The organism is Kordia algicida OT-1 (assembly GCF_000154725.1).
GTDB lineage: Bacteria > Bacteroidota > Bacteroidia > Flavobacteriales > Flavobacteriaceae > Kordia > Kordia algicida.
This window is the reverse complement of the sequence record NZ_DS544873.1, coordinates 1,208,101-1,265,771: the sequence shown is the minus strand read 5'-3', so window position 1 is coordinate 1,265,771 and position 57,671 is coordinate 1,208,101. Positions and strand designations below refer to the sequence as shown.

The 57,671-nt window shown below is 33.6% G+C and carries 52 protein-coding genes (1 of these 52 running past the window's edge); 11 read left to right on the top strand and 41 right to left on the bottom strand.

Features of this window, described 5'->3' with window-relative positions; translation table 11 throughout:
• Nucleotides 1–7 precede the first annotated feature (7 nt).
• The 5 genes from KAOT1_RS21870 to KAOT1_RS05335 all read right to left on the bottom strand — a co-directional run bounded on the left by KAOT1_RS21870 (nt 8) and on the right by KAOT1_RS05335 (nt 6,429).
• Nucleotides 8–3,124, bottom strand: a complete 3,117-nt coding sequence (locus KAOT1_RS21870; protein WP_007093711.1) for an ATP-binding protein — start codon at nt 3,122–3,124, stop codon at nt 8–10.
• Between the two features lie 216 nt (nt 3,125–3,340).
• Nucleotides 3,341–3,673 (bottom strand): hypothetical protein, encoded by a 333-nt coding sequence (locus tag KAOT1_RS05350; RefSeq protein ID WP_007093710.1) that lies wholly within the window; start codon nt 3,671–3,673, stop codon nt 3,341–3,343.
• 152 nt (nt 3,674–3,825) lie between these two features.
• A complete protein-coding gene (locus KAOT1_RS05345; RefSeq protein WP_007093709.1) occupies nt 3,826–4,029 on the bottom strand; it encodes a hypothetical protein in 204 nt (67 codons plus the stop codon).
• A gap of 189 nt (nt 4,030–4,218) precedes the next feature.
• Nucleotides 4,219–5,094: a sugar phosphate isomerase/epimerase family protein gene (locus KAOT1_RS05340; RefSeq protein ID WP_007093708.1), complete on the bottom strand. Its 876-nt coding sequence runs from the start codon at nt 5,092–5,094 to the stop codon at nt 4,219–4,221.
• 21 nt (nt 5,095–5,115) lie between these two features.
• Nucleotides 5,116–6,429, bottom strand: coding sequence for a DEAD/DEAH box helicase (locus tag KAOT1_RS05335; RefSeq protein ID WP_007093707.1), 1,314 nt, complete (start codon nt 6,427–6,429; stop codon nt 5,116–5,118).
• A gap of 178 nt (nt 6,430–6,607) precedes the next feature.
• Between KAOT1_RS05335 and KAOT1_RS22750 the strand changes: the two genes are divergently transcribed.
• On the top strand, nt 6,608–6,775 hold the full coding sequence (locus KAOT1_RS22750; RefSeq protein ID WP_007093706.1) for a hypothetical protein: 168 nt from the start codon (nt 6,608–6,610) through the stop codon (nt 6,773–6,775).
• 43 nt (nt 6,776–6,818) lie between these two features.
• Here KAOT1_RS22750 and KAOT1_RS05330 read toward each other — a convergent pair whose 3' ends face one another.
• Nucleotides 6,819–7,736, bottom strand: a complete 918-nt coding sequence (locus KAOT1_RS05330; RefSeq protein ID WP_007093705.1) for an SMP-30/gluconolactonase/LRE family protein — start codon at nt 7,734–7,736, stop codon at nt 6,819–6,821.
• 122 nt (nt 7,737–7,858) lie between these two features.
• Between KAOT1_RS05330 and KAOT1_RS05325 the strand changes: the two genes are divergently transcribed.
• Nucleotides 7,859–8,935 carry an adenylate/guanylate cyclase domain-containing protein gene (locus KAOT1_RS05325; protein ID WP_007093704.1) on the top strand — a complete coding sequence of 359 codons (1,077 nt, stop codon included), beginning with the start codon at nt 7,859–7,861 and terminating at the stop codon, nt 8,933–8,935.
• Between the two features lie 4 nt (nt 8,936–8,939).
• Here KAOT1_RS05325 and KAOT1_RS05320 read toward each other — a convergent pair whose 3' ends face one another.
• From KAOT1_RS05320 to KAOT1_RS05295, 6 genes are all read right to left on the bottom strand, one after another.
• A complete protein-coding gene (locus KAOT1_RS05320) occupies nt 8,940–9,140 on the bottom strand; it encodes a helix-turn-helix transcriptional regulator (protein WP_007093703.1) in 201 nt (66 codons plus the stop codon).
• Nucleotides 9,140–9,586 (bottom strand): hypothetical protein, encoded by a 447-nt coding sequence (locus KAOT1_RS05315; RefSeq protein ID WP_007093702.1) that lies wholly within the window; start codon nt 9,584–9,586, stop codon nt 9,140–9,142. Before KAOT1_RS05315 ends, KAOT1_RS05320 begins: the two co-directional genes overlap by 1 nt.
• A 295-nt stretch (nt 9,587–9,881) precedes the next feature.
• A complete protein-coding gene (locus KAOT1_RS05310) occupies nt 9,882–10,604 on the bottom strand; it encodes a hypothetical protein (protein WP_007093701.1) in 723 nt (240 codons plus the stop codon).
• A gap of 103 nt (nt 10,605–10,707) precedes the next feature.
• On the bottom strand, nt 10,708–11,442 hold the full coding sequence (locus KAOT1_RS05305) for a hypothetical protein (RefSeq protein ID WP_007093700.1): 735 nt from the start codon (nt 11,440–11,442) through the stop codon (nt 10,708–10,710).
• Between the two features lie 556 nt (nt 11,443–11,998).
• On the bottom strand, nt 11,999–12,391 hold the full coding sequence (locus KAOT1_RS05300) for an acyl-CoA thioesterase (RefSeq protein WP_007093699.1): 393 nt from the start codon (nt 12,389–12,391) through the stop codon (nt 11,999–12,001).
• Nucleotides 12,392–12,708: 317 nt separating this feature from the next.
• The gene (locus KAOT1_RS05295) at nt 12,709–13,533 is read right to left on the bottom strand and encodes a DUF72 domain-containing protein (RefSeq protein WP_007093697.1); all 825 of its coding nucleotides are present in this window, start codon (nt 13,531–13,533) and stop codon (nt 12,709–12,711) included.
• A gap of 158 nt (nt 13,534–13,691) precedes the next feature.
• Here KAOT1_RS05295 and KAOT1_RS05290 point away from each other — a divergent pair, with 158 nt between their 5' ends.
• Nucleotides 13,692–14,111, top strand: a complete 420-nt coding sequence (locus tag KAOT1_RS05290) for a hypothetical protein (protein WP_007093696.1) — start codon at nt 13,692–13,694, stop codon at nt 14,109–14,111.
• A 17-nt stretch (nt 14,112–14,128) separates the two neighbouring features.
• On the opposite strand, the gene KAOT1_RS05285 is transcribed toward KAOT1_RS05290, so the two are convergent.
• From KAOT1_RS05285 to KAOT1_RS21865, 4 genes are all read right to left on the bottom strand, one after another.
• The gene (locus KAOT1_RS05285; protein ID WP_007093695.1) at nt 14,129–14,812 is read right to left on the bottom strand and encodes a DUF2461 domain-containing protein; all 684 of its coding nucleotides are present in this window, start codon (nt 14,810–14,812) and stop codon (nt 14,129–14,131) included.
• An 84-nt stretch (nt 14,813–14,896) separates the two neighbouring features.
• Nucleotides 14,897–16,006, bottom strand: coding sequence for an NAD(P)/FAD-dependent oxidoreductase (locus tag KAOT1_RS05280; protein ID WP_007093694.1), 1,110 nt, complete (start codon nt 16,004–16,006; stop codon nt 14,897–14,899).
• Complete coding sequence (locus KAOT1_RS05275) at nt 15,993–17,987, bottom strand: LodA/GoxA family CTQ-dependent oxidase (RefSeq protein WP_007093693.1); 1,995 nt, start codon at nt 17,985–17,987, stop codon at nt 15,993–15,995. The genes KAOT1_RS05280 and KAOT1_RS05275 overlap by 14 nt, the downstream gene beginning before the upstream one ends.
• 15 nt (nt 17,988–18,002) lie before the next feature.
• Nucleotides 18,003–20,684 (bottom strand): FAD-binding protein, encoded by a 2,682-nt coding sequence (locus tag KAOT1_RS21865; RefSeq protein WP_007093692.1) that lies wholly within the window; start codon nt 20,682–20,684, stop codon nt 18,003–18,005.
• A gap of 190 nt (nt 20,685–20,874) precedes the next feature.
• Between KAOT1_RS21865 and KAOT1_RS05265 the strand changes: the two genes are divergently transcribed.
• Nucleotides 20,875–22,191 carry a DEAD/DEAH box helicase gene (locus KAOT1_RS05265; protein WP_007093691.1) on the top strand — a complete coding sequence of 439 codons (1,317 nt, stop codon included), beginning with the start codon at nt 20,875–20,877 and terminating at the stop codon, nt 22,189–22,191.
• A 667-nt stretch (nt 22,192–22,858) separates the two neighbouring features.
• On the opposite strand, the gene KAOT1_RS05260 is transcribed toward KAOT1_RS05265, so the two are convergent.
• From KAOT1_RS05260 to hisG, 10 genes are all read right to left on the bottom strand, one after another.
• A complete protein-coding gene (locus KAOT1_RS05260) occupies nt 22,859–23,647 on the bottom strand; it encodes a tRNA pseudouridine synthase A (protein ID WP_007093689.1) in 789 nt (262 codons plus the stop codon).
• Between the two features lie 215 nt (nt 23,648–23,862).
• Nucleotides 23,863–24,246 (bottom strand): hypothetical protein, encoded by a 384-nt coding sequence (locus KAOT1_RS05255; protein WP_007093688.1) that lies wholly within the window; start codon nt 24,244–24,246, stop codon nt 23,863–23,865.
• 277 nt (nt 24,247–24,523) lie between these two features.
• Nucleotides 24,524–25,123 carry a bifunctional phosphoribosyl-AMP cyclohydrolase/phosphoribosyl-ATP diphosphatase HisIE gene (gene hisIE, locus KAOT1_RS05245; protein WP_007093686.1) on the bottom strand — a complete coding sequence of 200 codons (600 nt, stop codon included), beginning with the start codon at nt 25,121–25,123 and terminating at the stop codon, nt 24,524–24,526.
• 217 nt (nt 25,124–25,340) lie between these two features.
• Entirely contained in the window at nt 25,341–26,096 is a 756-nt protein-coding gene (hisF, locus tag KAOT1_RS05240; protein WP_007093685.1) for an imidazole glycerol phosphate synthase subunit HisF, read from the bottom strand.
• Between the two features lie 84 nt (nt 26,097–26,180).
• Nucleotides 26,181–26,900, bottom strand: coding sequence for a 1-(5-phosphoribosyl)-5-[(5-phosphoribosylamino)methylideneamino]imidazole-4-carboxamide isomerase (hisA, locus tag KAOT1_RS05235; protein ID WP_007093684.1), 720 nt, complete (start codon nt 26,898–26,900; stop codon nt 26,181–26,183).
• A gap of 255 nt (nt 26,901–27,155) precedes the next feature.
• The gene (gene hisH / locus KAOT1_RS05230; protein ID WP_007093683.1) at nt 27,156–27,737 is read right to left on the bottom strand and encodes an imidazole glycerol phosphate synthase subunit HisH; all 582 of its coding nucleotides are present in this window, start codon (nt 27,735–27,737) and stop codon (nt 27,156–27,158) included.
• 79 nt (nt 27,738–27,816) lie between these two features.
• Nucleotides 27,817–28,950: a bifunctional histidinol-phosphatase/imidazoleglycerol-phosphate dehydratase HisB gene (gene hisB / locus KAOT1_RS05225; RefSeq protein ID WP_007093682.1), complete on the bottom strand. Its 1,134-nt coding sequence runs from the start codon at nt 28,948–28,950 to the stop codon at nt 27,817–27,819.
• 128 nt (nt 28,951–29,078) lie between these two features.
• Entirely contained in the window at nt 29,079–30,128 is a 1,050-nt protein-coding gene (hisC, locus tag KAOT1_RS05220) for a histidinol-phosphate transaminase (protein WP_007093681.1), read from the bottom strand.
• Between the two features lie 11 nt (nt 30,129–30,139).
• Nucleotides 30,140–31,435 carry a histidinol dehydrogenase gene (hisD, locus tag KAOT1_RS05215; protein ID WP_007093680.1) on the bottom strand — a complete coding sequence of 432 codons (1,296 nt, stop codon included), beginning with the start codon at nt 31,433–31,435 and terminating at the stop codon, nt 30,140–30,142.
• Entirely contained in the window at nt 31,435–32,292 is an 858-nt protein-coding gene (gene hisG / locus KAOT1_RS05210; RefSeq protein ID WP_007093679.1) for an ATP phosphoribosyltransferase, read from the bottom strand. The genes hisD and hisG overlap by 1 nt, the downstream gene beginning before the upstream one ends.
• Before the next feature lie 327 nt (nt 32,293–32,619).
• Here hisG and KAOT1_RS21860 point away from each other — a divergent pair, with 327 nt between their 5' ends.
• Both KAOT1_RS21860 and KAOT1_RS21855 read left to right on the top strand, forming a co-directional pair.
• Nucleotides 32,620–33,465 (top strand): OmpA family protein, encoded by an 846-nt coding sequence (locus tag KAOT1_RS21860; protein WP_007093678.1) that lies wholly within the window; start codon nt 32,620–32,622, stop codon nt 33,463–33,465.
• Between the two features lie 5 nt (nt 33,466–33,470).
• Nucleotides 33,471–34,034 (top strand): hypothetical protein, encoded by a 564-nt coding sequence (locus KAOT1_RS21855; protein ID WP_007093677.1) that lies wholly within the window; start codon nt 33,471–33,473, stop codon nt 34,032–34,034.
• Nucleotides 34,035–34,326: 292 nt separating this feature from the next.
• On the opposite strand, the gene KAOT1_RS05195 is transcribed toward KAOT1_RS21855, so the two are convergent.
• The 4 genes from KAOT1_RS05195 to fabG all read right to left on the bottom strand — a co-directional run bounded on the left by KAOT1_RS05195 (nt 34,327) and on the right by fabG (nt 38,501).
• Nucleotides 34,327–35,142 carry a prohibitin family protein gene (locus KAOT1_RS05195; RefSeq protein WP_007093676.1) on the bottom strand — a complete coding sequence of 272 codons (816 nt, stop codon included), beginning with the start codon at nt 35,140–35,142 and terminating at the stop codon, nt 34,327–34,329.
• A 19-nt stretch (nt 35,143–35,161) separates the two neighbouring features.
• Nucleotides 35,162–37,093: a vWA domain-containing protein gene (locus KAOT1_RS05190; protein ID WP_007093675.1), complete on the bottom strand. Its 1,932-nt coding sequence runs from the start codon at nt 37,091–37,093 to the stop codon at nt 35,162–35,164.
• 109 nt (nt 37,094–37,202) lie between these two features.
• Nucleotides 37,203–37,739, bottom strand: a complete 537-nt coding sequence (locus KAOT1_RS05185; RefSeq protein WP_007093674.1) for a hypothetical protein — start codon at nt 37,737–37,739, stop codon at nt 37,203–37,205.
• A 15-nt stretch (nt 37,740–37,754) separates the two neighbouring features.
• A complete protein-coding gene (gene fabG, locus KAOT1_RS05180) occupies nt 37,755–38,501 on the bottom strand; it encodes a 3-oxoacyl-[acyl-carrier-protein] reductase (protein ID WP_007093673.1) in 747 nt (248 codons plus the stop codon).
• A 244-nt stretch (nt 38,502–38,745) separates the two neighbouring features.
• On the opposite strand from fabG, the gene KAOT1_RS05175 reads away from it, so the two are divergent.
• Nucleotides 38,746–40,671, top strand: a complete 1,926-nt coding sequence (locus KAOT1_RS05175) for a S9 family peptidase (protein ID WP_007093672.1) — start codon at nt 38,746–38,748, stop codon at nt 40,669–40,671.
• Nucleotides 40,672–40,879: 208 nt separating this feature from the next.
• Here KAOT1_RS05175 and KAOT1_RS05170 read toward each other — a convergent pair whose 3' ends face one another.
• From KAOT1_RS05170 to KAOT1_RS05120, 11 genes are all read right to left on the bottom strand, one after another.
• Nucleotides 40,880–41,803: a TIGR03571 family LLM class oxidoreductase gene (locus tag KAOT1_RS05170; protein ID WP_007093671.1), complete on the bottom strand. Its 924-nt coding sequence runs from the start codon at nt 41,801–41,803 to the stop codon at nt 40,880–40,882.
• The gene (locus tag KAOT1_RS05165; RefSeq protein ID WP_262494780.1) at nt 41,804–42,586 is read right to left on the bottom strand and encodes an SDR family NAD(P)-dependent oxidoreductase; all 783 of its coding nucleotides are present in this window, start codon (nt 42,584–42,586) and stop codon (nt 41,804–41,806) included.
• On the bottom strand, nt 42,586–43,476 hold the full coding sequence (locus tag KAOT1_RS05160; RefSeq protein WP_007093669.1) for a DUF4437 domain-containing protein: 891 nt from the start codon (nt 43,474–43,476) through the stop codon (nt 42,586–42,588). Before KAOT1_RS05160 ends, KAOT1_RS05165 begins: the two co-directional genes overlap by 1 nt.
• A 386-nt stretch (nt 43,477–43,862) precedes the next feature.
• Complete coding sequence (locus KAOT1_RS05155; RefSeq protein ID WP_007093668.1) at nt 43,863–46,835, bottom strand: M16 family metallopeptidase; 2,973 nt, start codon at nt 46,833–46,835, stop codon at nt 43,863–43,865.
• A gap of 289 nt (nt 46,836–47,124) precedes the next feature.
• Nucleotides 47,125–47,997, bottom strand: coding sequence for a succinate--CoA ligase subunit alpha (gene sucD / locus KAOT1_RS05150; RefSeq protein ID WP_007093667.1), 873 nt, complete (start codon nt 47,995–47,997; stop codon nt 47,125–47,127).
• A gap of 103 nt (nt 47,998–48,100) precedes the next feature.
• A complete protein-coding gene (locus KAOT1_RS05145; RefSeq protein ID WP_007093666.1) occupies nt 48,101–49,042 on the bottom strand; it encodes a UDP-3-O-(3-hydroxymyristoyl)glucosamine N-acyltransferase in 942 nt (313 codons plus the stop codon).
• A gap of 76 nt (nt 49,043–49,118) precedes the next feature.
• Nucleotides 49,119–49,685, bottom strand: a complete 567-nt coding sequence (efp, locus tag KAOT1_RS05140) for an elongation factor P (protein WP_007093665.1) — start codon at nt 49,683–49,685, stop codon at nt 49,119–49,121.
• A gap of 12 nt (nt 49,686–49,697) precedes the next feature.
• On the bottom strand, nt 49,698–50,483 hold the full coding sequence (gene lpxA / locus KAOT1_RS05135; RefSeq protein ID WP_007093664.1) for an acyl-ACP--UDP-N-acetylglucosamine O-acyltransferase: 786 nt from the start codon (nt 50,481–50,483) through the stop codon (nt 49,698–49,700).
• 62 nt (nt 50,484–50,545) lie between these two features.
• Nucleotides 50,546–51,967: a bifunctional UDP-3-O-[3-hydroxymyristoyl] N-acetylglucosamine deacetylase/3-hydroxyacyl-ACP dehydratase gene (locus KAOT1_RS05130; protein ID WP_007093663.1), complete on the bottom strand. Its 1,422-nt coding sequence runs from the start codon at nt 51,965–51,967 to the stop codon at nt 50,546–50,548.
• Nucleotides 51,960–52,988 carry a UDP-3-O-(3-hydroxymyristoyl)glucosamine N-acyltransferase gene (gene lpxD / locus KAOT1_RS05125; RefSeq protein WP_007093662.1) on the bottom strand — a complete coding sequence of 343 codons (1,029 nt, stop codon included), beginning with the start codon at nt 52,986–52,988 and terminating at the stop codon, nt 51,960–51,962. The genes KAOT1_RS05130 and lpxD overlap by 8 nt, the downstream gene beginning before the upstream one ends.
• A 24-nt stretch (nt 52,989–53,012) precedes the next feature.
• The gene (locus KAOT1_RS05120) at nt 53,013–54,242 is read right to left on the bottom strand and encodes an HD domain-containing protein (RefSeq protein WP_007093661.1); all 1,230 of its coding nucleotides are present in this window, start codon (nt 54,240–54,242) and stop codon (nt 53,013–53,015) included.
• Between the two features lie 90 nt (nt 54,243–54,332).
• On the opposite strand from KAOT1_RS05120, the gene porX reads away from it, so the two are divergent.
• The 4 genes from porX to KAOT1_RS05100 all read left to right on the top strand — a co-directional run.
• The gene (gene porX, locus KAOT1_RS05115; RefSeq protein ID WP_007093660.1) at nt 54,333–55,880 is read left to right on the top strand and encodes a T9SS response regulator signal transducer PorX; all 1,548 of its coding nucleotides are present in this window, start codon (nt 54,333–54,335) and stop codon (nt 55,878–55,880) included.
• A gap of 177 nt (nt 55,881–56,057) precedes the next feature.
• The gene (gene tsaE / locus KAOT1_RS05110; RefSeq protein WP_007093659.1) at nt 56,058–56,465 is read left to right on the top strand and encodes a tRNA (adenosine(37)-N6)-threonylcarbamoyltransferase complex ATPase subunit type 1 TsaE; all 408 of its coding nucleotides are present in this window, start codon (nt 56,058–56,060) and stop codon (nt 56,463–56,465) included.
• 292 nt (nt 56,466–56,757) lie between these two features.
• Complete coding sequence (locus tag KAOT1_RS05105) at nt 56,758–57,339, top strand: hypothetical protein (RefSeq protein ID WP_238528689.1); 582 nt, start codon at nt 56,758–56,760, stop codon at nt 57,337–57,339.
• Nucleotides 57,340–57,583: 244 nt separating this feature from the next.
• A protein-coding gene (locus tag KAOT1_RS05100) for a hypothetical protein (protein ID WP_007093657.1) crosses the window boundary here: on the top strand, nt 57,584–57,671 show its beginning. 467 nt of this gene lie beyond the right edge of the window; 88 of the gene's 555 nt are visible here — the first part of the coding sequence; it begins with the start codon at nt 57,584–57,586; the stop codon falls past the right edge of the window.

The following is a 57,671-nucleotide window of genomic DNA, read 5'->3' as shown; positions in this document are numbered from 1 at the left end:
ATTGGTTTTACTTTTTATCTGGTTTAGGAACAACCATTTCATCAACAATATTAGAAATAATATCTAATTCATTCCAATTCTCCTTCCATTTATCCATAAAATCAACATCCGTTGATTTAGGTTTTTTGTTATCGGCTAGTTTATTGACTTTTAATATTGTTGGCATTGGAATAGATGAACCTAATACGAGTGCTTCTCTACTTTCCAATCCTGATAAGTTATCTGAAATGGAATTTATAGAATCAGGCATTAATTTTTTAATATAATTTTGATCTGTTGGATTAGTTAGGCGCATTACAACAAATGAATTACATTGTGAAAAAATAGTTTCTGAAATTTCGGAAGGTCTTTGACTAATTATCATAGCTGATATACCGTATTTTCTTCCTTCTTTAGCAATTCTCTCAATAGATTCTTTAACTGCTCTATATTTTACCTCACTGTGTTTAGGTATGTAATTATGAGCTTCTTCATAAACTAATAATATAGGATTCTCGATTTCTTGTGATGTATGAATTTTTTTTGAGTAGTACATAAAGTTAAACATTAGCCTACTAACAAGAGAAACAGCAACACTAAGTACATCAAATGAGATTCCACTTAAATCAATTACAGTTACATTAGACGTATTTTTATCATCCTTAAATCCTAGAAATTGTTTTATAATATTTGGTAACTGTTCAGTATTATTGGTTTCTCCTTTTTTTATAATAAAGTCTAATCTATTATCACTTTTTCTAGATTCCAATCTAGAAATAAAACGGTCAAACTGGTCATTAAACCCTCCATATTTTGATACTTTTGCATCAAATTCTTTATGCTTAGAGTTTCCTGTAGAGTTTTCAAAATTTATTCTTTCCCAAAGCTTATTCTCATCATACTCTATTGGAGTTAATGCTGGTAGTACAGCAAAATATATATTACCATCTTTATAATAAACTGTTAAATTGTTTATATTTTTTATATAATTAATAACTTCATTTAAACTAAAATATGCTGGCGTATCAAAGTCAATTTTTTTATGAGGATTATGTTTAATTTTATTTAAAACTATTGCATTTTTTAATTGATGATATTGATTATGATGATTACTTTCATTACTGTCAATAAATAAATCTGTTAATTCTTCTCCATTCAATAACCAATATGGTAATTTAAGTTTATCAACCGAGAGGTAATTACATGCAGGAAATGCCTCTTTATATTCTCCATGTAAATCGAAAATTAAAACTCTTGCATTATTTTTTTGTTTGGCTTCTTTTTGCTTATCTGTTTGTTTTATTGCTGAATGTAATATTTGTGCTACGGTACAAGATTTACCTGATCCTGAAGAACCTACAAGAGCAATATGTTTATTAAAAAAATTATTTCCTTCCAAAGTTATATCTACTTCATCATCATAAGATAAAGTTCCAAAACTAAAAGTGAATTCATTTTCATTGTTAGCATTTCTTGAGAAAATATCTTTTAATAATGCAGTATCAGCAATTGAAACATCATTTGGTGGTATTGTTATTTCCTGTCCTCCTCTTTTAAATTCATTATCTTTCAAATATCCCATTGGTTGAATATCTAAAATGAAAGAAGGTTCTTTTCTTTCTATTGTTTCATTCTCAATATCATTTATATCTTTAATTTTATAACTTTGTAACATTCCGATAATTGCATTGTTACTATCATCAGTAATCTTAACAAAACTACCTAAAGAAAACGTTTCATTTTTATCTTTGAAAGTATTTGGTTTTGTAACTTCTACTAAAATTGAGTTTGGCTGAATCCCAACAATTCTCAGGTAATCATTTCCAGATATTGCTTCTTCAAAAATTTGATTTATATCTGCTAATGTTTTTATATTATTATCTTGTTCGATTACTGAAATTATGAATGGAACTCTCCTATCAGTACTAAGCTTAAAGAAGTCTTGATGATTTTTATTTGAAAAAAATAATACAGATTCTATATTTTTTATTTCATCCTGCTTTTCTTTGAATATGTCAAAAGTTGTAAACTTTATATCGTAAGCAGTTTTAGATATTCTATCGTTTTGATTAGTGTTTATAACTGGATCTCTATTAAACAGTTCTTTTTTAAACTTTGATATATGCCCTTTTCCCCAAGGTACAATTCCATTTAAATTCAGGTTACTTTTGTGTTCAGAAAACTCTGTTTCATCACACTCTAAAACGATTGTCCAAACTTTACTTTTTGTGGAAAATGTTTTTCCTATTTGAAAATATTCATTAATTATATTTTTTGTTAAATCCTCAAAACTAACATCACTTTTTTCAGTTAAAAATTCTTTACCTATAAATAGGAACTTATATTTATTTGATGATAAGAACCTTTCTTTTTTAAGTTTCCACTTTACATACTCTAAATACTGTTTTTTACCTCTTAAATGTGCATACCATTTGTTAAATAGAAACTTTTTATTATCAATTGAATTTATAAAATCCTTTTTAGTTATTTGTCTATCTTCCAAAGAATCTTTAGTGGCTAATTTAAAAATGATTTTTAAAGCATTATTATAATAGTACTCTGCTTCTCTGTTACTACAATTATTGAAGTTTGTTTTTATAAGATTTATTACATCTTTTCCCTGTTGATCGATATCACTTGCATCTATATCAATTTCTAAATTGGAAATAAACTTCTTTAAGAAATCATCATCTAGTCCTAATTCAGAATGAATTGAATAACTTACTTTTTGTTTAGTTTTTTTATCTTTTCTTTTACCACTTAAAAAACTATTTTTTAAGAATTCGAGTTCACTAATCTTAAGTTTTTTGTTGTCTAATTTATCAGCTAGCTTTTCTTGCCCTTCTTTAAAATGTGCATACAAAACTAGTTTTAGATTTTCTAATCCATTATCCGTTGCCTTTTTATACTCTTGAAGTAATGCTTGAATAGGTTCTTTAATTTTAGAAGGATCATATTGTATTTTAGAATGGTACTTACATTGAATAAAAGTCATACTCCCATTAAGATTTTCAATATCAATATCTTCAATACCTTCTATTTTAACTCTATTCGTATTATCTATTTGATTTAAAATTTCTAGAATTGTTTTGTCAAATTGATAATAGTAACCTGCGATGGTACTTTCTGCACTTCTTTTAGCCATTATATTATTTTTTATAAAGATAAATATTACATATCTATTAATTCCTACGGAAAACCATAATCCCGTAAATATTTTTATTAATTTAATACTATTAATAAACTTTATATTTGAAAAAACTTTAATTATATGGAACCAATTACTTTTGAAAAATCGCGGGTGGTAAGTTTTAGTGATGCTGTATTTTCTATTGCGATAATGCTGCTTGTCTAAAAATAATTAATCCATTCCAGGAAAACTGGTTACAAATTTCACTTTAATATCTGCAAAACTTTCCGCTACGTAGACTTTTAAATCTTCTCCATATTCCACAACTTGCCATTCGCCACAATCATCTGCAAAATTTTCTACCAATTTCACTTTGATGTCGGGGAAACTGTTGACAATTTTTATTTTTACATCTGCATTGCTAGCACTTTCCACAAAACGTATTTTTCCGTAGAGTTTTTTTCCTTCAAACTCGCAATCATCTTCTGCTATTTTTAGTGTTGAAGCAGAAATACAAAATGTAGTTGTGATGATAATTAATAAGAATTGAAGAATCGGTTTCATAATGAATTGATTTACTTAGATGATACTGTAGAAAAGAAAAATATAAAACTAGACTTTTGTTTTTAATTAACGTCAAATGTATATGATTTCATAATTATAAACACAAAAAGCAAACCGAAGTTTGCTTTTTGTATGTAAATGATTGAATGTTTTTAACAAAGATCAAAATCTGATAAAGTAACTGGTCCATCATCATCTGGATTTGGAATTGGATCTGGAGCAGGATTATTGATTGGAGGCAATATCGGACAAGCGTCACCACCAAGTGTAATTCCACCACCTTTTACTGTTTGTTGGTTTAAATTTGAGATTGATTTTTTGTTTAGTTTTAACGAAATTCGATTCAATTTCTTCATCAATAGTATGTTTTGTAGTTAATAATGATTCAAAAGAATGCATTAAAAATCACAGAAAAAAAGAATGGAATTGACGGTTTATAAACTGTCAATAAACCAATAGAATTTATATGAAAAGTCTTAATTTTCTCTGAGAAAGTTCGCTGAATGTAAAAAAACTAGCATGATTTTTTTGTTTCTGTTGAAAGATTAATTTACGTTATGCTGAGCGTTTAATTGTTTTAATCCTTCTATGTTTCTTTCTAAGACAATTTTGACATCTTCCGTTTTTATGTGACCTAAAATTCCCCAAGGACCATTGTAACCTTCATCAATAAGCATTTTGACCATTTCAAATTCATGATCGCCTTTACCAATGGCTAAGATTTGCGGACCTTCTTTTTTTATACCATTGAGATTCACAAATGATAGATGCGGTTTTATCTTTTTTACAATGTTTTGAAACTGATCGACATATTCATGTGCATGATGAAAATTATATACCATTGTAATGGATGGATCGTTTAGTTTTTCTAAGATTTTGAGTTGATTGTAAGGATTTCCAAACCATCCATGATGATTGTATAACGCGAGTTTACAACCCATTTTATCTACTTTTGTTTTGACAAAATTTATCATTTCAGTTGCTCTCTTTATAGACGCTTCTTCCGTTAAATTTTCAAAAAAATTATCACTAAAACTTACCCAAACTACTGGTTTTTGCTTTACTTCGCTCAGGTTTTGTAATAATTCTTGGTTTGCAGGACTCAATTTCCCAATGCTGTCTCGTTTGGCATTTAACCATAAAAATACAGAAGTTATTTCAATATTATTTTGTTCAGCAAGCTGGAATTCTTCTTTCATTTTACTAAAATCTCCTTTGCCTTTGTTGAATCCGTATTTTTTTAATCCGAGTTCTTTTAACAAGCTTATTCTTTGTTCAGGAGTTCTGTCTGCTGCATCAAAACCTAAAATACACCAAGGAGATACTTCTTCTACTTCAATAAGTTGTTTGTCCGTTTTTTGACATGCGACATTTAGTCCAAATATGAATAGTACAATGGTATATTTTACAAATTTTTTCATGTTCTTTATTTTAAATTTAAGTTATATACGAGAAACTCTTACTTTTTTCTTTTTTAAACGTGTATTGTTCGTTTTTTGAATGACTTCTTTTACTTTATCAGCTTTTACCGCAACAAAGGCACAATCACTTTTGAGTTCAATAATGCCCAATTCGTCTTTATTCAAGTTTCCTTGTTTCATGAATAAACCTGCAATATCTCCTTTGGAAATTTTGTCTTTTCTTCCGCCAGAAATAAAGAGTGTTTTCCAACCAGAAGCTTTCGGTCTTGCACTAGAAACTACTTCTTCCACCACTTCAACGTCTGAGATAAAATCTGGAACTGTTTCGTGTTCCCATTGCAATACAAAGGCTGTTCCTTCGGCATGCATACGTGCAGTACGACCATTACGATGTGTGAATTCTTGCGATTTTAATGGCAATTGGTAGTGAATGATAAATTTGATTTCAGGAACATCAATTCCACGCGCAGCCAAATCGGTTGCAATGATGAGTTGATGCGTTCCGTTTCGGAATTTGATGAGTGCGCGTTCTCTTTCTTTTTGCTCCATTCCGCCATAAAAACAACCATGTGGAATGCCATTATTATTCAGAAAATCACTTACATATTGAATTGTATTTTTGAAATTGCAAAAGATAATTCCTGGCTGATTTGCCACTAAGGAAATCGTATTTAGTAAGGTATCAAGCTTGTCTTTTGTGGGCGATAAGATACGTTTTACTTGAAGTTTGGCTATTTTTTCGCCTAGATAGTTAATGGTTAATGGATTTTTCATTCCCACAAATTGCGGAATGTCCATATCTTTTGTTGCCGATGTGAGCACGCGTTTTTCAATATGTGGCAAAAGCGAAACGATGTCTTTCATTTCATCTTCAAAACCAACTTCTAAGGATTTGTCAAATTCATCCAACACTAAGGTTTTGATTTCTCTCGTTGAAAAAGTTTCTCTACGCAAATGATCTGCGATTCTTCCAGGCGTACCAACTAAGATGGCAGGGCGATGTTTTAAATCGACTTTGTCTTTTGAAAAATTACGTCCACCATACACTTCATTGACCTTGAAGCCTGTTCCCATTTGGCGTGTAACTTGTGCTATTTGAATTGCCAATTCTCGCGAAGGCGCTAAAATAATGACTTGTACTTCTTCGTTAGTTGGATCAAGTTCTGCAATAATTGGCAATAAAAACGCCAAAGTTTTTCCCGTTCCTGTTGGAGATAACAGTATGGTATTTGGATGCGAACTGATTGATAATTTCGCTTCTTCTTGCATTTCATTGAGCTTCTCTATACCCAATTTTGCTAAGATATCACGTTGATTTTTAATATTTTTTGACATTTGGCAAAAGTACAGCTATTTGTATGAATTAAAAGATTAAATAATTTAAAGATTGCAGGATTTAAATTTTTTTGTCAAAATATTGTTAAAAATCATTGACTTTACGTTAAATAAGGTATTCCCGTAAATCGCTACGTCATTATTTTTGTATTTTGATTTGAATCAAAAAGTTAAAATCATGAAAAAACAACAAATCAAATCACTCAGTTTAGAGAAATCAGTTATTTCAAAATTAAATTCAGAAAAAGCCAAAGGTGGAGGAGTTTCTGGTGCATGTACTTCTAGTGTGAATCTTCATGAATGCTATTTTGCTTGTCCAGAGTCTGTATATACACCTTGCGGATAATTATAGAGAATTTTAAAATTTTAAAGAAACAGAGTCTGAAAAGTTATTTTTCAGACTCTTGAAGTTTATATATTAATAGCTGATTTTGTCTATTCATCGGTAATGCCAAGAGTTTTTTCTCAGGAATGTATAAAATATCACCAACGCTTATTCCCACCGTTAAAACATCTTCTACTGCTCCATTGTTATTGATTTTCATAATTTTTCCCGTTCGCCAAGAAGAAATGATAAAATTGTCTTTGTCATAGATTTGTACGCCATCTAAATTTCCCAAAGTATCTTTTGAAACCTTTGTAATTTCTTTCGTTTCCATGTTTACTTTTAAGAAATTCCCGCTTTGTTTTTTCTTTCCGTCAGGTCCAACCATATTTCCCCAAGCACTTACGTACATGTTATTTTCGACTTTTAAAAGACCATTTGGATGCTCTAATGCTTCAGAATTTAACCATTCTGAGAAGGTTCCATCAGTTTTTAGTGCGTAAATGGAAGAATTGAACGTGTCCGAAACATACACAGTTCCATCGTGAGCAATCGCAACATCATTTAAAAATTTTATTCCTTCCAATGTGTGTTTTTTGATGATTTCGCCCGTATTGATATCAGCTTCAACTAATTCAGTAACATCGCTCACGTATAATTTATCATCAGTAATCGCTATTCCTTTCGGATCGTTCAAACCTTTTACAAACATTGTATCAATCACTTTTCCTTCTAGAGAAACTGTAGCAACACTTCCATCGCCAGCCTCTCTGTTCCCAATTAATGAAGCGTATAAAATATTTTTATTTTCATCATACACAATAGATTCACAATGAGTTAATCCGTTTACCTCATGTAGTAGTTTAGATTTTAAAACAATTGCTTTCTGTTCTTCTTTTGGCACTTTTTCGGCATCTTTCTTTTCACTTTTACAAGCGAATATCAGCATGGATAATACTATAATTTTCAGGAAAGCTTTCATAATTTTTATGTTGATTGTTGCAGACAATGTACAATTTATATTTCAGAATTTATTTTAAAAAATACATATTCAAAATACATATTTGTACTGAATTTATCGAGACTTTTAGTATTTTGCAAACTATGAAACGCACCTTGCAACAATACTTATTATTCACGTTACGATCTATTATTTTTTGGGTATTTGCCTTTGGCTTTATGATTGTTGTCCGTTATTTTGGTGTTTTTGAGGAAAAAGGTGTGAGTATTCTTCCAAAGTATCAATTGCCTTTGCAAAATTTATTGATGTACGTGAGTATTTCTGCGATTCCGTTTGGAATTTTTTATGCTTTTATTGAGTTTTTATTTGATCGGTATTTGGCAAAAAATTTAGCTTTAGGCATTATCATTTTCTCAAAAAACTTCATTTATCTCGTTACACTGATTTTTTTGGTCAGTTTTGTGGTAGAATATACAGGGTATATGCTCGATGTTTCTATTTATGAAGAACGCGGATGGTGGCGAACGAATAAAACATTTTGGTCTATTATGTTTTTCTTTGTTGTAGCTTCGCTGGTATTTTCGTTTATAAAAATTGCGAATGAAAAATTTGGTCGCGGTGTTTTTGTGAAAATGTTGCTAGGAAAGTACCGAAAACCACAAGAAGAAAAACGAATTTTTATGTTTCTCGATTTAAAGGCATCTACGACGATTGCTGAGAATTTGGGACATTATACGTATAGTCAGTTGATTCAAGATTGTTTTTATGATTTGAATACAATTGTACAAAAATACGATGCCGAAATTTACCAATATGTTGGTGATGAAGCTGTGTTGAGTTGGACGTATAAACGCGGCATAAAACGGAATAATGCAGTTGCTTTGTATTTTGGTTTTAAAGAAAAAATAGCGTCTCGAAGTGCGTATTATCAGGAGAAATACGGTTTGGTTCCAGAGTTTAAAGCTGGTGTTCATGGCGGAAAATTGATGGTAACCGAAGTAGGAAGCGTTAAGAAAGAAATTGCATATCACGGAGATGTGATTAATACAACCGCGCGGATTCAATCGGAATGCAATAACTACAGTGCAAATATGTTGATTTCTGAATCGTTATTGAAAGAAATGCAGCTTCCTGAAGATTATGTTACAAAAAATATTGATGATTTGTTACTTCGCGGAAAAGCAAAAGCCATCAATATTTTCAGTATTTCAAAGGAATAACTTTTTAATCCGTTTCTTCCAAAAAGAAAAATTCATTGATCGGTTTGTCAAATAAGTTACTCAACTTCAAAGCCAATACTGTAGATGGCACGTAACGTCCTTTTTCAATAGAATTGATTGTCTGCCTTGAAACTCCTATTTTCTTTGCTAATTCGTCTTGCGTGATGTCTAAAATAGCGCGTTCTATCTTGATGCGGTTTTTCATTACAATCTTTTTTTAATCATGTAGAAAAATAATAGATACATCGTTAAAAGAAACCATAAAACCTGAAAGTCTCCGACATCTTCTAATAAACTTTTGTCATCTTTTGCGACAAACGATACAAGGTAGTTTATCAATGGTTGTACTAAAGTGTAAACAACACCTGCAATAAAAGCCATGGAAAATGCTTGTCCACGAATGGTTCGAATCATTTCGTCTTCTACTTTTTCTTTTGATAAGGCTGCAATGAGCAATCCAACTAATATGACACGCTTCAGAATGAATTTTAAAGATAAGGTGTTAAAATCTGCTATTTTACCTACAATCATAATTATAAATCCGATGATGACAATAGCAATTCCTATTTTTTTGAAGGAATGTGGTAATCCAAATCTTTTAAATTTCTCAAATCTTCTTTCCTCTGCTTCACAGAATGTTTCTTTCGCCATGATATTTTATTTTAATTGACAACTTTATTTTTCATAATGTCAAATATACTTTACATTTTGTAAAGCGCAAAATTTTTTTTGAAATTTCGGATTTGCAAGTTTTTATGAAAAGTGTTTTGAACGAATCATGATTGATCGCATTTTTCGATAGTTCTGTTGAACGTAGTCAAAATATAAATTTACTTGAGTAAATTCACTTAAAAAGACATTTTTTGTGAAAGCAGTTTTAGAGAGATTATTGCATTCGTAAGAATGACAGCCATGTAATTAAAACAAGTAGAGCGATCAAAAAAGCCTACTCTTTTACAATAATCATCGTAGCTTTAATTCCTGTAGTTAAATTCCATTCATTGGCAGAAATGAGTTCGCCTTTGTCATCATACACACGGAATTCGGCCGTATTTGGTCCAGATGAACCTTGATTTAATGCTTGAAAGTCTATTTTATTAAATCCTTTTTTCAGGGTAATGTCTAGTTTTTTGTATACAGCTTCCAATCGGATGTTTTCTACAACCACTACATCATTTACGTATACGCGAACTCTGTCACCATCGACAAATTCATGATCTCGACATACAATTTCTACAAATTCTCCATTGCTTTTAAAGTCGCCTAAGTATTGCTCAACTTTATATTCTGGACGAATTTGCTTGTCTTTTTTATTCAGTTTTCGTTCAAACTCTTTGTTACGCGTAACGTAGCGTTCTTGTCCTGTAAAGTCAATTTCTTTTTCTTCTTTGAGCGAAGCTCGTTTGGATTCTGGTAATTTTATCAAACTCGTTTTCTTTTTCGTTAACAAGCTTGGTGTTTTAAACTCCATAAAGTTCGGAGCTTTATCTTGTGGTTTTAGTGGATCTTTTGCCTTCGGAAACGGGAGTTTGATGCGTCCTTTGGTAATGTCTGCATCGTTCGTATTGGTTTTCGTCGTATCTTTTTGCGCATGCACAGTCAGCATCCCAATTAGGATAAAGAGGAAAGTGATACGAAATTTTGATTTTAAATTTATTCCAAACAACATCTGTACGTTCTAATCAATTGCAAATACGTCTTACAATATTACGCATTTTTTCAATGACAAATTCAGAAGTTAACACACAATTATCATTCCAAGTTACAATCTTCTAGTTCCAGGCAATTTCTGTAAGTTGCAAATGCACTATTTTTTTGATTCCCAAATTGATGTTTTTTCGCTTCCAAAATCCGCTATTTGGGTGATGTACTTGGTATTCTACGTCAATCACACGCGATAATTCTTGCGAAATAATTCCTTTAAAAGCGCGCGTACTTCCGTTTATATAGTAATCAAATTTATGCTGCTTTAAATAATTCATAAAATCATTTCGATACTTGAGATTGATCCAACCATAAAACCAAAAATTTAGACGCGTTTGGTTGCTTCCTGTTTTTCCTAATAGATAATGTAATGAAGTTTGATACGGAACTAAGGTATAAAAAGTAACTTCAAAATTAGTGATATCACTCGATGCAATTTGCGCCATCAATTCTATAAAACCATTTTTAAAACTTTGAAAATAGCCTGCAAGCGGATTCATCGCTCGAAATTCATTTTTGTAATCAAATTCATTTTTATCAGGAGCTTCAACCGCAAAAAGTACGCTTGTATACGAAATATTTTCGCTGGGTTCGGCTTTTGGCTTTCCGTTTTCTATCCAAAATGTCCAAGGTTTTACCAAATGTGGCATTCTAAAAAAGCGATCTTTTACAATGACAAAATCGCCTTGTACATCAAAAAATTCTTCGTTTTCATTTTTAATAAGTTCAAAATCAGAAATTTTAAGACTCGTTACACGTTTGCTTTTTCTGTTGTATACAGGAATCGTTTGAACAATTTTCATATCGGGGAATACTTTTGCAGTGCATATTTAAGTATTCTAAGTCAAATTCAAAACTATTTTTTTTAACAATGAATTTGTTAATTTCTTTTTAGAGCATTGTAAAAAGCTATAAAATCCTTGTATTGAAGTCTTAAGTTGTATTTGGAAAATAATTATCACTTTTCACAAAAAAAGCGTCCTTAATATTTGAAATTAAGGACGCTATCTGGTTAATATTTTTAAGCCGAATCAACCAGTATATTGAAAGAATTAACTAAACAGCAAATTATTTTGTTAATGCTTTTCCTCTTAAAGATACGGAAAAAAAGAGCCCAATTTAGAATTGAGCTCATAAAAACTTGTTAAAGTTTTTTTATAGTATTGCTGAATTACAAACCTAACACTTTTTCTTTTTTGTAGGAAATTATATTCTATATAAATATATTTTTCTTAATATTTTAACTCTTTTTGGCTATAATTTTGAATGACACAAGAGACGTTTTTGCATAATTCACAAACAAAAAAAAGGAGAAACTCTCGGTTTATCCTTTATGTTATAATGTTTAAAAGTAATTTTTTAAGAAGAACCCAAACGATCTTTTACAAATTCAACTTTACTCTTTCCATGTGGAAGCGAATTTCCGTCAGCATCTAAGTTTACCATGACGATATTATCGACTGTCAAAATAGTTTCATGTGTCATTTTGTTTCGCACTTCACATTTTAACACAATTGATGATTTTCCAAATTTTACAACTTCAATTCCTATCTCGACAATGTCGCCTTTTTTAGCGGAACTTTTAAAATCTATTTCCGACATGTATTTGGTCACGACTTTTGGATTTTCTAGCTGAATGATGGCGTACAAGGCTGCTTCTTCGTCAATCCAAGCAAGCAATCTTCCTCCAAATAATGTTCCGTTAGGATTTAAATCTTCGGGTTTGACCCATTTTCTTGTGTGGAATCTCATGTTTTTTTGGTTTTAGGTATTAGGTATTAGGAATTAGGTTTTAGGTTTTAGATTTTGTTTTTTTCTAATTGCAGATGTTTATATATTATAATTCATCAACTCATCAACTCATCAACTCATCAACTCATCAACTCATCAACTCATCAACTCATCAACAAAAATACACATCGCTTCTCTCCTATTCAATCAATTCATATAGAATTTTTTTAAAAGAATTTTCAATCTTTTCTTAAAACGTTCGCTAGAATAAAGTTTTGTGGTTTTGGCGGTTTTGTGATAGGGTTTTTGGAAGTGATATTTTTTGTTGTAAACGTCATTTAGTTTTTAATGAAATAAGCAGATAACAACGGAGATTCTAATTCCAAATTCTGATGAACAAAAAAGTGAATGTTCTTCAATCCTTGTGAAATCCATAGTTCCAAGCGATCAACCCAATCATTCAAACGAGCATAATCACTTTCATGATTGGCGCCAACATACCGAATAAACGCTTCGTTATTCGTTAAACGCATATGCATAATGTCACGCCTTCCGGCAGAATCGACTACCGTATTTGCAATATTATTTTCTTCTAACAAATGATACAATTCGTTGGCAATTTTTTCATCATTATACCAATCTGTATGTCTAAACTCCATCGTCAGTGGCACATTTTTCGGCCAGAATTCTGCAAATTTCACCACGCGATCAAAATCTTTTGGTGAAAAATTAGCATGCATTTGCAAAAAGATTGTTCCTAGTTTTTCTTGTAAATGAGAAGCATTGTATATGTATTGATCGACCAAAGCTTCTGTAGCTTGCAAACGTTTCCAATGACTGATTTCTTGGGTAATTTTCGGAAAAAACTTAAATCCTTCAGGTGTTTTATCTCGCCATTTTTCAAACTGTTCGGCAGGAAACATTCGGTAAAATGTAGCATTTAGTTCAATCGAATTAAATTGCGATGCATAATATGTCAATTCATCTTTAGTACCACGCGGATAAAATCCTTTCAAATCTTGCCGATTCCACTTGGCACAACCAACATATATAGAAGGTTTTTCGTCACTTTTGTATTTTTGTAACACTACTTCTGTTTCAGGATGATCTTTTGGTAAGGTGAAATCAATTATCTCAGGATTGGAAACTTTTCCGAATTTCATACGTATTCTTTTAATAAAGTATAAAAATACAGAATTCTTATAGGAATCTTGATGAATTTGTAAGTTTTTGATTTGTTGATAAGATCGTTAACAAGTTGTTTATAACCTGTTAAGAATCAACATCAATTATCAATAAATTTAATAAAAACTTTATTGTCATGAACGATCGAGAAAACGATTTAGTCAAAGCGCGACCGCAGATTTCCCCAAAGTCAATCTCTGAAAATATGTCAACTGACGAGCGCTTTCAAAATGTCACATTACGTCCTGTTATCAAGCTTCAAAGTCCTTTGTTAATTGCTGCTTTTCGAAATTATATTACCAAACGAAAAAATGTTTTTTACGACTTATCACTTGAAAAACGCTTGCTTTACATAGAAAATGCGATTCAGAAGGATATGAAATTTCGAAATTCACTCAAAGGAATGGTTATTGGTCAATTTACCTTGGAAGAATATCTTCAATACATTGAAAATTCGTCACCTTTAAACAAGCGCATGATGAACATTGTCATTGAACGTCTAAAGGATAATATTTTATTGTTTGATAAAGATGTAAAATTTAGCGAAGTTATTTAAAACTAAGCTGTTAACAACTACTCATCTATCAACGATACGCCGTTTAAATCGGTTGTAAGTACTTCGCTCATATAATTAAAAAATGGGCGAATTGCTTGAAAATGGGCATCAACTTCTGTCATAAAATTTGAAGAAGTCACTTGTTTGTCTGTCAATTTTTTAGTGAAGATAAATTGTTTCTTTTTGATTAAATCGATAGCAGCATGATCGCGACTGAATCCTTTTGGTGCAGTTTTTACTTCATCACCTTCAAATGCTCCCCAAATGTCTTTAAATGATTTTTTGTTGATGATATTGCGGATTTCTGTGTCATCCATTTCAAATTCTTTACGAATTCTGAGTAAATCTTCCTTATTTGGATCCCAAAAACCTGCTGCAAGAAACGATTCATTATTTGGCTGAATATGAAGATAATAACCGCCACGTAATTTTGGTTTTACTCTGTAAAAACTTCCTCCAAAATGTGTTTTATAAGGTGTTTTGTTCTTAGAAAACCGAACATCTCTATAAATACGAAACACTTTTACTTTGTCAATTTGATCGTGTTTATTTAAATATTCTCCCAATTGATTGTAAAACTGTTTGACTTCTCTTTCAATCTCTTTGAATTCTTTTTTATTCTCGGTAAACCATTCTCTGTTGTTGTTCTCGCTAAGTCGGGTTAAAAAAGAAAAAGTTTCTCTTGGGATGGTTTCGTTCATTATGTTTGGTTTTTTACTAAAGTACAAAATATTCAGAAAATTTATGTGTTTTAGCATGTTTCTTCTATTTGCAAACATGAATAGCTACAAAGCTTTTTCAGTAGAAAAAACAACCAAACGATGTTTCCAATAATGACTTTGCTCCCATCGTTTTTCCAACTCGTAATGCGCGATTAATTTTTGTATGTAAGCTCTAAAAGCATTTTCCACAACATAACGATAGGTTTCTAAAGCGGCATCTTTTCTATTTAAAAAATCTGCTACCGCATGTCCGCCGTAAAATCCTGAAGCTAGCGCAGACGTGATTCCGTAAGAAGATATTGGATCATATGAATATGCAGCATCACCAACCGCCAACCAGTTTTTTCCGTACGGAATCTGCAAACAACTTGTGCCAGCGGGCATAATTTTTACCGTGTCAATTGTTATGTCAGTTATAATTTTTGAAAGATGTTTTGTATTGTGTAACTCAGTTCTTAAAAATGTCTTTGAGTTTTCTTTGGAAGGAAGCAACGCTTTGAGCGTAAAAAACATCATGGTGATTTCGTTTTCCGCAAATGGCGCCACGTACCACCAACCATTTTCAGTAGCTTCTACGATAATTTCATTCGGAAAATTTTCTGAAAGTTTTACGTTAAAAGTTAAGGCGAATTGTGTGTCTAAATTTTCTTTTGGAACGTTTAAGTGTCTACAAACAGAAGCTTTTCTTCCTGTAGCATCAATGATAAAATCTGCTCTTAGTGTGATGGTTTCCGTTGCGTTTTCAATGGTAGCGATTGTTTTCGTTTCGTCTGAAACTACTTTTTTAAGCTTGTAGCCTTTGTAAAAGCTATTATTTGTGCTTTGATACAGTTCTTGAAGTTGCATTTCAAAGTACAATCGATCTAGCAAAAAACCATGTCCCATTTTATCAGCGATGAATTCTTTTTGCTCTAATTGATCGCTTCCCCAACACGATTTATTACCATAATATATTTCGTGCTTTTCATGTTCAACCAAAGACAAAATTCCAAGTTTTTTCAACAAAGGTTTTGCATTTGGCGGAATGGCTTCGCCCGATTTTCGAACTGGAGTTTTGTGCGCTTCCACCACACAACAACGAATTCCTCTGGCGTGCAAAGTTATAGCAGTGGCGATTCCCGCAGGACCGCCACCAACTATAATTGCTTGATATGTATGTTTATCGTTCTCCACGAGAAACTCTCCTTCTTTTACGCGTACTATTTGATGAATGTGACGCGGCTTTTACTTTTGGTGATGAAAGTAAACCTGCCGTTGTTAAGGTATCAGCTTCTGTTGCAGCTTTTCTTGCTTTTTCATCGCCCAATCCATCCATGATTGTTTCTGCTCTGACAACTTGTGTAAATGTTGGATCGTCTTCACCAAATTTACGTCCTGTTTCTTTCCAAACAAGATCTGGCAAGAAACCTTGTTCATTGTTTTTCGCGTCGTCTTCTGCTTTGGCAATAATTCCTAATTCGTGCCACTCAGAAATCATGTGATTTATTTTTGTTTGATATACTGAACCTAAATCACGCAACCAATCTTGACGATAATCAAAATGTTTTAAACGCTGTGCTATGTTTAAGTTTCCTTCTTTTATACTACGTTCGTAACTATCTTCACTCAATACTTGATTGGGAACACGTGCTGCCCAAAATGATGGTAATGGTAAGTATAATGTTAAATCATATCCTGACAAGCAACTTGCTTCATCCGTTTGCCACGGAACGCCCAACCAACGTGTCAACGCGCCTGGTCCGCTTTTGGATAATGGTCCTGCTTTTTCATTACCATTTTCATCTTGAAGTTTTGATTTTCCTAAAACAATTGCTGGCGAGAGTAATGGTCCGAAGTCCAAATCGGTTGCTTCTCCTTCATCAACTACATTTAGACGATATGGTTTTTTCCACATTTGTTTCACGCGCATTGGCCAAGTTAATTCAATTCCTGGATGAAATGGTCCACCGAGACATTCTTCCATCGGAGCTTGATTTAACGCATCAATTTGTTCTGCTGGCGATAGTTCATCAAAAGGAATATATTTTTTAGGTTTTCCAGTCGTAAAATCACCTTTTGCCCAACATTTTAAACGTGCATATTGAGTTTGTGTGATGGGTAAATCGACAATGGCAATTTTTTCATATTCTCCAAAACCATCTCCATAAAATGGTGGAACTTTTTGTGGTTCATAATTATTTGAATTTGGATCACGAAACCATTCAAATACACGATAACGCAATTCTTTGTTTGCTTCTGAAGGATCTGCAAGTTTTTTTACAAATTCAAGATTGTTAAAGTCAGAAGGCGAATTTTTTCCAAATAACATAAAAAATCCTTGATTTACCCATTGTGTATCTGTCATTCGCTGCAACATTGGATATATGTGTTCGTAAAATACAACACCATCTGCTGCCGAATCTGGATAGTCCATTTCACGGATAAATAAGTCTTGTACCACATCATTCATCGTGACTACACCATACAATCCTGGTCCAAAGTTTGGTGGTGTTACGGCAACATTTGCGGCTTCTGCTTCAAACTTTTTTCCAGCAATGTTTACTGTTGCACGCACTACTCCATCACAGGTATCATCATGCCAACCTTGATTATTTGCAAAGGTAATGGCAGGTTTGTCATCTTTTGAAGCCGATTTTCCATCGCCACCAAAAAATAGTAAGCGACCGTCTTCATCCGTTTCTACATGACCTAGTTTTACTTTTTTTCCGAAGAATTCTCCATCATCAAAATCATATTTTTTGCCTTTTTCATTTTTTCCTGAAATACTTACTGGCGTTGGCGTAATTGCCAATTGAGTTCTATCAGATACATCCGAATTTCTGTATGCTGAAGGAATTCCTGCATTTGGTATATCTAAGGCATTGTTAAATTCGTACCAAGCCGATTTTACATTGGCAACTTGAACGCGCCATTGAATGTTATGATCTTTCGTTTCAGTGATTTCGCCTAAAACTTTTCCGTTTTTGTCAAATGCATAGATTCTAAAACGAGCAACTTGCTTTTTTACACGTCCTTTTTTGTCTTTGTAGCCACCTTTTGGCGTAATTTCTACACCAGGAATGTCTGGCGCAAAGAAATGTTTGTTTGAATTTCCAATACGCGCAATTCCAATTGGAGGATAAATAGCTACGCTACTAATTTCTTTTGTGTTCATAGGTTTTGAGTTGGTTTATATGATAGTTTTTCTTGTTCTGAAATGATTTAATGGATCTTCTGCATATTTCTTTTTTACTGCTATTAACGCTTCATAGTTGTCTGCAAAATACGTTGCTGTTGGTATGGAAGCATCTTTGAAACTGATGAATGCACCGCTTGTATTTTCAATTTCATAATCGCGACAAACTTGCATCCAATCTAATGCGCGATTTGTGCTGTCGTACACCGCATTATTTTGTTCTTGTTCTTTTTGAATCAACTCCGTATTCCACCAAGTTTGATATTGAATTGTGTAGGTTTTGTCTTTGTATGGAAAAGCACTTTTTTCCTTGTCGGAAGCTGGCATTGTATCATAAAAATTTCCAACAATCGCACCCAAAGTAATATAGTTAAATAAGCCAAGTTTTCTGTTGTCTGGTAAAATTAATTCTGAAGTTAAGGAACTAATTAATTGATTCACGCCAACATCACCCAAACCATTTTTGTTTGCCATTCGCGATGTAATTTTATGTGGTGCAGGCGCGTCTAAATCTGGCGGTAATGGTTTTTTGTTTGATACAGGATGAAATATTTGTGACGCTGTATCAAGATCATTTTCGCCACTTTTTAATAAAGGTTTGGATATTTTGTAGACTTCATCGTAGGTTTCTCTTGTTGTTTTCACTGCTGTAGATTTGCTATTGCTGGCAACCATATCTTGTGAAAATTTGATCGTTTCTCGTATTGCCGAGAATGATTCCCTGTCCCATGCACTCATTAATCCGTCATCAGCATAATTTGCGCCTTGTCCGCCTTTTCCAATCAAACGCAATTCGTCTGGCATGGCAGAAACAAAACAGGTTTGCACAAATGCTTTGAGACTGTCTGAGTTTCCTTCCCAATATCCGTACATGATGCAGTTGTGTTTTTCCTTTTCAGGATTGAATGTTGCTGGATTAGCCAAATGTTTTCCAGAAACTTTCAGGTTTGTTCCGATGAGTTGTATGTTTTGAAAGTCGCTTCCAGAATACGCATCATCTTTATTGATTATGATATGTTCCCACGCTTGAATGATGTCTTTTGTTTTGGTATTTTCGTGAAAAATAGTCGGATCATCATCGCAATATTTATTCCATTCTACTTCAAATTTGATGAGTTCTTTTGGTAATTCAAATACTTTAAGTTCTAATTCTGTAACAATTCCATAACTCATTCCGCCACCACCTTTTAATGCCCAAAGCAAGTCTTTTTCATCAGAATCTCCCATTCGGATTTTGGTAATTTCTCCATTTCCAAGAACAACAGTTGCACCAACTAAAGCTTCACAATTCATTCCTTGTTTTCGCGTCCACGGTCCCCAACCGCCACCAAGCGTAAAACCTGCAACTCCAACAGTCGCACAGGTTCCGTGTGCAATCATAACGCCATTTTCTGCCAATACTGGCGTTAAATCTTTGAAACGATTTCCTGGTCCGATGCGCGCAAATTGTTTGTTGTGACTTACTTCAATATGATTGATTCGTGTCATATCTAGCAACACAACATCAGTTCCAGAGCATTCTCCTTCATGGTCGTGTCCACCAGATCGTACGCGAATTGGCAAGTTGTTCGCAATGGCATCTTTATATACGCGTTGTACATCTTCGGTAGATTCACAATAAATGATTGCAAACGGTTTTAGTTGAAATCTACGATTAAATATTTGACTTGCTTTGTTGTATTCAATTTCGTCAATTAGATTTCCACCAGATGTTTGAATTTGGTCACATTTTAAATATCCGCGCAAGTTGTTTAAGAAGTTATACAAATTTCTTGTATTGACAACAACGCTATTTTCTCCAATATTGAGTTCGGCTATTGAGGTATGTGTTGAATTTTCTTTGATTGCTAAATCGTCTACCAAATCTTTATCAGATAAGGCTACAATGGACGTATTGAAACGATCTAAGTTCTTTTTTATGGTGATGAGTGTGCTTCCACTTTTGTTTTTGTACCGAAACGATTCGTTGATGATTGGTAATAAATCGCTTTCAAGGCAAATTTTTACTTCTTCATCAACTTCTATTTGTTTTGGAATGATTTCATTCGTTGTTGCTACCAATTGTAATGTTTCAAACGATGTGTTTTTTATTGTTAGTTTTACCGTTAATTCTGCATTTGAATTCGTTGTAAAATCTTTTGAAACATCTATTAATTCACAAATTTTAATCAGTCCAGCAATAGAAGCGACATCACCTTCATCATAAGTTTTCGTTATTTCACTTTCTAATAAAGCGCGATTCCACACAGAAACTTGACTTATTTTTCCTTTAAAATGGTTTTGTTTATTTCCTCCTATTGTAAATTTATTGAATACATTTTCATCATATTTTTCAGAAGTGTTTTCTGTTTGCAATAAAAAATTATTGATGTAGATGTACAAAAATGTTTCTGTTTTTATGGCAGTTATGCAGTACCAATTTGCATCAAGCACAGAGAGATTTGTCGCGGTAATGTTTCGCGTATTTCCAGCTTCTTCTACTGAAAATACTACATTTCCTTGCGTATTTATGTGTAATGCAAACGAGTGATCTTTCGATTTTTTAGAGAGAATTTCTCCGGCTTGTGCTGTTTGAATCCAGCATTGTACGGTAAAATCTGAAGATTGGAAATTGGTATTGGATAACTCTTGGTCTGTCAGGTGAGAATTTCCTGAGAAATCAAATGTATAGCTCATTATTTAAAGTTAGGGTTAAAGTTTAGTTTTACGAATTGTAATTTATAGGGAATTTATTATATAAGCAATACGTAATTGTACGTGATTTTATATGAAAAGATAAACGTTGTTTCTAAAAAATGGTTGTACCTTGCGCAGATATTTAGAAATGAGGTTTTACATAGAGATTGTCATTTCATAAACAATTTTTATGTCATTCAAATCATTAGGATTATCTGATGCGTTATTACGCGCCATCAGCAAAAAAGGCTACACAACGCCTTCTCCCATTCAAGCAAAAGCAATTCCGTTAGTTTTAGAACGCAAAGATGTGCTCGCATCTGCACAAACAGGAACTGGAAAAACAGCAGGTTTTACCTTACCAATGCTACAATTATTGTCGCAACAACCTCCGTTACGAAAACGCCCGATTAGAGCGTTAATTTTAACACCAACACGTGAGTTAGCTGCGCAAGTGTATGCAAATGTGAAAGAATATAGTACGTTTTTAGATATTCGATCTACCGTGATTTTTGGTGGTGTAAATGCCAGACCACAGATTGCGACTTTACGAAATGGTGTCGATATTTTAGTAGCAACGCCTGGAAGATTACTCGATTTACATAGTCAGAAAGCATTGTCATTAGCAAAAGTAGAAATGTTAGTGTTGGACGAAGCCGATAGAATGTTAGATATGGGATTTTTGCGTGATATTAAACGTGTGATTGAACTCGTTCCGAAAAGAAGACAGAATTTGTTGTTTTCGGCAACATTTTCAAAAGACATTAAAAAGTTAGCACAAAGCATTTTACACCATCCAGTTTCGGTTGAAGCAACTCCAGAGAATACAACCGCAGAGAAAGTAAATCAGAAAGTATATAAGGTTGATAAGCCGCGTAAAACGGAATTGTTGATTAAGTTGATTTCTGAAGGCAATTGGAGTCAAGTGTTGGTGTTTACACGCACAAAACATGGTGCGAATCGGTTGACAAAGAAGTTGATTGCGAAGCATATTAGTGCCGCTGCGATTCACGGAAATAAGACACAAAACGCACGAACGAAAGCTTTAGATGGTTTTAAGAAAGGAACCATTCGGATTTTAGTGGCGACAGATATTGCAGCACGTGGATTGGATATTCCGTTGTTGCCTCACGTGATTAATTTTGAGTTGCCAAATGTTCCTGAAGATTATGTACATCGAATTGGTCGTACAGGTCGCGCCGGTGCAAGCGGAGAAGCTATTTCGCTAGTTTCTGCGGAAGAATATGAGTATGTACGTGGCATTGAAAAGTTATTGGATGAGAAGCTTCATTCTGAGGAAATTGAAGGTTTTGAAGCTGATCCAAATTATACACCGCCACCAAAACAGCAACGTCCACAGCGTTCAAGGAAAAAATCAAATTCATCGCCGCGCGGTAATTCTGGCGAAAGCCAAAACAATAGAAATCGTAGTTCTTCAAACAGAAACTCAAATTCTAGGAATAATAAACGGAAAAATTCGCGTTCTCGAAATAGAAGGAGAGATTGATTAAGACCGCTTACGCTATTAGAATCAAGATCGCTTTGCTCTTAGATTTTAGACTTGCTTAGATTTCTAGATTTTTTAGAGTTGTTACTTTGAAAGGTAGGAATCTTTAGATTTGCTTAGGCTTTAGGTGCGCTTCACTCAATTCAAGGATTTAAAAATTCAATGATTCAAGGTTGTTTCTGAGATCATTTTTGATTTTGATTTAAAATGCTAAGTTTTAAATCTTAAATGCATTTCTAAGACAAATTTTGAATGTTGTTTGAAACTAATTGATACATTTTCAAATTTTCAAATTGCCACATTAATTAGGTTCGCTTCGCTCAATTCAAAGATTTAAAAATTCAATGATTTAAGGTCGTTTCTAACACTATTTACAAATAAACCAATTCCTTTGATGTCTTCAATTAAAAGTTTGATTGAGAAATTCTGGGATTGCTATCGCTCTTAATAATATTTGTTTTTTCTTTAAATTTACAATTGCTCTTAAAACTTGACTAATACCTAATACCCAAAAGCTAATACCTAATTTTTTCGCTTCGCTCAATTCAAGGTTGTTTCGATTTTAAGTTGTGATACATAAAGAAGAATGTTCTTTTATAAATAAACTTATTGCTCTTACATCTTCAACTATAAAGTTCGACTTTAGAAACTTTGCCTTTTAAATTATTTATAAGTCTTTAAATGTCATTTTGTTTAGCATTAATCCTGAAGCTGGCGCAATGTAGTTGACTTCGAGTGTAGAATTTGGCAATAATGAACGTTTGATGAAGTCTAAATCGAGTTCGTGTCTGCCGAGTAAAATTAGTGTTCCCATCATCATACGGATTTGATGACGTTTGAATCCTGCGCCTTGTACACGCAATACGTAACTTTTTTCTGGAAAGAAACTTGCCGTATATAGATCGTTTTCTGTGATTTCACATAGTTCAATTTCGCCTTCTAAAATCGTATGTTCTGTGGGTTTATAACAATAGGTTTTTAAATAATGATTTCCTTCAAAGAGCTTTGCTCCTTTTTTCATTAATTCGACGTCTAAATCGCCCAGAACATTTGTCATATATGGCGCAGCAAATGGGTGGTATTTTTCACCAAAGGCAAATAGATAAATGTATTCTTTTACTTTTGGATGTTGAATGATGTTGAATTTCTCGTTCGTTTCGGTAATTGCTAGCGCGCGAATATCTTGTGGTAAGTTTTTATTGAAAAGTGGTAAAAATTCTGGAATATTTAGTGTTTCGTTGTCTAGAAATAATTCTATGGCAATTTCGTTTGCAGAAACTTTTGCATCTGTACGACCGGAAGCTAATAGTTTAAAGTTTTTGTGTCCGAAAACATATGCCAACGTACGTTCTGTCATACGTTGTACTGTGTTTACATCAGGTTGTTTTTGCCATCCGTGATAACGAAAACCTAAGTATTGTAATGTGATGAGATAGTATTTTCGGTTTCTTTTCAATTTTTTTGTGTTGTGTGTTGTGTGTTGTGTGTTGTGTGTTGTGTGTTGTGTGTTGTGTGTTGTGTGTTGTGTGTTGTGTGTTAATTTGTTTACATTATTTATTAAATCAAAACGAAAACTAATAAACTTTTAAATTTTGTATTTGTGAGTTTGTTTTAGAAGTTACTTTAAAAAAATAGCTTTTAAGAAACTTCTCAATTCTCAATGCTAACAAACTAAGTTGCTTTCAACAAGATAAAACTCAAAGCAAAGATTACGATTGGAATCATCCAGAGTTTCCAAACATCAGTTCCTTTGGTATTTTCTTTGATCGCTTTGTTTTTTATTTGCAACATTCGCTTTCCGTTAAAATACATCGCGTTGAATAGAAATAGTACAATTCCCGCTAAAATACTATAGAATATTGGTGTATAAATTTCGTAGAAGCGCAAAAAACTACTGTTTGTCGCTCTGACCAAAACAATACACAATACGAATAAAATACTCAATTGAAGTACTGTAATATATAGTGTTGCCATCGACATTAATTGCTTGTGTTTACGCTTTTTGGACTGCGCTTTGTAGCTTAGAATTGTTTTGTAAAATAGTTGTTCGAACATAGTTTTGCAGAATACTTTGCAATGATAAGGATTTTTTGTTGGGTTTTCGTCGCTTTACAATTAGGTTTTGGATATTTGGTGTTTGGTTGCGTTGCTTTTGTTTGTTGTGAGTTGTTCGTTAATTTCTTTACACTGTATTTTAAATCAAAAAAACTTGTCAACTCATAAACTTCGAATTGGTTTATTTGTTTTCAGTTTTTTGTGGATTTGTTGTAAGAACTTCAAATAACACTTAGCATCTCGACTGCGCTCAATGTGACACATTCAACATTTAGAATTATTTTTCCCTACTTTTCAAAACATTCACAATATCATTGAGTTTGTAACCTTTGGCTTGTAGTAAAATTAGATAGTGAAATAGCAAATCGGCACTTTCGTTGAGGAATAAATCATCATTATCATCTTTTGCTTCAATGACCACTTCTACTGCTTCCTCTCCTACTTTTTGAGCAATTTTGTTGATTCCTTTTCGAAATAACGAAGCGACATAACTTTTTTCATCTTCTTTGTTTTCTTTACGATTTTGAATCGTGTCTTCTAGTTGACTTAGAAATCCAAAAGACATTGTATTTTCTTCATTCCAACAAGTGTCAGAACCTTTGTGACATGTTGGTCCAACAGGATTTACTTTGATGAGTAATGTGTCTTCATCACAATCATTTTGAATGCTTAGCAAATTTAGAAAGTTTCCGCTTTCTTCACCTTTGGTCCATAAACGTTGTTTGGTTCTGCTGTAGAAAGTTACTTTTTGAGTTTCAATCGTTTTTGTATATGCTTCTTCATTCATAAAACCTAACATGAGTACGTTTTTGGTTTCGTTATCTTGAATGATTACAGGAACTAAGTTGTCGTTATTTTTATTGAAATTGATATTCATTGTTTGTTACTTATTTGTTTACACTGAGCAGAGTCGAAGTGTTTTGTATTAAAATATATTTTTTTCTATCTAAAAATTAAGTATTTAATATTCAGCATTTCATAGTACTTCTTGACACAATTTTCTTTCTATCTCGACTGCGCTTTATATGACAAAAAATTACTCGAATTGACGTTTTATTTTTCTAATAGTTCTGACAGTCTAAAACTTTAAAAATCTAAATTCGCACATTAATTCCGTTATTTTTTAGATTATGTTTGAGTTCAGGAATTCCAATTTCTTTAAAATGAAATACACTTGCTGCCAATGCTGCATCTGCTTTTCCATCGACGAAAGTATCTGTAAAGTGTTGCATATTTCCTGCGCCGCCAGAAGCTATAATCGGAATGTTGACGATTTCTGAGAGTTTTGAAAGTGCTTCGTTTGCAAATCCGTCTTTGGTGCCGTCATTGTCCATCGAAGTAAACAGAATTTCGCCTGCGCCACGTTCTGCGACTTCTCTTGCCCAGTCAAATAGCTTGATTTCCGTAGGAACTTTTCCACCGACCAAATGTACAATCCATTCGCCTTCAATTTGTTTGGCATCAATGGCAACGACAATACATTGATTTCCAAACTTGGAAGCCAATTCGTTGATTAATTCAGGACGTTTTACGGCTGCTGAATTGATAGAAACTTTGTCTGCGCCAGCTTGTAATAAGCGATCGACATCTTCTGTAGAAGAAATTCCGCCACCAACTGTAAATGGAATATCTACTTGCGAAGCCACATCTAACACCAGTTTTTGCAGTGTTTTTCGGCGTTCTTCCGTTGCTGAAATATCTAAGAATACCAATTCGTCAGCACCTTCATCTGCATAGATTTTTGCTAGTTCTACAGGATCTCCAGCATCACGAAGATTGACAAAGTTGACACCTTTTACGGTTCGTCCGTTTTTGATGTCTAAACAAGGTATGATTCTTTTTGTGAGCATTGTTTTATTTGATTTAAAGATTCATCTCGACTGCGCTCGATGTGACATTAATTTTGAAATTTCGTCCTTGCGACGTTTTATGTATTATAATAATTTTTCTAATTGTTTGAGTGAAATTCTATTTTCGTAAATCGCTTTTCCGATAATGACACCTTCACAACCTAATTCTTTTAGTTTTGGTAATTCGTCAAAGGTAGAAATTCCGCCAGAAGCGATCAGTTTTAAGTTGTGACCACACGTTTTTAAGATTTTCTCATATAAATCGAATGATGGACCTTCTAGCATTCCATCTTTGGCAATGTCTGTACAAATTACATATTCAATTCCTTTTTGCTGATATTTTTGAATGAAAGGAATCAATTCTTCATTACTTTCTTCTTGCCAACCACTGATTGCAATTTTTTCATCCATCGCGTCAGCACCAAGAATAATACGCTGACTTCCGTATTTTTGAATCCATTTGGTAAATATTTCAGGATTTTTTACGGCAATACTTCCGCCTGTAATTTGCTTTGCGCCACTTTCAAAAGCTATGTGTAAATCTTCATCTGACTTTAATCCGCCGCCAAAATCAATTTTCAGATTCGTTTTTGAAGCCACTTGTTCTAAGACTTTATAGTTTACGATGTGCTTTGCTTTTGCACCATCTAAATCAACCATGTGCAAGTATTGAATTCCTGCGTCTTCAAATTGTTTTGCTACTTCTAGCGGACTTTCGTTGTATATTTTTTTTGTGTCGTAATCACCTTTGGAGAGTCGGACACATTTTCCATCGATGATATCTATTGCTGGTATGATTCGCATTATAAGGTATTGAGATTTTAGTATTGAGTATTGAGATTGCTCGTTTACTCGCTTGTTTTTTGTTATTTTATCGTTGATTTGTTTATTTATTATTTGAGATCATTTAAAATTTTACATTCAACCTGTCGACTGCGCTCGATGTGACACATTTAGAGTTTCAATGCTGTTCTCGATATAACTTTGCTTTGCAAATCCACTCGAACAGACGTTTTGAACAATTAAACTTTGAAACTTCTCAATTCTCAAGAATTAATTTTAAAGTTTCAAAAAGTTCTCCAATATTTTACTTCCAGCTTTGCTACTTTTTTCAGGATGAAATTGTACACCATAAAAGTTGTCTTTTTGCAATGCAGACGCATATTTGATATCGTATTCACTTTCTGCAATCATTTCATTTGATTTTTTAGCGTAATAACTGTGCACTAAATACATATATTCGTTTTCGCGAATGCCTTCAAACAAAGAACCTTCTAAATTTTGAATCGTATTCCAACCAATTTGTGGCACTTTTACAGTTGAGGAAAAACGAACTACTTCTGTATTAAAAATTCCCAAACCTTGTGTGTTTCCTTCTTCTGAAGACTTGCACATGAGTTGCATTCCTAAGCAAATTCCCAAAACAGGTTGTGTTAATGTTGGAATTATATTGTCTAGTTCGCTTTCACGAAGTTTTTTCATCGCACTACTCGCCTCGCCTACGCCTGGAAATATGACCTTGTCTGCTTTTCTGATTTCTTCTACATCATTGCTCAAAACTGCTTCTACGCCCAATCGTTGCAAGGCAAATTTGATACTTTGTATGTTTCCTGCTCCGTAATTTATGATGACTGTTTTCATTGTTTAGTATTGAGATTTTAGATGTTAGTATTGAGATCGCTTAATACTCAATTTTCATTACTAACATCTCACTTCTATTTTAGAGCATTCCTTTTGTTGATGGTAAAATCATTTTTTCTACATCACGTTTTACAGCCGCTTTGATCGCTTTTGCAAATGATTTGAATATGGCTTCAATTTTATGGTGTTCGTTGGTTCCTTCCGCTTTGATGTTTAGGTTAGCTTTTGCGCCATCCGTAAACGATTTGAAAAAGTGATAGAACATTTCCGTTGGCATTTTCCCAATCATTTCACGTTTAAAATCTGCTTCCCAAACCAACCAATTTCTTCCGCCAAAGTCAATGGCTACTTGTGCTAAACAGTCATCCATTGGCAAACAAAAACCATAACGTTCTATGCCTAATTTGTTTCCTAGAGCTTCTGCAAATACTTCTCCTAAAGCGATTGCCGTATCTTCAATCGTGTGATGTTCGTCAACTTCCAAATCGCCTTTTACGGTAATATCTAAATCCAATTGTCCGTGACGCGCAATCTGATCTAACATATGATCGAAGAAAGCAATTCCTGTTTCTATGTTTGATTTCCCTGTTCCATCAAGATTTAAATCGATTTGAATTTTTGTCTCGTTGGTATTTCTAGTTAAGGAAGCTTTGCGTTCTTTTGCTTTTAGAAATGCGTAGATTTCATCCCAATCGTTGGATTCTAAGCCAATGTATGCATCTAAATCAGAACGTTTTACTGTAATTTCATCCGTTCCTAAAAAAGTTTCATCATTAATATAAATTCCTTTTGAACCGAGATTTTTCGCAAGTTCAATGTCTGTCAAACGATCACCAATTACGAATGAATTTTTTAAGTCATAAGCTTCCGAGAAATATTCTGTGAGCAAACCTGTATTCGGTTTTCGCGTTGGCGCATTGTCTTTTGCGAATGTTCTGTCAATCACAATTTTATCAAACTCAATTCCTTCACCTTTAAGTGTTTGTAGGATAAAATTATGCACTGGCCAAAATGTATTTTCAGGATATACTTCCGTTCCCAAACCATCTTGATTGGTAATCATGACCAATTCGAAATCGAGTTCTTTGGCAATTTTTCGTAATGCTGATAACGCTTTTGGATAGAATTCTAGTTTTTCAAAACTGTCTATTTGTTCGTCGGCTGGTTCTTTGATGATCGTTCCGTCACGATCTATGAATAGTACTTTTTGCATGATTTTTATTTTTGTTATTCCTGCGAAGGCAGGAATCTATTTATTTTTTTGTGTGACACTGAATCAAGTTCAGTGTGACGTTTCTAGTTTATTCATTATTTTTGGATTCCTGTTTTAGCAGGAAAACATTACGACTCAATTTCGTTTAATGCTTTAAGTAATCTTTGATTTTCAACATTCGTTCCAACCGTAAATCGCAAACAATTTTCGCATAGTGCTTGTGTGGTACGATTCCGAATTACGATTCCTTTTTTTATCAATTGATTGTAACGAAGATTTGCATCATCTACTTTTACGAGAATGAAGTTTGCATCCGATGGATAGATTTCTGAAACAAAACCTACTTCTTTTAAAGCTTCCGCTAATTGTTCTTTGTTTTTTTGAATTTCAGCAATTTCGATGTTGACACTTTCTTGGTCTTCAATACGTTTTAACGCGTACGATTGCGTCAGTAAATTTACATTATACGGCGGTTTGATACGGTTTAATATTTCAACTATAGTGAACGAAGCATAACAGATTCCAAGTCTGATGCCTGCCATTCCATACGCTTTTGACAGCGTTTGTATAATGATAAGATTTGGAAATTCCTCAAGCCGATTCAACCAACTTTCTTGGCCTGAGAAGTCTATATATGCTTCGTCGATCACTATAATTCCATTAAATTCTTTGAGTAGTTTTTCTACAGTAGCGATATCAAAACTGTTTCCCGTTGGATTGTTTGGTGAACATAGAAACAGAATTTTACTGTTTTTGTTGGCTGTGTTTAATATTTCATCCGCTTTTGGCTGAAATGTTTTTGACAATACCACTTCTTTGATATTGATATCATTGATTTCTGCCAATACTTTGTACATTCCGTACGTTGGCGGTAATATGATGATGTTGTCTTCTTTCGGTTCGCAAAACGCTCTGAAAATTAAATCGAGAATTTCATCACTTCCATTTCCTAAGACGATATTTTCAGGATTGCAGTTTTTGACTTTTGCCAATGCCACTTTTACGTCTTTTTGTTTTGGATCTGGATAACGATTGACACCATTTTCATACGGATTTTCGTTAGCGTCCAAAAAAACCATTTCACTACCAGAAGCTTTGTATTCGTCTCTTGCAGAAGAATATGGTTTGAGTGTTTTTATATTCTCTCTGAGAAGATTTTGTATATTGAATGTGTTCATTTGTATGGCTATTAGCTGTTTGCTTTTTGCAATTCTTTTAATCGTAATGTAACAGCGTTTTTGTGTGCTTGCAAACCTTCTGCTGTTGCCATGAGTTCGATGGCATTTCCAATGTTTTTAATTCCTTGTTTGGTGATTTTTTGAAACGTCATGCTTTTTTGAAAACTTCCTAAGTTTACACCAGAATATGCTTTTGCATAACCGTTGGTTGGCAAGGTGTGATTGGTTCCAGATGCATAATCGCCAGCACTTTCTGGTGTGTAATTCCCCACGAATACAGAACCTGCGTTTTGAATTCCGTTGGTGTAGAAGTTTTCATCGTTTACACAGATGATAAAGTGTTCTGGACCATATTCATTGATTAAATTTAGCGCAATTTGATCGGTTGAAACATAGATGAGTTTTGAGTTTTCAATTGCTTTTGCGGCAATTTCTTTTCGTGGCAAAGCTTCTAGTTGCGTTTCAACCGCAGTTTCTACTTTTTCTAAGAAGTTTTTTGAGGTTGTGACTAAGATGACTTGACTGTCGGTTCCATGTTCTGCTTGACTTAACAAATCGGAAGCTACAAAGTCTGCATTGGCTGTTTCGTCAGCTACGACTAAGAGTTCACTTGGTCCGGCTGGCATATCGATAGCTACGCCGTATTTGGTTGCGAGTTGTTTGGCTACAGTTACAAATTGATTTCCTGGACCAAATATTTTGTATACTTTAGAGATGGTTTCCGTTCCAAAGGTCATTCCTGCAATGGCTTGAATTCCTCCTATTTTGTATATTTTAGTAATTCCGCAAAGTTGTGCTGTGTATAATATTGCAGGATTTACTTTGCCTTCTTTGTTTGGTGGCGTACATAAGATAATTTCCTCACAACCTGCTATTTTTGCAGGAATTGCCAACATGAGAATGGTTGAGAATAATGGCGCCGTTCCACCAGGAATGTACAATCCGACTTTTTGAATGGCGCGTTTTTCTTGCCAACAGTTGACACCTTGCGTTGTTTCTATTTCCACCTTTGTCGTTTCTTGAGCAGCATGAAATTTGGTGATATTTTGCTTTGCAACGGCAATGGCTTCTTTGAGATTTGCAGCAACGTTTTTTGCTGCAGCGTCAATTTCAGCTTGACTGATAACAAGATCATCCAAATTAACATTGTCAAAAAACGAAGTGTACTTTTTGATTGCCTGGTCGCCATTTTTTTGAACTTCCGAAAAGATTTGTGAAACCGTTGCTTCGATATCGTCTACGGTTTGTGTTGGACGTTCTAAAATCGTATTCCAAGTTTCGGGTTGCGGGTTGAATATTTTGTTCATTAGAGTACCATTTTTTCGATTGGACATACAAGAATTCCTTCTGCGCCGTTAGCTTTGAGTTCGTCAATGACGTCCCAAAAGTCTTCTTTTTTGATTACTGAGTGTAGCGAACTCCAACCTTTTTCGGCTAATGGGAGAATTGTTGGACTTTTTAATACAGGTAATATTTTGCTGATGGCTTCTATTTTTTCGTTTGGAGCGTTAAGAAGAATGTATTTGGAAGATCGTGCAGTTAAAACAGATTGAATTCTGAATTGTAGTTTTTGCAAGATTTGCTGTTCTTCTGCTTGAATTTTTGGTGAAACTGCTAATACGGCTTCACTTTTGAGCATGATTTCTACTTCTTTGAGATTGTTTTTGAAAAGTGTACTTCCACTAGAAACAATGTCACAAATTGCGTCGGCAAGTCCGATGTTTGGAGCTATTTCTACAGAACCATTAATGATGTGCAAATCGGCTTTGACACCTTTTTCTTTGAGATATGCTTTTACCGTTTCCGGATAGGAAGTCGCGATGCGTTTGCCTTCAAAGTCTTTTACGGAGTTGTAGGTTTCGCCTTTTGGAATGGCGAGTGAGACTTTACATTTGGAGAATCCTAGTTTTTCTGCGATGGTAATGTTTTCACCTTTTTCTACCAACACGTTTTCGCCGATAATTGCGATATCTACCACGCCATCTCGTAAATATTGGGGAATGTCACCATTTCTGAGATAGAAAACTTCGAGTGGAAAGTTTCGCGCTGCTGCTTTGAGTTGGTCTTTTCCGTTATCGATGGAAATTCCGCAGTCTTTAAGGATTTTGAGCGAATCTTCGTTGAGTCGTCCCGATTTTTGAATGGCAATTTTTAACTTCTTCATTGTTGTTTTTTTATGCTTGAGTACAAAAATTGGGCACTAAAAAACCCGTTTGATGTACTCAAACGGGTTTTAATATATTGTTTTAAATTACTTCAATACACTATCTGCTCGCTTGAGGGCAAGTATGAAAGTGATGATGATGTAATTGTGTAAATATCATTGTTATTTTTTTTGTTGATGCAAATGTAAGTAATATTTTTTATTGCCCGCAAGTCTTTTTAAAATTTATTTTCTGCATTTTATCGAAAATATTTGACAATCCTGTTTTTTAGATTGTGATATCAAAAATGAATTCCTATTTTAGAAGCATTAATAGCCAGCCCAACTATGAAACATTTTTTGATTGCTTTTGTACTATTTTGTACATGGCTTTATTTTGGTGTACGTTACTATGAGTGTAAGGTTAAAAACTTATGCGAAATTGCTACGACTTCAGAAGTTTCAGAACCACCAAAAGTAGTTGAAAAGAAGCCTGTGGTAAAGCCACTTACCTATTTGCCTTTTACCATTACAAAGAATTCTGAAGCTATCGTTATTGCAGATAGTTTGCTGAATCCTTTGCAAACATATTTTGATTATTTGAATACGAATCAGAAACAAGAAATGGTTGTAACTTCTTTTTTTAATAAAGCAGAAAATGGAACAATTGCGCTTAAAAGAAGTGAGGCTGTTAAAGAAGCATTAAGCAATTTTGGATTGAATCCAGATCGAATTGTGATGCAAACGACACAAAAAGATTTTGAGTTTTCAGAACAAACAAATCAGTATGATAAAGGCTTTGCGTATAAGTTTCAAACCATGTCGGAAGAACGTATAGAAGCGATTGATAAAGGAATTGCTTCTAAAGTTTTGTATGCAGGTTTTGGCTCAAAAACGTTTAAACCAGATAATACGCTGAATGCATATGCTATTGAACTAAAGAATTATTTGGCAAAACATCCTACGAAACATGTGGAAATTATTGGTCACACAGATAGTAATGGAGAAGCCGAAGCCAATAAGTGGTTTGGACAACAACGTGCTAAAAGTGTGATGAATTATTTTGTTTCGCAAGGTATTGCTGCTGAAAAGTTAACAATTTCCTCGAAAGGAGAAACAGATCCGATTGCTCCCAATACTACCAAAGAAGGTCAACGATTAAATAGACGAATAGAGATTAATGTAACCAACTAAACTATATGCCACTTTTATTTTTACAAAACCTTACACCTACTACCAATTGGGAATATTTTGTTGTATTCTTGATTGGCTTTGGATGCTTTTTGATAGGCTGGATTTTTTCTAAGCGCAAAACGAAACGCAAGTATGTAAAATTGCTAGAAGAATGTGAATCTAAGAAAGCAGAAATTATCAATACAAATTATGAACCATCTGAAGGTGTTCGTGCCGTAAAAACGCGTGAACGCTCAGGAAAAGCTGTAGATTCTGAAGAAGCTACTCATGTTGATATTGAAAATTCTCCTTTAAATTTTGATAATTTTGGTATTGCGAATGCTTCTGAGAAAGACGATTTGAAACGCATTAAAGGTGTTGGTCCTTTTATTGAAGAAAAATTAAACACGATTGGTATTTATACTTTTGATCAGATTAGTAAATTTTCTCCAGAAGATATGAAAACTGTGACAGAATTGATTTCCTTTTTCCCAGGACGTATAGAACGTGATGATTGGAAAGGACAAGCAAATGTGTTAAAAAAAGGTGGTAATACTGATTTTAGTAAACGATTGAGTTCGGAAAAGTAGATTTTTAGACTTTATTAGACAATTAGATTGTTAGACTTGCTTAGATTGTTAGACTTTTTTCGCTTTGCTCAATTCAAGAATTGAAAAATTTAATGATTTAGAGTGTATTCTGATATTACTTTTTGCTTGCATAAGCAGTAAACATTTTAGAACGTTTTATACCAAATCTACCATAATAGGCAACATATAAACTTGTTTTTTAGGAACTTGTTTGATTTTTACACTAATTACTCAAAAATTAAAAAAGGGAAACGTAAGCCATTTCCCTTTTTTTGTTTTCTATTTTAAATGTTTATTGATTTCCTAGAATAAGTGGCATTCCGCTTTCTCCTGAACCAATAACAATTACTTTACTGTTTTCTGATTCTGATAGTTTTAGCGTTGCCTCAATTCCTTTTTCTTGTAGAATTTTATCCGTTAAAGAAGCACTTAATATTTTGTTAGCAGTCGCTTTTCCTTCTGCTTCTACGCGTTGTCTTTCCGCTTCTTTTTCAGCAGTTTGTAATAGATATTTATATTTTTCTAATTCTTGTTCTTTAGTTTTCTTATCTTCAATTGCAGCAGTAATTTTTGCTGGTAGTTCAATTTTTTCAACTAATACTTGAATTAAATCAATATATACGATTTGTAAGTCTTTTTTGGTTTGTGCTTCAATTTCTTTTTGGATTGAATTTTTTTTAGAAGAATATAATTCTTCCGCAGTATATTGACCAATGATACTACGTGCTACAGAACTAATAGCAGGTCTTACTTTTCTTGAATAATAATCTAAACCTACTGTTTGATGAAGCCTTCCTAAGTTGGATTTGTTAGGTTTGTACTGAATTGTTAAATCAACTTCGATAGGCAAACCGTCAACTGATAATAATTCATCTAATTTTTCTTGAACCGTTTGATCTCTAACTTCATATTTTATCATACTATTCCACGGTGCTACTACATGAAATCCTTCTCCATAAGTATTATCTATATCTACTCCACCAGAAAATTGCTTATATAAAACGCCTCCTTCTCCAGAGTTTATAGTTACGGCAGATTTTGCTATGAGTACAATTACTGCAATAATAATTATAAGTAACGGTATTCCAATTTTGGGTAATTTATCCATTTTGTATTTGTTTTATTTTTTAAATGAGTCCGTAATATTTTCTTAGAAACCATTCTAGCGCCAAGCAAATTGCAATGAGTGCTAGCAAGTATTTCCAATCAATCAAAGATACGACCTTTTCATTACTTTTTTCAATGGTTTGAAAACGTTGATCGCTTATTAATTGAGAAATGATCGACGAAGTATTGTTGTCAATATGAAATGCTTTCCCGTTTGATTGTGCTGCAATTGCTCCCAATCGTTTGGAATCTGCGTTTAAGAATTGTTTTTCAATATCAAATTCCAGAATCTTAAAGCTTCCTGATTTACTGATGTTTTTCCCTTCTGCTCTAACCGTGAAACTGTATGATGCTGGTGGAAGATTGTTTAAATCAACCGTATAAAAGCCAGTATTTAACAACATTGGATAGGTTGTCGTAGTTTCTGTGTCTTTGTTTTTGATGATTGCTGTTAAGTTAGCATTCGCATCAAATTCATACGAAGGATTAAAATATTGTGCTGTCAACTGAATTTCACGATTTCCGTAATAGAACGATTCGTAACCAACCGTTAGGCGTTCGCGTTTTTTCTTGGAAGCTAGATATTGCACCAATTTTCCAAGAAATGTATCAAATTCTATAAAGTTTTCTTGTGCTAAAAAACTGTTTGCACGCCATTTCCAGATGTTTTCTCCTGCTAAAATTGCTGCACGAATATTATTATTTGTATAAGTTGCCAACAAAGGACTGTCTGTAGAAACTCCAGAAACGGTTTGTGATAAAATTGTTTCATTTGCTACGTTAAATTCTACATCGCCAAATGAGTTTTCTAACGGTGGATAATCTGAAAAATCAATGTTTTCAATTAAGAAATTTGTATAGTTTGTATTGAGTTTTCCTTGTACTTCTTCCGTTTCTTGTAAGTCTTGTTTGCGAAAGCTTGTTTGTATGTCATTTAAGAAATTCCAATCCGTTTGCGTTCCTGTTATGGTAAAGGTATTTTTTTCTAAACGCTTTATGTTTTGATAAACTTCAGTAAATTTTCGATTTGGTTGATACAGAATAACTAGCTGATAGTCATTTAGTTTGCTAGAAGCTTCGTTTGGTTTTATAATATCAACTCCGCGTAATTCGTTACTTTCCAAACTTTTTTTCAGCGCACCTAAATCTGGATGTACAATGTCTGAGATTAAAGCAATTTTTACTTTCTGATCGATTACTTCTACAGCAAAATATCGTGTGTTGTTTTGTTTATTTTTTTCGGAATCTATTGGTGTTAGCGTCGCACGTAAAGTTTGTACGCCAATTTTTGTAGCAGAAACATTTAAGTTAACTACTTTCGAATTGTCTGTTGGAGAAAATGTCAGTTCTTTACTTGCCAAGCGTTTGCCATCTGCCGTAAGTACTAAGTTTGTTTGAATCGTTTCGTTTCCCGTATATGTCGCAATGACTTCTACAGGAAATTTATTTTTTAGATATGCGTATTTGTTGGCATTTAGCTGATCGATTTTTACATCGACAAAAGTCGTAGTATCTCCTGCAATGACAGGAAATATGGGTTGTTTTATTTTTGAAGAAAGAAATTGATAGTCGTTTCCGTAGGTTTGGTTTCCATCTGTGATTAGAATAGTTGGCGCAATTGCATCTTTGTAGAGATTGTTGATGTCTTTTAGCGCTTTTCCAATGTTTGTTTGCGATCCTGTAAAGTTGATAGAATCGCTTTCTTTTAAATCTCTCGAAAATGTATATGTATCAATTTCGAATTTATCTTGTAATTCTTGGGAGTTTTTTAGGTTTTCAAGTACTGTTTTTACTTTAGCATCATAACCCAATTCTGCTACAGAAGATGAATTGTCAACGGCAATCGTTAACACAGGTTTTTCGGTGTAATAGCTTTTTTGTTTGAATTTTGGATTGATAATTAAGAGCAATAAGGCAAATACGCTTAAAAATCTTAAAAACGAAAAAAGCACTAATTTTTTAGTGCGTTTTTTCGTTTTATAATAGTAGTGAAATATCGCAACAAGTGCTGATATTACTACTGCTATACAGATATATACTATCGTTGTGGTTTGCAATAGTTTATTTTGTTTTTATAAGTTCAAAAGAGTTTAAAAAACGTTCAATACTGTCATTTTTATCTTTGTCTGTTAAGCAAATTACTTGCGTTATAAACATAGAGTTTTCAACTAGATAGGCGTTGATATAGATAAATCCACCTTGCATAGAAACTTTAAAGCTTCTTCCTGGATAACCGTTAAATTTTACAACATTGTCATATACTAATTTACCTTGTACATTACTAACAGCTCCGTTAACAGCGCCATCTAATACCGTAGCATTGTAGTCTTCGTCTGCATCTTTAAATTGTTCTTCAGGATAGTCAGAGCGAATTACTGAATATACAGCATTGTCATCGCCTGATGTTGGTGAATACATAATCATGTGCATGTCTAATTCTCCAACTGCTGTACTAACTTTTTGTACTGTTCTTTCTGGTGTGTTTGGATAATATGCAACAAAAGCTAAATCTTCTGCTTTATATTTTTCCCAGTTTTGTGCATTTACTGCGCTGAATGACAGTAGAAAGACTGTCATTAAAAAAATTGCATTTTTCATATGTGATTATTTGGTTTATGTCAACATTCCACCGTCGACGTTCAATACTTGTCCTGTGATATATGCTGACATATCACTTGCTAAGAAAACACAGGTATTTGCTACATCTTCTGGAGTTCCACCTCTTTTTAATGGAATGGCATCTCTCCAACCTTTTACAACATCTTCAGGGAGTTTTCCTGTCATTTCAGTTTCTATAAAACCTGGCGCAATTACATTACTACGAATGTTTCTAGAGCCTAATTCTAATGCTACCGATTTTGAGAATCCGATGATTCCTGCTTTGGAAGCCGCATAGTTTGTTTGTCCAGCATTTCCTTTTACTCCAACTACAGAACTCATGTTAATGATGGATCCTTTTCGTTGTTTCAACATGGTACGTTGTACCGCTTTTGTCATGTTGAAAACTGATTTTAAGTTGACTTCAATTACTTTGTCGAAATCATCTTCTGAAATACGCATTAAAAGATTGTCTTTGGTAATTCCTGCATTGTTGATTAATACATCTATTGATCCAAATTCTTTTAATACTTCCGCCGCCAAATCTTGTGATTGTTGAAAATCTGCGGCATTACTTTGGTATCCTTTGGCTTTTACGCCTAATTCGTTTAATTCTTTTTCCAATTCATTTGCAGCTTCTACAGACGAGCTGTATGTAAATGCTACGTTTGCTCCATGTGCTGCAAATACTTGCGCTATTCCTTTTCCTATTCCTCTACTTGCGCCTGTAATGATGGCTGTTTTGCCTTCTAATAATTTCATACGTATTTATGGTTGATTTTATTTAATTCAAATATAGTCAGAATAGTTAGGTTAGCAATAACACATCTTAGGATTATTCTTGAAAAAATAGCTTTGTTCTTAAATAAGTCTTTGACATAAAATGATTTATAAATGTATCAAAAAAAGAGAGAGTTTCCATATTTTTTGTTAAAATCTCTCTAAAAACTGTAACAACACTTTTTTTTAGTCGTCATACTTAAATAATCAAACAAAAAACTAAATCATGAGAAAATTACTGCTTTTTTCTCTTATCTTGCTTTTTATGGCATGTAAAGAGGATACAAAAAAACAACCTGAGCTTGCTGAAAAGCAACCAGCACCAAAAATTTCAGTTAAAGATTTCTTTAAAAATTCTGAAAAATCCACCTTCCGTTTGTCTCCAAATGGAGAATATATTTCTTTTTTAGCACCTTATAAAGATCGAATGAACATTCATGTTAGAAAGTTTGACAGTGACGAAGTAACACGTGTAACAAGTGTTGAAGATCGTGACCTTTCAGGCTATTTCTGGGCAAATGATGATCGTTTGGTATATATTAGAGATAAAGGCGGAAACGAAAATTTTCATCTTTTTGCCGTGAATAAGGATGGAACTAATGAAAAAGATTTAACTCCTTTTGATGGTGTACGTGCTCAGATTATTGATGCACTTCAAGATAATGAAGATGAATTGATTATTGAGCTGAATAAACGAATTCCACAAGTTTTTGATCCGTATCGATTGAATATTAATACAGGAGAACTCGAATTGCTTTATGAAAACCCTGGCAATATTACAGGTTGGCAAACTGACCACGACGGGAAACTTCGTTTAGCATACGTTACCAATGGTGTCGATAATACAATTATGTACCGAGCTACAGAGAAAGATCCTTTTAAGGAAGTAATTACGACGAATTTTAAGCAAACTTTAGCACCACAGTTTTTTGACTTTGATAATGGTGATGTAGTGTATGCTGCTTCTAATTTAGGACGAGATAAAGCCGCAATTGTCAAATACGATTTGAAAGAGAATAAAGAAATAGAAGAAATTTTTATGGACACCGAAGTGGATGTCGATGGAATTTCATATTCTAACAAACGAAAAGTACCAACGTTTATCAGCTACACTAGAGCAAAACTAAACAGAAAGTTTTTAGATAAGGATGCTGAAAATCTTTTTAAGATGCTTGAGGATAAGTTAGGTACGGATCATGAATATTATATTACTTCAAGTAATAAGAATGAAGATAAGTTTTTGATTTATGCTGGAAATGATAAAACACGTGGCTCCTATTATTTTTATGATACAAAGACTGAGAATTTAAAACACATGGCAGATTTGAGTCCATGGTTAAATTCTGAACATATGGCAGCTATGAAACCTATCTCCTACACTTCTAGAGATGGTTTAACGATTCATGGATATTTGACCCTGCCTGTTGGTATAAAAGCAGAAAACTTGCCTGTTGTGGTGAATCCGCATGGTGGTCCTTGGGCGCGTGATAATTGGGGATTTAATCCTGAAGTACAGTTTTTAGCAAATAGAGGTTTTGCCGTGTTACAAATGAATTTTAGAGGTTCTACAGGATATGGAAAGCAGTTTTGGGAGAGTTCTTTTAAGAAATGGGGACAGGAAATGCAAAACGATATTACAGATGGTGTAGAATGGTTGATTGCTGAAGGTATTGCTGATAAAGATCGTATTGCAATTTACGGCGGAAGTTACGGTGGTTATGCTACATTAGCAGGAATTACCAATACGCCAGATTTGTATGCTGCGGCTGTAGATTATGTAGGTGTTTCTAATTTATTTACGTTTATGGAAACTATTCCGCCATATTGGGAACCGTATAAGAAAATGTTACACGAAATGGTTGGAGATCCAAGTACGAAAGATAGTATTATGATGAAACAAAATAGTCCTGTTTTTCATGTAGATAAGATCAAAGCAGCGTTGTTTGTGGCGCAAGGAGCTAATGATCCACGTGTGGTTCAGGCAGAATCAGATCAAATGGTAGAAGCGTTGCGTAAAAACGGCGTAACTGTAGAATATATGCTGAAAGAGAATGAAGGTCACGGATTTAGAAATCAAGAAAATCGATTTGATTTTTATAATTCTATGATTAAATTTTTGAACGAGAATATGACTAAGAAAGTGAAAGGGTAGTTTTTAATGTATCAATTTGAAAATATATCAATTGACTTTACCTATATAAAGAAGAGACTGTTTATAAAGATTACAAAAACGTCATTCTGGACTTGATCCAGAATCTCATTAGTTTGATTATCAACTTTTATGGGAAACCGAATCAAGTTCGGTTTGACGAAACCTGTACTTTTTAGACAGTCTTTTTTTATATTTTTTAATCTATACTTTAAGAAAAATTAGTAACAATTTCTTCTCCAATAATTTCTATCATTTCTGCTGCTGATTTGGAAGCGTATTTTAGATTTAAAATCACATGGTTTACCCCAAATTTTTCAAGTAATTTTAAATGAGTGTTTGCATATTCCGTTCCTGATCTGAATCCGAGGTGAATTGGTGTTGGATTTGCCTTTGTATCATCAACCAAATCAACATATAAAGATTGCATAAATGGTTTCCAGCCTTCTGACGCTTTTGATAAAGCCATGTTCCATTGTTGCATGACCATTTGTAACGTTCTAAAATCTCTCGGATAATACAACCAACCATCTGCATTAACAGCAATCCAATCTAATGATTGTCCAGAATGTCCTGTAACAAACATTGGTGTTTTTTTATGATATTTTGGTAATAAATCAATTCCTCCATTAGTAGCACCATAGAATTTAGAGGTGTAGTTTGGAAAATCGCCTTGTAAGGCTTTAATATAATAAAAACTGTCTCTAAATAGTTCTGATTTTTGTGACAATTCTTGATTGAAAGCAGGATATTCTATTGGACGATCACCAGAAGCTACACCTAAAAGTAATCTTTCATTTGATAAGATTTGAAGACTGTTTATAGATTTTGCTGTGTGTACAGGATGTCGTAACGGCAATATAATACTAGCAGAACCCAATGCTATTTCAGTAGTTTGGTTCATGATATGAGTCATATAAATCCACGGATCAAATAATTGTCCTGCGTCACCAAAAGACGGATCATTAAAGGGCACATCTCTAAACCAAAGTGCTTTAAAACCTAATGCTTCTGCTCGTTTTGCCAATACTTCTTGATCTTTCATTGTAGGGACAGAACCATTATAAGATTCTAATGGAAAAACCAATCCTAAAGTGAGTTTTCCTTTTGTGGCAACTTTCGAAAATACACTCATTTATTGCTTTAAAATTTTTTCAGTTTCAGAGATTAGTTGTTCAATTTTTTCCGTGTTGTAAGCATCAGCATGTGCTTTAGCGTACATTCCTTTGTCATTATTAAAGTACTTCCCACTAGCATTTTTATGTGCATCTGAAGTTGCTAATTCAAATAGAATATTCGCACCTTTATCGGCAGATGACCAATGATGACCGTAGGCTTCTTGTACCATTCGAGTATTGAGTAAAGATCCTGGATTTACAGCAATAGTAACTATAGATTCAATTTTTTTAGAAATATAAAAACTCCACATTGTTAAAGCTAGTTTGCTTTGTGCATACGCTTGTTGCTCAGGAATAGATTCATTACCTCGTAAAGCATCAATTGAAACGGATGATTGTGCTGCTGAACTTAGATTGATAATTCGTGGTGCATTGCTATTTTTTAAAAGTGGAATTAAAGCATTCGTCAATATATACGGAGCGAGATAATTTACCACGAATCGAAGATCTAATTTGTTTTTGTTTTGTTGTTGTTTGCTCTTAAAGACTCCTGCATTATTGATTAATACATCAATTTTAGAAAAATCAGATTCTATTTGAGAAGTCATTGTTTCTATAGTGCTAAAATCGCTTAAATCAGAAATATACCCATGAATGTTATTATTGGAGGTTTCTGATTTGATTTCTGAGATAGTTGTATTTAATTTTTCTAGATTTCTTCCATGTAAAATTAGCGTATGTCCATCTTTTGCTAGCAGTATTGCGGTTAATTTTCCTACTCCGTCTGTGCTTCCTGTGATTAAAATTGTTTTAATGATTTTTTAATTCTTATGCTTCCATTGGTGCGTATATACATTAGTACGTCACTCGTAACTTCAGAAATAGTATGAATAGCTTTGTCAGTTGCGTGAAATGAACTACCAGGGTTTAGCTTTTTGGTTTCTTTATTTTGTGGCAATATATACTGTAAATTCCCTTCAATGATAACGGAATGCAGAACACTTCCATCTGTTGAAAGAGTTCCTTTAAAGTCTTTTGGAAGTTTTACAAATATGCCTTTGGAGTTCCCATCATCCCACAAAAAGCTAATAGTAGCATTGCTTTCAGTAGCTATCCAATTTGACTTTTTATGATCTAACCATACTACATTTGATGCGTCAATATTTATTGGTAATTCGCCACTATCAAAAGATTTGTCGACTGGTTTAACCAAATATGGTCCTTTATCGATTTCGACTAAAGCAATATTTTCTTCTCCTTTAGCTGCGGTAATATGTGATTCACCTTTAGGCTGTGTCCAAAAACTACCTGATCCCATCCACATGTTTACAGCTTTTGGATCGTCATTATGAATTTTCCCTTTTATGACTACTGCCCTATACGTAACATTATGAATGTGTGGCGGAGATGAAAAACCATCCACAAATTTTGCTAAAAAACCTGTTGGAATAGTATCGTTTCTATCACCCCAAATAGTTCCTGCTTTAGGACTTTGATCGCCTCTTGCGGGATTTAGTTTTTCCCACTTTATTTCAGATGCAAGAATCACTTTATTTGTAGGGTTTTCAATTTTTTCTGCTAGTTTGGAATTCGTATTGGTGACTTCACTTTTTAATTGATTGGATTGATTACAAGAAATCATAAGCAAAACTGCTGCTATAAGTGAGACACATAATATTCTTTGTTTCATAGTTTTTTTTTAAAGAGTTAATTTTGAAAGATGCCTATTATCTTTTTAATAATTCTTTACATCATAAATAAAACTTAGTATACAAAATTATTTATGCTATAAAAAATATAGTTTTAAAATTAAGTATAGTTTTAATTTTACACAATAACGGTCAAAAATGATAGTATGAATGTGGTTTTGGTACTTATACCAATTCTATTATAAAATATAACTAATTGTTAATTTATTTTTCTACTTCATAGCTACGGCTATACTTTGATTTTATGCCTTTAATACCCGAAAATTAATTTTAATTCTATAAATCACATTCTATAGTAGAATTGGTATTAAACAAAAAAAGTGCTTCCTAATTGGAAGCACTTTTTAGTTAATATAAAATCGTCAATTTATTGCTTAATGTCTTTTGGCTTTTCATAATTGAATAGATAATCAATGTCCATTTCTTGAATTTTTCCAAGTTTTGATAAGGCTTTCATATCCACATCTTTCTTGTTTCCAATAACCATGACATTGTATTGCTCACCTTTGATGTTTTCATTGAAGAATTCTTTCAGATCAGCAAGCGTCATTTTTTCAATGGCTTTGTACATTTCTTCTCTGTGATCTTTGTCAATTCCCAACTTTTGCAATCTCTCGTAAGTCCAGAAAATGTTTGATTTTGTAATACGTTGCGCCGCCAATTTTTTAAGCGTTGCTTCTTTGGCTGCATTGAATTGTTCTTCAGCTTCTGGCATATCATTCATTAAACTCAACATCGCATCAACTGCTTGTGGCATTTTGTTGGCTTGTGTACCAATGTATGCCATTACATAGTTTGAATCGTTTTTGTCATTTGCCTCTGCATAGTATGAATATGCAGAATATGCTAATGATTTAGATTCTCTGATTTCTTGGAATACGATAGACGATAAACCACTTCCAAAGTATGTGTTGAATAAGGTTGAAGCTGCCATGTTTTCTGCTTTGAAAGGTTCTCCTTTAGCCAAAAACATCATTTCTGCTTGTACCATATCATAATCAACAAAGAATACATTTCCGCCAGTTTCTAGCTCTGTATATTCTGTAGCTGCTGGATATTCTTTTAAATCGTCAGCAACCTTGTGGTGTTCGTTTAATGCCGCTACTGCTGCATCAACATCTTTTCCGTAGTAAAAAATACGTTGGTTATAGTTTTTAAAGTCTTTTACTAAATCTACCAATTCTTGCGGATTCATTTCGTTTAATTCACTATTACTAAAGATGTTACGCAAACGAGAGTTTTCTCCGTATTTGGCATAACTCATTAAACCTCTTTGCAAAATACTTCCTTTACGTGTTTTTGTGTTTTGTCTTGATTTTAAAATCTGTGTTACATATTTGTCGTAAGCTTCTTGGTTTGGCACAGCATTGTTCCATAAGTGCGATAGTAGTTTTAATCCTTCTGGTAAATTTTCTTTTAATCCGTTTAAACCAACATATGATTTTTCTGCACCTGTACTTACGTAGTAACTGATTCCTAATTTGTAGAACTCCTTTTTTAGTTCTTCCGCAGAATATTTATCAGTTCCTAAGTATTCCATGTAACCAACACCTAAACCAAGTTTTTTGTCGTTGTCACTTCCCATATCAAATATGATATTCATGTCAAACAGATCATTTTGTTCATTTTCGATGTAAGAAACTTTGATTCCGTTGTCTAATTCTGTCTCTTTGATGGCAGATTTAAAATCTACATATTTAGGCTGTAATGGTGTAGCTTCACGCGCATTAAACGCTTTCATATACGCAGAACTTTTATCTCTGTTTAAATTTACAGGAGTAATTCCTGGGTTTTCAACTTTTACAATAGAGTTGTCTGCTCCTTTACGCTTGTATGTCACTACATAGTTATCTTTGTAGAATTTGTTAGCAAATTCAACCAATTCTTCTTTTGTAATTTTCTTAAGATCATCTAAGAATTTTACTTTTTTCGACCAATCTTCATGGTGAATGAACGCATTGTAATAAGCACTCGCTAGTGCAGTACTGTTTTCATATTGTTGTGTTTGACTTAGTTTAAGATCATTGATTACGGCATCAATCATCCAGTCTTCAAATTCTCCTTTTTTTAGCTTTTCAATTTGCGCTAGTAATAAGTTCTTAACTTCGTCTAATGTTTGACCCGTTTTTGGGTAACCTGATAATGTATGATATCCGTAATCATTTAAGAATGTTGGAGAACTACGTGCATATTGTACCGCTTGTTTTTGATTTAAATTTAAATCGATCAAACCTGCATTTCCATTAGATAAAATCATATCTACCAACGTCACGTATTTTTCATCTTTTGTATTGACACCGCCAGAACGGAAAGAAATTGAGATGTTTTCTGCAGTTGGTCCAAATACTTCTTTTACAACAGGAGAAGCAATTGGTTGTTCTTTAGGCAACGTAGGATGCGTTACTTCTTTTTTCTCCATTTTACCAAATGTGTTCGCCACTTTTTGAATAGTTTCATCAAAATCAATATCACCTACCAAAACTACTGCCATATTGTTTGGCACATAATATTTGTTGAAATAGTTGTGAATTGCTACCATAGAAGGATTTTTAAGATGCTCCCCTATTCCAATAGTTGACTGTTGTCCGTAAGGATGATTTGGAAATAGTCCATCTAACATTGCTGCATAACTCTTTCTTCCATCATTATCTTGACCTCTATTGAATTCTTCAAAAACCGCTTCTAATTCTGTGTGAAATAAACGTAATACTAATTGTCCGAAACGCTCACTTTCAAGGTCTAACCATTTGTCTAATTCGTTTGCTGGAATTTTATTTTTATAAACAGTTTCTTCATGCCAAGTATGTGCATTTGTTCCTGTAGCACCTAATGAGCTTGTCATTTTATCATACTCATTTGCAATACTATAATTGGAAGCTTCTAAAGAAACTTCGTCAATTTTTTTATAGATTTCTTTTTTCTTTTCAGGATCTTTTTCTGCTCTGTGTTCCTCGTATAAGTCTGAGATTTGTTGAAGATATTCTTTTTCTTTTTCCCAGTCCAACGTTCCAATTTCATCAGTTCCTTTAAAGACCATGTGCTCTAAGTAATGCGCCAATCCTGTAGATTCTTTCGGATCGTACACAGAACCTGCTCTTACCGCAATATACGTTTGGATTTTTGGTTCATCGCTATTTTTACTTAAGTATACTTTTAGACCATTGTCTAGTGTATATAAACGTAATCCTGTTGGATCGTTTGCAACGGTTTCGTATGAAAAACCATTTGCGTCTTTTTGTTGTGATACTTTGACTTCATTAGAAGCAACATCATTGTTTTCTTTACAGCTGAAAATCGTAAGTGTGAATACGATCAACAACAGTAGATTGATTTTTTTCATTATTTATATTTGATTAGTTTGTAATAGTAAACGCTAAAATCATAATTATTATATACTTTACAGCAATTATTCACTATTTTAACGTTTTATTAATTGTGCTATGTGTCTTATTTTACATGTATTTGTTACAGATATGATATAAATATGTATTGCTGTAGTTTTTTCATTTAGTTTACAGAAAGAAAAGTCATTAGGATTAAGGTTTTAAAGGAAATTAATCTTTTAGAAAAGAAAAAAGCGCAGTATCAAAATGATACTACGCTTTTATATATTTTGATTGCGTTTGTTGTTATCCAACTACTTCTGCAACTTTTTTTCCAATTTCTGCTGGCGAATCTACTACGTGAATTCCACATTCGCGCATGATTCTTTTCTTTGCTTCTGCGGTATCATCAGCTCCACCAACAATAGCTCCGGCGTGTCCCATTGTTCTTCCTTTTGGTGCTGTTTCTCCTGCAATAAAACCAACAACTGGCTTTTTGCTTCCGCTTTCTTTGTACCATTTAGCAGCATCTGCTTCTAATTGACCACCAATTTCTCCAATCATTACCACACATTCTGTAGCTTCATCATTGATTAGTAATTCAACAGCTTCTTTTGTCGTAGTTCCAATAATTGGATCTCCACCAATTCCGATGGCTGTTGTAATTCCTAAACCTTGTTTTACTACTTGATCGGCAGCTTCATATGTTAATGTTCCTGATTTTGAAACGATTCCTACTTTTCCTTCTTTGAAAACAAATCCTGGCATGATTCCTACTTTTGCTTCTCCTGGCGTAATCACACCTGGACAGTTAGGACCTACTAAACGACAGTCTTTGTCGCTAATGTAAGCAGCAACTTTTGTCATGTCTGCAACAGGAATTCCTTCTGTAATTGTAATAATTACTTTGATTCCTGCATCGGCAGCTTCCATAATTGCATCGGCAGCAAATGCTGGCGGCACAAAAATAATTGTAGTATCTGCTCCAACTTTTTCTACAGCTTCAGAAACTGTGTTAAAAACAGGCTTGTCTAAATGTGTTTGTCCACCTTTTCCTGGAGTTACACCACCAACTACGTTAGTTCCGTACTCAATCATTTGACCTGCATGAAATGTTCCTTCACTTCCTGTAAATCCTTGAACAATTATTTTTGAATCTTTGTTTACTAAAACGCTCATTTGATATTTGTTTTTTGGCTGAACAAAAATAGTTTTTTCTAGAGTATTTGTAAAGTATTTTTTGAATTTTATCTGTAAATACTTTTTCTACGGAAAATCTATTTTATTCTTTTAAGTTTTCTATTTTTTTTATCAATTCTGGAATTTGACGAATTGACGCAATTTCCTTGTATTTTTTCCTAAAATCATCTGCAGGAGTTCCAAAGTAACTTTTTCCACCTTCTAGACTTTTGCTTACGCCAGATTGTGCCGAAATTACTGCCTTTGCTCCTATCGTGATTCCACTTGTAATTCCTACTTGTCCCCAAATAGTCACTTCATCTTCAATGACTACACAACCTGCAATTCCCGTTTGAGAAGCGATTAAACATTTTTTTCCAATGACAGTATCGTGTCCTACATGCACTTGATTGTCAATTTTAGTACCTTCTTTGATGGTTGTATCGCCAGTAACACCTTTATCAATCGTACATAACGAACCCAAGTCTACATTATCTTCTAAAACAACACGCCCACCAGAACGCAATTTATCAAAGCCTTCAGGACGTTTTTTGTAATAAAAAGCATCTGCTCCTAAAACCGTTCCTGAATGAATGGTGACGTTGTTCCCTATAACTGCATTGTCATAAATAGCAACATTAGCATGAATCAGACAATCATCACCAATAGTAACATTGTTTCCAATAAAACAGTTTGGCTGAATGATGGTGCGTTCTCCAATTGTAGCAGAAGGCGAAATAGCTGCTGTCGCATGCACAAACGGACGAAAGTGATTGGTAAGCGTATTGAAATCTCGAAAAGGATCGTCAGAAATTAATAATGCTTTTCCTTCTGGGCAATCAACTTGTTTATTTATTAGTACAATCGTGGCTTTTGATTCTAATGCCTTGTCATAGTATTTTGGATGATCGACAAAGACAATATCACCAGCTTCTACTACGTGAATTTCGTTCATTCCATGCACAGGAAATGTAGCGTCACCAACATACGAAGTGTTGATGATTTCAGCGATTTCTTTAAGTGTGTGTATTCTAGGGAGTTTCATCTGTTATTTTTTTATGGATTCAGATGTGTTTTAAAATAAAAAAGCGCAATGTGTATGATTGCGCTTTTGGAAATGTTTATTCTTTTATGCGTTCCATGTAGGAACCTTTTTCTGTCTCTACTTTGATTTTATCTCCTTCATTGATGAATAATGGCACATTGACTCTTGCGCCTGTTTCCACTGTTGCAGGTTTGGTAGCATTCGTTGCTGTATTTCCTTTTACGCCTGGCTCCGTATGCGTCACTTCTAGAATAACACTTGCTGGCATTTCTACAGATAATGGAGCATTGTCTTCTGAGTTGATTAAGATTTTTACATTTTCTCCTTCTTTTAATAAATCTGGAGCATCTAAAGCTGTTTTTTGCAACGTAATTTGATTGTAATCTTGTGTATTCATAAAGTGAAATGTATCGCCATCATTGTATAAATACTGAAATGTGTGTGTTTCTACACGTACATCATCAATTTTATGACCTGCAGAAAATGTGTTATCAATTACTTTTCCTGTAGTAACACTTTTTAGTTTTGTACGCACAAATGCAGGACCTTTTCCTGGTTTTACGTGTAAAAATTCTACAATTTTATAGATGTCGTGGTTGTAACGGATGCATAATCCTTTGCGAATATCTGAAGTACTTGCCATGTTGTATTTTTTTTAATTTGATGTAATATATCCTTTCATGATTCCTCTATGAGAGTTTTTGATGAATTGTAAGATTTCATCACGCTCTGTAGTGGCTTCCATTTCTGCTTCAATGATTTCAGCAGCTTGCGTGTTGTTGTAATTTTTTTGGTAGAGAATTCTAAATATGTTTTGAATCTCGCGAATTTTTTCGGTTGTAAAACCACGTCTACGCAAACCAACAGAGTTGATTCCTACGTATGATAATGGTTCACGAGCTGCTTTTACGTATGGTGGCACATCTTTTCGTACTAACGAACCGCCCGTAACGAACGCGTGGTTTCCGATGGAACAGAATTGATGTACAGCCGTCATTCCCGCAAGGATGACATGATCGCCCACAGTGATATGTCCTGCTAACGTACTGTTATTTGAAAAAATGCAATTATCGCCCACAATACAATCGTGCGCTACGTGGCAATACGCCATGATTAGGCAGTTTTTCCCAATTACCGTTTTCATACGATCAGAAGTTCCTTTGTTGATGGTAACACACTCACGAATGGTGGTGTTGTCTCCTATTTCAGTAATGGTATCTTCGCCTTGATATTTTAAATCTTGTGGTGGCGCAGATATGACAGCACCTGGAAAGATGTTACAGTTTTTCCCGATTCGCGCTCCTTCCATGATGGTTACATTTGAACCGATCCAAGTTCCTTCGCCAATAATGACATTGTTATGAATGGTTGTAAAAGGCTCTACAACAACATTTTTTGCAATTTTTGCGCCAGGATGAACATATGCTAAAGGTTGATTCATCTACTATTTTTTAGTTAATTCTTTATAAGTTGGATTGTAAAATACACTTTTTTTTGAAAGTGTTATTTTTTTACAATGTCTTCTTCTTTTTTACGTGCAATTTGTGCCATGAGTTCCGCTTCGGCAACTAATTTACCGTTTGCATACGCATAGGCTTGCATGTGGCAAATTCCTCTACGAATTGGCGTGATTAGATCGGCTTTGAATATTAAGGTATCACCTGGAACTACTTTTTGTTTAAATTTTACTTTGTCTATTTTCATAAAGAAAGTCAAGTAGTTTTCTGGATCTGGAACCGTACTTAATACTAAGATTCCTCCTGTTTGTGCCATAGCTTCTACTTGTAATACTCCAGGCATTACAGGCGCTCCAGGGAAATGCCCTACGAAAAACGGTTCGTTCATCGTTACATTTTTTACACCAACCACATGCTTGTCAGATAATTCTAAAATTTTATCTACGAGTAAGAATGGTGGTCTGTGCGGTAACATCGTCATAATTTGATTGATGTCCATTAAAGGCGTTTGATGCAAATCGTATGTTGGTACTTTGTTACGCTTTTCTATTTTTATGATTTTAGACAGTTTTTTAGCAAATTGTGTGTTTACGTAATGTCCAGGTTTGTTGGCAATTACTTTTCCGCGAATGCGTGTTCCTACCAAAGCCAAATCGCCAATAACGTCTAATAATTTGTGACGTGCTGCTTCGTTTGGATGATGTAACGTAAGGTTGTCTAAGATTCCGTTAGGTTTTACCGCAATGTTTTCTTTGCCGAAAGCCACTCGAAGTTTGTCCATGGTTTCTGGAGATAGTTCTTTATCTACATATACAATGGCATTGTTTAAGTCTCCACCTTTGATTAAACCGTGTTCTAACAACGTTTCTAGTTCGTGTAAGAAACTGAATGTTCTTGAACTTGCGATGTCTTTTTTGAAATCGGAAATGTGCTTTAAGGTAGCATTTTGTGTTCCTAACACTTTTGTTCCGAAATCGACCATTGTAGTTACTTGGTATTCATCTGAAGGAATGATCGTGATTTCGCTTCCAGTTTCTTCATCAATGTATGAGATGACATCTTTTACAATGTATTCTTCTCTTTCTTTTTCTTGCTGAACGATTCCTGCTTCTTCTAAAGCTTCTAGAAAGAATTTTGCAGAACCATCCATGATTGGCGGTTCAGAAGCATCTAATTCTATGATAACATTGTCGATTTCTAAACCAACTAATGCTGCTAATACGTGCTCGCAAGTTTGAATTTTTACACCTCTTTTTTCTAAAACCGTTCCACGCTGCGTATTTACTACGTAGTTTGCATCAGCTTCAATGATTGGATGACCTTCAAGGTCAATTCTCACGAAAGTGTAACCATTATTTTCTGGCGCAGGTTTAAAAGTTAATAATACTTCTTTTCCTGTGTGAAGTCCAACGCCTTTTAAAGATACTTCTTTAGCGATGGTTGTTTGTTTAACAATAATTTCACTCATTGTTGTTAATTTTTTTTTCTAGTTGATTGATTGTTTTTGCGAGTTTTGGTAGATTTTTAAAGTATACATACGATTTATTGTAATCTCCATAGTTTAATGCTGGTGAACCTTGTAATGTTTCTCCATCTTTTATATTTCTTCCAATTCCAGATTGTGCTTGAATTTTTACATTGTCGCCAATAGTAATATGCCCTACAATTCCGACTTGACCACCAATCATACAGTTTTCTCCAATTTTGGTAGAACCTGCAATTCCTGTTTGTGCGGCAATGACTGTATTTTTTCCTATTTCGACATTGTGTGCAATTTGTATTTGATTGTCGAGCTTTACTCCTTTTCTGATGATGGTAGATCCTAACGTTGCTCTGTCGATCGTAGTTCCTGCGCCAATATCTACATTAGCTTCTAGAATTACATTTCCTGTTTGTGGTACTTTTTGATATTCTCCTTTTTCATTCGGCGCAAAGCCAAAACCATCTGCTCCAACAATAGCTCCACTATGTATGACGCAATTATCTCCAATGACAGATTCTGAGTAGATTTTAGCTCCAGCAAAAATGACAACGTTGTTTCCAATCGTTACATTGTCGCCAATATATGCGTTTGGATATACTTTTACATAATCGCCAATTTGTACATTATCGCCCATATACGAGAATGCACCAAAGTACAATTCTTTTCCATAGGAAGCGGTTTCAGAAATAAATGCAGGTTGTTCTATACCCACCTTATTGAGCTTTACTTTGTTGTAGTATTCTAGGAGTTTTGAAAATGATTTGTAGGCATCTTCAACTTTGATGAGCGTTGTAGTTAATTCTTCTTCGGCAGCAAAATCTTTATTTACAATTGTGATTGATGCACGCGTACTGTATATGTACTGTGTGTATTTTGGATTTGCTAAGAAAGTTAATGAACCTTCTGTACCTTCTTCTATTTTAGAAAGTTTTGATACTTCAGTGTTTGGATCACCTACGATATCTCCTTCTAAAATACCTGCTATTTGTGTCGCTGTAAACTTCATTCCCGCAAAAGTATAAAAAAACTACTAAAGTTTGTCTTTTGGGTAACATATATAATATTTTGTCACAGGTTTTGAGAGTGCTTTGAGGTTTAATTGATCGGAAGCTTTTACCACATCTTGTATTTTTCCTGTTTTCATCAGGATGTTTATATTTTGACTTGTGGTTTTGTATGCCTGATTGGATATTTCGCCCGAAAACACAAAATAGGAAGCTTCTGCTTTACTAATATTATATTGCTTCATTAGACTCTGTGTTTCGTTTTGAAGCTTTTTAGTCGCGATTTTTTTGTTTTTGATTTTTATCTTGAGTAAATCACGATTGATTATCATTTTACAGAGATTTGATAATACAAAATCAGCTTCATTCATCCATTCTTTCATGGCAGAAACGATATCGTAATCGTCCAATTTGGCAAATTGATCTAAAACTTCATAGTTAAAATCTTCAATAGAAATTTCATTTTCAATAAAGAATGATAACGCCGCACTTGCTTGTAGTTTTGTACCTTGTAACGTGAGTTCTTTGGCTCTTTTGAGTACGCGAATTAACAATTGTTCTGCCACTAAACTCGTTTTATGTAAATAGACTTGCCAATACATTAAACGTCTGGCAACTAGAAATTTTTCAACTGAATAGATGCCTTTTTCTTCTATGACTAATTCGTCATCAACCACACTTAACATTGTAATAATTCGTTCGGAATTGATGTTTCCTTCCGCAACACCCGTGTAAAAACTGTCTCGTTTTAAATAATCGGCTCTATCCATATCAATTTGACCAGAAATTAACTGATACATGAATTTTCTTGGATAATTTCCTTTAAATATTTCGATGGCAAGCGTTAAACTTCCGTTAAATTCTTTGTTCAATTGTTCCATCAATAGCAACGAAATTTCTTCGTGATGTACACTATTTACAATACTGTGTTCCATGGCATGCGAGAAAGGTCCGTGACCAATATCGTGCAATAAAATAGCAATAAGTAAGGCTTGTTTTTCTTCTTCTGAAATTTCAACTCCCTTAAAACAAAGCACTTGAATAGCTTTTTGCATTAAATGCATGCAACCCAACGCATGATGAAAACGCGTATGATGTGCGCCAGGATATACCAGATATGACATGCCCATTTGTGAAATTCTGCGTAAGCGCTGAAAATATTTATGTTCGATTAAGTCGAAAATGAGCGGATTAGGAATTGTAATAAATCCGTAAATTGGGTCGTTTAAGATTTTGAGCTTATTTCTAGTATTCAACTTGTACTTTTTTATACGTTTTTTAGAGTAAGCACAAATATAAGTACATAATAACAAGCATTGCTAATAATTTACTAAATAAAGACATACATGAGTGCATTCAAGATTCTTTGGGTTGATGATGAAATTGATTTATTAAAGCCACATATCCTCTTTTTACAGAAAAAAAATTACGACGTTACTACCTGCACGAGCGGAACAGAAGCGATTGAATTGATTGATTCAACTCGTTTTGATATTGTTTTGTTAGACGAAAACATGCCTGGATTGACTGGAATTGAAACGTTGGCAGAATTAAAAGAGAAACAAAACAACCTTCCTGTAGTAATGATTACCAAAAGTGAGGAAGAATATATTATGGAAGAAGCGATTGGCTCTAAGATTGCCGATTATTTGATAAAACCTGTGAATCCGAATCAGATTTTGTTGAGTTTGAAGAAGAATTTAGATCATTCGCGACTAATTTCTGAGAAAACGACTTCTAATTATCAACAAGAGTTCCGAAAGATTGCAATGGATATGGCAATGGTAAATTCTATTGAAGAATGGATTGAGTTGTATCAAAAATTGATTTATTGGGAATTGCAATTGGAAGATATTGAAGACAGTGGCATGTTTGAAATTTTGGAATCGCAAAAGCATGAAGCCAATGTGCAATTTGGAAAATTTATTGATAAAAATTATCCTGATTGGTTTGGCAATGAAGAAGCGCCAATTATGTCACATACATTATTTAGAGAATTGGTAGTTCCTGAAATTAGCAAAGCGCAACCGACTTTATTAGTTGTGATTGATAATTTACGTTACGATCAGTGGAAAGCGTTTGAACCTATTGTAAATACACATTATAAGAAAGAAAAAGAAATTCCGTTTGTTAGTATTTTACCAACAGCAACTCAATATGCAAGAAATGCTATATTTTCAGGCTTGATGCCTTCTGATATGGAAAAATTACATCCTGAATATTGGAAAAATGATACGGATGATGGCGGGAAAAATTTGCACGAAGATGATTTCTTAAAAGCTCAATTAAAGCGTTTAGGATTGAACATTAAACATGAATATCATAAAATTACCAGTTTAAAAGGCGGTAGAAAGCTCGCAGACAACTTTAAATCTCAAAAAGATAATGATTTAACGGTTGTTGTATATAACTTTGTAGATATGCTCTCACACGCCAAAACCGAAATGGAAGTTGTAAAAGAGCTGGCTTCCAATGATAAAGCGTATCGTTCGTTGACACAGAGTTGGTTTAAAAATTCTCCGTTGTTAGATATCATTCAGCAGTCGCAACGTTTAGGATTTAAGTTGATTATTACTACCGACCACGGAACTATTAATGTAAAACATCCTTCAAAAGTAGTTGGAGACAAAAATACTAGCTTGAATTTACGTTACAAAACAGGAAGAAGCTTAACATACGAGCAGAAAGATGTATTGGCGGCAAAAGATCCGAAAACGATTCATTTACCTTCGATTAATATGAGTAGTTCTTTCATATTTGCAAAGACTGATTTGTTCTTCGCATATCCAAATAATTACAATCATTATGTAAGTTATTACAGAAATACCTACCAACATGGTGGCGTTTCTTTGGAAGAAATGATTATTCCGTTTGCGGTATTATCGCCTAGATAAAAATTATATTCTAAAAAATACAACTTAAAAAATCTCTATTGAAGCGTGTGGAGTCTATACTCCTACATGCTTTTTTTTAACATAATACAAAGAGAATACACATCGCTCAACAAGTGATTTTATAGGTGTTTGAAGTTTTTTCACTAAATTTGAAGAAAGCTTTAAAAGAAAATACGAGTGAAAAAAGAATATACTCTTTCGCAGATTGATGAAATTGCGAAAGCTATTTTGGCAGCATCCAAACATAAAATAATTGCGTTTCATGGAGAAATGGGCGTTGGAAAAACGACACTCATTAAAGTATTGGCAAAGCAATTAGGTGTAAATGAACTTACTAACAGTCCGACATTTTCTATCGTAAACGAATATCACACACCAAGTCATATTTTGTATCACTTTGACTGTTACCGAATGGAAGATGAAGTAGAAGCTTATGATATTGGTATTGAAGATTACTTATACAGTGACGCTTGGTGCTTCATTGAGTGGCCAGAAAAGATAGAAAATTTGCTTCCAGATGAAATCACACAAGTGAATATTACAAAAATCAATGAACACTTGCGTTCAATTCACCTAAAAAATTGAGCACTTTACCGAAAACGAAGAACTATAACCTAAAAATAAACCTAAAAGACTGACAAATAACTGACTTTTGCTGTATCTTGAATGAAAATTCTTATAGATACATAAAAAGAGAAAAATTGATAAAAATACGTAGAAAATAAAATATGGTAATTTCCTAAAAATCATTTGTTTAAATGGATAAGTTTGCATCATCGTAAAACTAAAACCTAAAACAAAATGAAATTAAGAAATTATTTATTCGCAGCAGTTGTATTTGCATCAGTAACATTTGTGTCTTGTAACCCAGATAGCATTGCAGACGAAGATAACCCATACCAAACAGAACAAGGAATCGACAAGAGGAAAGTTAAAATACCAGGGCAAGTTAACTCATAAAGCATCGTATAGAAAAAGTATCATTTTCAATACAATAATAGTTGTTATAATAGCTATAACGCCATATTTATTTCAATTGTATGAATATGTTCCTCAAACAGAAGAATGGAATACTCCTTTTTTTTCAATTGATAAGCGAGAATATGATGATGTACAAATATTAGTTTGGATATCTTTAAACAAGGCAATTCCGTTATTATTAATGATAATTTGGTTTTTTACCTGCAGTAAATGGTGGTATCACGTAATTTTAATCCCAATGTTTATGTTTGGATTTCAATTATTTACGGCTATAAATGACAAATCAAGTATTCTTGACGTTGTGGAGATATATTGGTTAATCCCTGTGATGATGATTATCATTCCTTTTGTCTATTTAATTAGAATAAAACTCATGGACAAATTGGTACATGGAATAGATTTAAAAAAGATAGATGCAGAATTAGAAGAATATGAACGTAAAGAAAAAGAACAACAAAATTTAACAACACAAGAATAATAAGTTCATTGAAATAAAATAATATACTATTTTCTACGTATTTGGTTCATTTTAGGCAAAACTGACAAAAATACGTAGAAAATATATTATGCTTTTTTTAAAGGTAATAGTTGGTTATTCAATAAGTTTGACTCATCGTTAAACTAAATAATCTAAATTAAAATGAAGACTAAATTCTACCTTTACCTATTAGCAGCCGTATCATCAATTTTATTTGTATCTTGTAATCCAGATAGCATTGCTGATGAAGACAACCCATACGAAACAGAACAAGGAGTTGATAAATCAAAAATTAAAACAACAGACGTTAGCTAGAAAAAAATTAATTCTAC

Bases quoted from the DNA above. Each gene is read 5' to 3' on its own strand.
- KAOT1_RS05315 (WP_007093702.1), bottom strand. From the start codon at position 9,586: ATGGCGAAAGAAACATTCTGTGAAGCAGAGGAAAGAAGATTTGAGAAA.
- lpxA (WP_007093664.1), bottom strand. From the start codon at position 50,483: ATGAATCAACCTTTAGCATATGTTCATCCTGGCGCAAAAATTGCAAAA.
- KAOT1_RS05160 (WP_007093669.1), bottom strand. From the start codon at position 43,476: ATGAAACAAAGAATATTATGTGTCTCACTTATAGCAGCAGTTTTGCTT.
- KAOT1_RS05265 (WP_007093691.1), top strand. From the start codon at position 20,875: ATGTCATTCAAATCATTAGGATTATCTGATGCGTTATTACGCGCCATC.
- KAOT1_RS05255 (WP_007093688.1), bottom strand. From the start codon at position 24,246: ATGTTCGAACAACTATTTTACAAAACAATTCTAAGCTACAAAGCGCAG.
- KAOT1_RS21860 (WP_007093678.1), top strand. From the start codon at position 32,620: ATGAAACATTTTTTGATTGCTTTTGTACTATTTTGTACATGGCTTTAT.
- hisC (WP_007093681.1), bottom strand. From the start codon at position 30,128: ATGAACACATTCAATATACAAAATCTTCTCAGAGAGAATATAAAAACA.
- KAOT1_RS05290 (WP_007093696.1), top strand. From the start codon at position 13,692: ATGAACGATCGAGAAAACGATTTAGTCAAAGCGCGACCGCAGATTTCC.
- KAOT1_RS05320 (WP_007093703.1), bottom strand. From the start codon at position 9,140: ATGAAAAACCGCATCAAGATAGAACGCGCTATTTTAGACATCACGCAA.
- hisB (WP_007093682.1), bottom strand. From the start codon at position 28,950: ATGCAAAAAGTACTATTCATAGATCGTGACGGAACGATCATCAAAGAA.
- KAOT1_RS05155 (WP_007093668.1), bottom strand. From the start codon at position 46,835: ATGAAAAAAATCAATCTACTGTTGTTGATCGTATTCACACTTACGATT.
- KAOT1_RS21865 (WP_007093692.1), bottom strand. From the start codon at position 20,684: ATGAGCTATACATTTGATTTCTCAGGAAATTCTCACCTGACAGACCAA.
- KAOT1_RS05295 (WP_007093697.1), bottom strand. From the start codon at position 13,533: ATGAAATTCGGAAAAGTTTCCAATCCTGAGATAATTGATTTCACCTTA.
- porX (WP_007093660.1), top strand. From the start codon at position 54,333: ATGAGTGCATTCAAGATTCTTTGGGTTGATGATGAAATTGATTTATTA.
- KAOT1_RS05300 (WP_007093699.1), bottom strand. From the start codon at position 12,391: ATGAGATTCCACACAAGAAAATGGGTCAAACCCGAAGATTTAAATCCT.
- KAOT1_RS05195 (WP_007093676.1), bottom strand. From the start codon at position 35,142: ATGGATAAATTACCCAAAATTGGAATACCGTTACTTATAATTATTATT.
- KAOT1_RS05285 (WP_007093695.1), bottom strand. From the start codon at position 14,812: ATGAACGAAACCATCCCAAGAGAAACTTTTTCTTTTTTAACCCGACTT.
- sucD (WP_007093667.1), bottom strand. From the start codon at position 47,997: ATGAGCGTTTTAGTAAACAAAGATTCAAAAATAATTGTTCAAGGATTT.
- KAOT1_RS05310 (WP_007093701.1), bottom strand. From the start codon at position 10,604: ATGTTGTTTGGAATAAATTTAAAATCAAAATTTCGTATCACTTTCCTC.
- hisF (WP_007093685.1), bottom strand. From the start codon at position 26,096: ATGCTCACAAAAAGAATCATACCTTGTTTAGACATCAAAAACGGACGA.
- KAOT1_RS05340 (WP_007093708.1), bottom strand. From the start codon at position 5,094: ATGAAAAAATTTGTAAAATATACCATTGTACTATTCATATTTGGACTA.
- KAOT1_RS05335 (WP_007093707.1), bottom strand. From the start codon at position 6,429: ATGTCAAAAAATATTAAAAATCAACGTGATATCTTAGCAAAATTGGGT.
- efp (WP_007093665.1), bottom strand. From the start codon at position 49,685: ATGGCAAGTACTTCAGATATTCGCAAAGGATTATGCATCCGTTACAAC.
- KAOT1_RS21855 (WP_007093677.1), top strand. From the start codon at position 33,471: ATGCCACTTTTATTTTTACAAAACCTTACACCTACTACCAATTGGGAA.
- KAOT1_RS05305 (WP_007093700.1), bottom strand. From the start codon at position 11,442: ATGAAAATTGTTCAAACGATTCCTGTATACAACAGAAAAAGCAAACGT.
- hisG (WP_007093679.1), bottom strand. From the start codon at position 32,292: ATGAAGAAGTTAAAAATTGCCATTCAAAAATCGGGACGACTCAACGAA.
- KAOT1_RS05170 (WP_007093671.1), bottom strand. From the start codon at position 41,803: ATGAGTGTATTTTCGAAAGTTGCCACAAAAGGAAAACTCACTTTAGGA.
- lpxD (WP_007093662.1), bottom strand. From the start codon at position 52,988: ATGAAGTTTACAGCGACACAAATAGCAGGTATTTTAGAAGGAGATATC.
- hisH (WP_007093683.1), bottom strand. From the start codon at position 27,737: ATGAAAACAGTCATCATAAATTACGGAGCAGGAAACATACAAAGTATC.
- KAOT1_RS21870 (WP_007093711.1), bottom strand. From the start codon at position 3,124: ATGGCTAAAAGAAGTGCAGAAAGTACCATCGCAGGTTACTATTATCAA.
- fabG (WP_007093673.1), bottom strand. From the start codon at position 38,501: ATGAAATTATTAGAAGGCAAAACAGCCATCATTACAGGCGCAAGTAGA.
- KAOT1_RS05345 (WP_007093709.1), bottom strand. From the start codon at position 4,029: ATGAAGAAATTGAATCGAATTTCGTTAAAACTAAACAAAAAATCAATC.
- KAOT1_RS05330 (WP_007093705.1), bottom strand. From the start codon at position 7,736: ATGAAAGCTTTCCTGAAAATTATAGTATTATCCATGCTGATATTCGCT.
- hisD (WP_007093680.1), bottom strand. From the start codon at position 31,435: ATGAACAAAATATTCAACCCGCAACCCGAAACTTGGAATACGATTTTA.
- KAOT1_RS05350 (WP_007093710.1), bottom strand. From the start codon at position 3,673: ATGAAACCGATTCTTCAATTCTTATTAATTATCATCACAACTACATTT.
- KAOT1_RS22750 (WP_007093706.1), top strand. From the start codon at position 6,608: ATGAAAAAACAACAAATCAAATCACTCAGTTTAGAGAAATCAGTTATT.
- KAOT1_RS05185 (WP_007093674.1), bottom strand. From the start codon at position 37,739: ATGAAAAATGCAATTTTTTTAATGACAGTCTTTCTACTGTCATTCAGC.
- KAOT1_RS05130 (WP_007093663.1), bottom strand. From the start codon at position 51,967: ATGAGTGAAATTATTGTTAAACAAACAACCATCGCTAAAGAAGTATCT.
- KAOT1_RS05145 (WP_007093666.1), bottom strand. From the start codon at position 49,042: ATGAAACTCCCTAGAATACACACACTTAAAGAAATCGCTGAAATCATC.
- hisIE (WP_007093686.1), bottom strand. From the start codon at position 25,123: ATGAATATCAATTTCAATAAAAATAACGACAACTTAGTTCCTGTAATC.
- hisA (WP_007093684.1), bottom strand. From the start codon at position 26,900: ATGCGAATCATACCAGCAATAGATATCATCGATGGAAAATGTGTCCGA.
- KAOT1_RS05275 (WP_007093693.1), bottom strand. From the start codon at position 17,987: ATGAACACAAAAGAAATTAGTAGCGTAGCTATTTATCCTCCAATTGGA.
- KAOT1_RS05175 (WP_007093672.1), top strand. From the start codon at position 38,746: ATGAGAAAATTACTGCTTTTTTCTCTTATCTTGCTTTTTATGGCATGT.
- KAOT1_RS05325 (WP_007093704.1), top strand. From the start codon at position 7,859: ATGAAACGCACCTTGCAACAATACTTATTATTCACGTTACGATCTATT.